The sequence below is a fragment of the Mycobacterium sp. pR1184 genome, assembly GCF_041287235.1.
GTDB lineage: Bacteria > Actinomycetota > Actinomycetes > Mycobacteriales > Mycobacteriaceae > Mycobacterium.
The window spans coordinates 1-56486 of the sequence record NZ_JBGGKR010000018.1 but is presented as its reverse complement, the minus strand read 5'-3'; the positions used below and the strand labels follow the sequence as shown (position 1 = coordinate 56486).

Here is a 56486-nt window from a genome sequence, read left to right as displayed (position 1 = left end):
CCGATGGACAATGACAAAGGCGGCGGCGCGGACCAGGCGGAGGCCGAATTGGTTACGCCCATTAGTCAACTTGGCTACGAAGCGTGCCGCGACGAGCTGATCGAAGTGGTGCGCCTTCTCGAGCAGGGCGGGCTCGACCTCGATGCGTCGCTAAAACTGTGGGAAAGAGGCGAACAGCTGGCTAAACGATGCGAAGAGCACTTAGCTGGCGCTCGCCAGCGAGTGGAGGATGCGCTGGCGGCCGGGCAGCGCGACGAGGCGTAGATCGAACCATCTATGCAAAGCGAATTGTGCGATATTTGCAAAACTGCAACGTGTTTCAGTTATCCTGTCCGGCATGGGTGATCCTTCACTGACAACCGAACTCGGCCGCGTCCTGGTCACCGGCGGCTCCGGGTTTGTCGGCGCCAACCTGGTGACCACCTTGCTCGACCGCGGATACTCGGTACGTTCCTTCGACCGCGCGCCCTCGCCACTTCCCCCGCACTCGCACCTGGAAGTGCTGCAGGGTGACATCACCGACAAGGACGTCTGCGCGCAGGCCGTCGACGGCATCGACACGGTTTTCCACACCGCGGCGATCATTGAGCTGATGGGCGGCGCGTCGGTGACCGACGAGTACCGTCAGCGCAGCTTTGCGATCAACGTCGGCGGCACCCAGAACCTGGTGGAAGCAGGGCATGCCGCGGGCGTGCAGCGGTTCGTCTACACGTCGTCCAACAGCGTCGTGATGGGCGGCCAGCCCATCGTCGGCGGCGATGAAACCCTGCCCTACACCACGCGATTCAACGACCTCTACACCGAGACCAAGGTCGTCGCCGAGCGATTCGTGTTGTCCCAGAACGGCGTTGACGGCATGCTCACATGCGCGATCCGTCCCAGTGGCATTTGGGGCCGCGGCGACCAGACGATGTTCCGCAAGCTGTTCGAGAGCGTGATCGCCGGCCACGTCAAGGTGCTGATCGGCCGCAAGTCGGCCCGGCTGGATAACTCCTACGTGCACAACCTGATCCACGGCTTCATTCTGGCCGCTCAGCATCTGGTGCCCGGGGGCAGCGCGCCCGGCCAGGCGTACTTCATCAACGACGACGACCCGATCAACATGTTCGAGTTCGCCCGACCGGTAGTGGAAGCGTGCGGGCAGCCCTGGCCGCGAATTCGGGTCAACGGCCCCATCGTCCGCGCGGCGATGACCGGCTGGCAGCGGATGCATTTCCGGTTCGGAATTCCCGCACCGCTCCTGGAGCCGTTGGCCGTCGAGCGGCTGTACCTGGACAACTTCTTCTCGGTCGCCAAGGCGTCTCGCGACCTGGGCTACCAGCCGCTGTTCACCACCGAGAAGGCGTTGGACGAGTGCCTGCCCTACTACGTCGATATGTTCGCCCAGATGAAAAGGCAGGCCGAGGCGGCCAAGGCCGGCACCAAGCGATAGCGCGCCGCTCCTGCCAGGAACCAACCGCGGCGGCCGATGGTCGGCAGAGTCTGTGGACAAACTCGTGACTGTGGATACGGACGCGAGGCGTGCCCGGCGTGGAGTTGAGCGGCCGAGATTTGTCGGACCAGGCTGCGAGGATGTTGTTATGTCTTCGACGACATCGGTTTCCGTGGCGGTGAACCCTAAGCAGCGGCTTGAGGTGTTGTTCGAGGAGTTGGCGGAGTTGGCGGGTCAGCGCAATGCGATTGATGGGCGCATTGTGGAGATCGCCGCCGAGATCGAGCGTGATGAGCTGTGCGGAATGACGGGTGCGCGGTCGGTGGCGGCGTTGCTGGGCTGGAAGCTGGCCCTGTCCTCGGCCAATGCCCACACGATCACCACGGTGGCGCGTCGGATCGAGGAATTCCCGCGGTGCGCGGCGGGCATGGCCGAGGGTCGGTTGTCGCTGGATCAGGTCGGGGTGATCGCGGCGCGGGCGGGTGAGGGATCTGATGAGCACTATGCGGAGCTGGCCGCGGTGGCGACGGTTAGCCAGTTGCGTACCGCGGTCAAGCTGGAACCGCGACCCGACCCCGATGCTGCCCGGCCGGACCCGCAGGCCTCGATCACCCAGACCTCTGACGAGGAGTTCACGTGTTGGCGGATCAAACTCCCGCACCTAGACGCCGCGAAGTTCGACGCGGCACTGGCCTCACACCGGGACGCGCTTTTCGCCGAGTGGAAGCACGATCACGGCAACGGCGACGCATCAGATGCTGCGCCGCCGTTGCCGGGCACTGTCGAGGCGTTCATGCGCCTGGTCGAGACGGGATGGGACGCCGAAGCGGCCCGCCGCCCGCACGGGCAGCACACCACCGTGGTCGTGCACGTCGACGTCAAAGAGCACGTCGCCGCGCTGCATCTGGGCCCGTTACTCACCGACGCCGAACGCCAATACCTGACCTGTGATGCCACCTGCGAAGTCTGGTTCGAACGCGACGGCGAGGTCATCGGCGCCGGGCGAGCGACCCGCCAGATCAACCGGCGGCTCCGTCGCGCCCTGGAGCACCGCCACCGCAGCTGCGCGGTTCCCGGATGCGGTGCCACCCGCGGTCTGCACGCCCACCACCTCCGGCACTGGGAAGACGGCGGCCCCACCGAACTAGCCAACCTGGTGCTGCTCTGCCCGTATCACCACCGGCTGCACCACCGCGGCGTCATCACCCTCACCGGACCCGCTGACGCTCTCATCGTCACCGACGAGGACGGCCGACCACTTAGCGCAGGATCGCTCGCGCGTCCGCCGAACCTTCCCCTGCCCGATGTCCCACCATGCCCAGGGCCCACCGGTGAGCGCGCCCAGTGGTGGTGGTATGAACCCTTCCAGCCGCAACCACCACCAACAATTAACTAGCCCGGCCCGGTGCTGAAGCGCAAACGTGCTGCGGCAACCAACGACTCGTTAGCGCCGTGCCGACATGCGCACTAGCCTGAGCAGCTAACCGATCTCGGTAGACGGCCATACGACGCGACCGCTATCGGGCAAGGCTAAGGTTCAGCTCAACGGCGACGCGGAGGGCGGCGGGTTGGCATGAACACCGAATTCACGCTCACTCAAAAGCGTGCGCTGGCGGTCCTCACATTGGTCGCGCTGCTGTTCGGCGCGTACTTCCTGCGCGACTATTTCGTGCTGATCGTGGTGGCCGCCGTCGGCGCGTATTTGTTCACGCCGCTGTTCAATTGGTTCAACAAGCGCTTCGGCACCGGCCTGTCGGCGACCTTCACGTTGTTGTCGGCGCTGGCGATGGTGATCGTGCCGGTCGGTCTGTTCATCGTGCTGGCCGTCGTCCAGGTCTCCCGGATGATCGACAGCATTTCCGGGTGGGTGAAGACAACCGACCTCAGCGGGCTCGGCGACAAGGTCCTGCATATCGTCAACGACCTGGCAGCACGAGTTCCGTTCCTGCACATCACGATTAACGCGGAGATGCTGCGAAAGGCGATGATCACCGGCGCGCAGAATATCGGTCAAGGACTGCTGCATGCCTTACAGGGTGCTGCGGGAAGCGCCTTCGGGGCCATCACGAACGGGATCATCTTTCTCTACCTTTTTCTCGCGCTGCTGGTGCATCGAGACAGGTTGCGCACGTTGATCGGTCAGCTCAACCCGCTGGGCGAGGAAGTCACGGATCTGTACCTGAAGAAGACCGGTGCGATGGTGCGCGGCACCGTGTTCGGCCAATTCGTCATCGCGTTGTGCCAAGGTGTCGCGGGTGCGGGGTCGATCTACCTCGCCGGATTCCACCACGGCTTCTTCATTTTCGCGATGCTGCTCACCGCGCTGTCGATCATCCCGTTAGGCGGCGGCATCGTGACGATCCCGTTCGGCATCGGAATGATCTTCTACGGCAACATCTTCGGCGGCGCGTTCGTGATTTTGTGGCATCTGGTGGTGGTCACCAACATCGACAACTTCTTGCGCCCCGTCCTGGTGCCGCGCGATGCGCGGTTGAATCCGGCGTTGATGCTGCTATCGGTGTTCGCCGGGATCGCCATGTTCGGACCCTGGGGCATCGTCATCGGCCCGGTGCTGATGATCGTGATCGTGACGACACTCGACGTCTACCTGGCGGTTTATCGGGGCGTCGAGCTGGTGAACCCGGACGACGACGTACCCGCGCGCCGCGGCTGGCTGCCCCGCCGCAAGGCCAACAAGGCGGCGGTTAAGTCAGCCTCTCAGTGAGGAATTCGACGACTCGCTTGCGGGCCTCGTAAGCCGGATGGCCGTCGACTTCCCGGACCTCCGTGGTCAACACCGAGTGGGCCGCCTTGGTAAAACCGTGTGCGTTGCCCGGGCTGGAGTCGATCTCGATCACCTCGAATGCGTCGCCCAGCCGGTGCTTGAGCGTCGCGAACCGTTCGGCCGGCGCCGTCGCGTCCTCGCTGAACCGTAAGCCCATGGCGCACAAGCCTTCTACGGCCGCACGATTGGCGACGCTGGCCAACTCCGCCTCACTGAGTCCCGGATCGCTTCGGCGCGCGCGTCCAAGCGGCAACGGCACCGACGGCTGGGAAAGCACCGGGGCCAGCACGCTGTCGTCGACCGCGGCGGCCAGCGCGAAGCCGCCGGTGAAGCACTGGCCGATCACCCCGACGCCCTTGGCTCCGGTCGATTCCTTGAGGTCGCGGGCCAGCGCACGCAGGAACAGCGACACCGGCCGCTGCTTGTTGGTCGCGAACGCCGCGAATTCCTTTGCCACACAAGTCCGTGCCAGGCTCGCCACGATTGAGCCCGTGGTCTTGGCCTTGCCGGGCACTCCGAACAGCGACGGAATCGCGACGGTGAAACCGTTGTCCACCAAGTGATTTCCCAAGCCCAGCACACCGGGATGGACCCCGGGGATCTCGGGAATCACCACCACCCCTGGGCCGGAGCCCTTGCGGTAGACGTCATGGGTGTAGCCGCCACCGGTGAACGGTGCCGCCACCCATCCGGACAAATCCGCTTCGGGTGCACTCACGCGAGTCGCTCCTATCGGCTGGTCGGCAGGGGCGACTGCGATTGCGTCGCCGCCGCCAGCGTACGGAACTGATCGGTGTTTCCGGCACCTGTGATCGCAATCTGGGCGATTCCGCCCGGGCTGGTCAGCCTGGTTGTCCAGACCGGCTCGGCGTCGGCACCGCTGTCACCGGAACCGCGATAGACAATCCAGTTCGTTCCCCCGACGTCGACCGTGCCCGTCGGATACGCCGACGGATGGATCGAGCCGACCAGCTTGTCCTCGTCGGCGTTGCTCTGCGTGAGGCTCAGATACATTCCGGTGGGGCCGATGTATCCCACCGTCGAGGTGGCCGCTGCCAGCCGCTGGCCATTGGCCATGCGCCCGTTCTCGATGCCGCCACGGCCCCCGGAGTTGGGCTGCCAACCCGCGGGCAGCTGCGGCATCCGGATCGGAAAGCCCAGCGTCTGAGCGTCCGCGCGCAGGGCCGTCGCCGCGTCGTAGGACGGAATCGCACCCTTGTTCGGCCCAGTCGGCTGGAACGAACACATCCCGACCATGCCGGCCAGCAGGATGCATCCGATCACCAGCGGCACCAGCGACCAGAACATGTCGCGGCCGTCCTGCAGCAACCGGGGTTTGGCGGGCCTGGCCGCCGGCACCGGCTCACCGGCCGTCTCGGCGTTGGGCTGCTTATCGGTCACCCCACGAGTATCCCAGCCCGCCGTTGGCAGCCGCAGCCCAGATCCAGCGGACCGATCAGCTTCTGGGAGAATCAGCAACCATGACAGCATCGGGCGGATCCGGTTCGTCTTCGACCGCGACTGCGGGCTCCGACCCGCAGGTACGGGCACGTCGCGAGGCCCCAGACCGCAACCTGGCCCTGGAACTGGTCCGGGTCACCGAGGCCGGCGCCATGGCCGCCGGCCGCTGGGTTGGCCGTGGCGACAAGGAGGGCGGCGACGGTGCGGCCGTCGACGCGATTCGTGAACTGGTCAACTCGGTGTCCATGCGCGGGGTCGTCGTCATCGGCGAGGGCGAAAAGGACGAGGCGCCGATGCTCTACAACGGCGAGGAAGTCGGCAACGGCGACGGCCCGGACTGCGACTTCGCCGTGGACCCGGTGGATGGCACCACGCTGATGAGCAAGGGCATGCCCAACGCCATCTCGGTGCTGGCGGTGGCCGACCGCGGAGCGATGTTCGACCCGTCGGCGGTGTTCTACATGAACAAGATCGCGGTCGGGCCCGAAGCCGCCCACGTGCTGGACATCACCGCGCCGATCGCCGACAACATCCGCGCGGTCGCCAAGGTCAAGGATCTTTCGGTGCGGGACATGACGGTGTGCATCCTGGATCGGCCGCGGCACAGTCAGCTCATCGAAGACGCCCGCTCCACCGGTGCCCGCATCCGGCTGATCACCGATGGCGACGTCGCCGGGGCCATCTCGGCCTGTCGGCCCCAATCGGGAACCGACATGCTGGCCGGCATCGGCGGCACCCCGGAAGGGATCATCGCGGCCGCGGCGATCCGCTGCATGGGCGGGGCCATCCAGGCACAACTGGCACCTCGCGATGAGGCCGAACGCCGCAAGGCGCTCGACGCCGGCTACGACTTGGACCAGATCCTGACCACCGAGGATCTGGTGTCCGGCGAGAACGTCTTCTTCTGCGCCACCGGAGTCACCGACGGCGATCTGCTCAAGGGCGTCCGGTACTACCCCGGCGGTTGCACCACCCAATCGATCGTGATGCGGTCCAAATCGGGAACCGTCCGCATGATCGAGGCCTACCACCGGCTTTCCAAGCTCAACGAATACTCCGCGATCGACTTCACCGGCGACAGCACCGCTGCCTACCCCTTGCCGTAACCGCGATTAGCACACCCCAACGAAGAGGAACTAATTCATGGCCGAAAGCGCCGAATATCGCATCGAGCACGACACCATGGGCGAGGTACGGGTACCCGCAAAAGCGTTGTGGCGAGCGCAAACCCAGCGTGCTGTGGAGAACTTTCCGATTTCCGGCCGGGGCCTCGAGCGCACTCAGATCCGCGCGTTGGGCCTGCTGAAGGGCGCCTGCGCACAGGTCAACTCCGACCTTGGGCTGCTGGCGCCGGAGAAGGCCGACGCGATCATCGCCGCGGCGGCCGAGATCGCCGACGGCAAACACGACGACCAGTTCCCGATCGACGTCTTCCAGACCGGCTCAGGCACCAGCTCGAACATGAACACCAATGAAGTGATCGCGTCCATCGCGGCCGCCAACGGCGTCACGGTGCACCCCAACGACGACGTCAACATGTCGCAGTCGTCCAACGACACCTTCCCGACCGCCACCCACATCGCGGCGACCGAAGCCGCAGTGCGCCACTTGATCCCGGCCCTGGAAATACTGCACGACGCGCTGGCGACCAAGGCCGCGCAGTGGCACACCGTGGTCAAGTCGGGCCGCACCCACCTGATGGACGCCGTCCCGGTCACCCTCGGCCAGGAATTCAGCGGCTACGCCCGACAGATCGAGGCCGGGATCGAGCGGGTGCGCGCCACGCTGCCGCGCCTGGGCGAGCTGGCCATCGGCGGAACCGCGGTGGGCACCGGGCTCAACGCTCCCGACGGCTTCGGCGCCAAGGTGGTCGAGGCGCTGGTCGCGTCGACCGGCCTGGCCGAATTGCGCACGGCAACAAACTCTTTCGAAGCTCAGGCAACGCGCGACGGCCTGGTGGAGGCGTCCGGTGCGCTGCGCACCATCGCGGTCTCACTGACCAAGATCGCCAACGACATCCGCTGGATGGGTTCCGGGCCGCTGACCGGTTTGGGCGAGATACAGCTGCCGGATCTGCAGCCGGGTAGCTCGATCATGCCGGGCAAGGTCAATCCGGTTCTGCCAGAGGCGGTTACGCAGGTGGCCGCCCAGGTGATCGGCAACGACGCCGCCGTCGCGGTCGGCGGTTTATCGGGCGCGTTCGAACTCAACGTCTACATCCCGATGATGGCCCGCAACATCTTGGAGTCGTTCAAGCTGCTGAGCAACGTGTCGAAGTTGTTCGCCGAGCGCTGCATTGTCGGCCTGAAGGCCAATGAAGAGCACCTGCGCGAGTTGGCGGAGTCGTCGCCGTCGATCGTGACACCCTTGAACTCGGCCATCGGCTACGAGGAAGCCGCCGCCGTGGCCAAGCAAGCGCTCAAGGAGCGCAAGACGATCCGTCAGACCGTGATCGACCGCGGCCTGATCGGCGACAAGTTGTCGATCGAGGAGCTAGACCGCCGGCTGGACGTGCTGGCGATGGCCAAGGTCAAACCGGCGAAATAAGGTGGGGGTGGTTCTGCAATGACGGTTCCTCCAGGCGGTCCCTACGGGCAGGATCCGTACGGCGCGAATCCGTATGGGCAGGGCCCATATTGGGGTGGCCCGCCGCAAGGTGGCCCGCCGCCGGGTGGCCCGCCGCAAGGTGGCCCGCCGCCGGGCGGCCCGCCGCCGGGCGGCCCGCCGCCGGGCGGCCCTCCCCCGTACCAGCCCGGCGGCCCCTACTCGGGGCCGCAGAGCGGTGCGTACCCCTACCCGCCGACCGGTCCGTTCACCAATCCCCAAGGCGGGATGGATCCTTCGTACCCGGGTCAGCCCTACGGTCAGGCCGGGGCACCGCAATATCCCCCCGGCTGGCCGCCCGGCTCCTACCCACCGGGACCGCCACCGAACGGGCCTCGGTCGAACATGCCTTGGCTGATCGTCGCCGGCATCGCGGTGCTGGGCGTCATTGCGCTGGTGGTGATCCTCGTCGTCAGCCTGAACAACGAACCCAATGGACCCAAAGCCAATCCGTCGACGACGACCATCGCGCCGACGTCGCAGCAGCCGGGTGGTTCGGGTCAGACCGCCAGCGATTGCACGCCCAACGTGTCCGGTGGCGATAAGCCCGCGGGCGGCGCGCCGATCAAGGCGGGCAAGTTGTCGTTTCCGGCCACCGCGGCACCCGGATGGATGCCGTTCTCGGATGACCAGACTCCGAATCTCATTGGCGCCGTGGGGCTAGCGCAGGAGGTGCCAGGCGCCAGCCAGTGGGTGATGCAGGCCGAGGTCGCGATCACCAACTTCGTTCCCAGCATGGACGTCAGCACGCAGGCCGCGAAGTTGATGAATTGTGTGGCCGAAGGCCCCGGCTATTCGAACGCCTCACCGACGTTGGGTCCGATCAAGAAGTCGTCGATCACGGTCGAGGGAATCAAGGCTGCCCGGGTGGACGCCGATATCACGATCGCCGACCCCGCCCGCAAGGTGAAGGGCGACTCCGTGGTCATCATCGCGGTCGACACCAAGCCGGTCACCATCTTCCTGGGCGCAACGCCGATCGGCGATTCAGCCTCGGCCGGACTGCTCAGCCAGGTGATCGGATCGCTGAAGGTCTCCAAGTAAGGCGGTTTCAGGCGGGCGCCGACACATGGGTGGTTTCCGAGCGGCCGCGCAGCACGGTGGAATAGCACTGGACCCAGTGACCTTGTTCGGCCTCGTCGGCCCGATCGATGGCCGCCGCCGAGCACAGGATGCGCCGATCCGAAGTCTTAGCCAGATCCGCCAGGCGTGCGGCTTCGTTGACCGCATCTCCGATTACCGTGTATTCATACCGGTTTTCGGCGCCGATGTTGCCGGCGAAGACCCGGCCCGCCGACACCCCGATACCGAAATCCACGGGGAGACGGCGCAGTTGGGTCCCCAGCGTGCGCGCCGTGGCCAGTGCCGACGATGACGGCTCGCCGGTATGCAACGGTACGCCGAAGATTGCCAGCGCCGCGTCGCCCGCGAATTTGTTGATCAGGCCGCCGTGCTCGTCGACGGCGTCGACCACGATGCGGAAAAAGTCGTTGAGCACGTCGGCAACCTCTTGGGGCGGACGGCTTTCGGCGAGCTGAGTCGAACCCACCAGATCGATGAACAGCACCGCCGCCTCGGCCACTTCGCCCGACAGCGTCGCACCCTTTTCGATCGCGCGCTGGGCGACGTCGGCCCCGACGTGACGACCGAACAGGTCGCGTAGCCGGTCACGCTCGGCGAGGCCGGCCACCATGCGGTTGAATCCCGTTTGTAGGCGCCCGATTTGGGATCGCTCGTACGCGCCGACGGTGGTGTCGATGTTGCCGCGCTCGACCTGAGCCATCGCGTCGACGACTTCGCCGATCGGGTCCGAAATCGATCGCGACGTCAAGATCATCGTGGGCAGCCCGAGCAGCAGCGCGGCCAGTGACACCACCAGGATCGGCACGTCCAGCGACGCGGACTTCTGAATCAGCCAACCGTAGGTGCGCAGCACCACCAGGGTTGCGATGACGCCGATCGGCAGTGCGCTGACCAGAAACCAGAGCATGACCAGTCGTGCGAACACTCCGGGCACCGCCAACCGGGGCTCGAGGCCCCGGGTCGCCGCGCCCATGATCGGGCGCAGCGTCCGTTGCGCGAGCAGCATCCCGGTGCCCGCGGCGGCCGGCCCACCGAGCACCACCCCGAGCGCCATCGGAAGCAACAGGGCCGGGCCGCCACCGAGATTGAGCAACACGAAGATGCCCCCGGCCACACCCCAGGCCGCCACCAGGATGGCCGTCTGCCGTCCGGCCAGCCGCATCGCGACTTCCCGTTGCGCGGTGGTGGGTTCCTGGCCGGCGGCATACCAGCGCACGGTCGGAAGGAGGCTGAACACTCCGGCCACCGCGACGCCGACGATGCCCAGGACCACCAGCGCCACCACGATCGCGGCGTCTTTCTGCGCGAAGACGACGCTAGTGGCCGCGGACGTGTGTCCCCGCAGCGGAATCAGGATGGCGGCGACGTCGATGACGGCGATGATGTACGACAGGGCAAGGTCGACCGCGTATTCGGTCAACAGTCTGCGGGCCGACTTGCGCTGCGGCGCCTCGGATATCGCCGCGGGCTCGCGCGATTCTCGCGCCTGGCGCCCGTCCGCTGTGCTCACCCCCTAAAGGTAGCCGCGCGGAGCTCACGCACCGTTGTTCGGCCCACCCGAGTTCTGGCCCGGGATGTCGGTGATCGGGAAGTTCGGCATCGGCTTGGGTGACGGAGTATTGGGCAGCGTCGGAATGTCGGCGGGCGGGATGTCGTGCAGCTCGTTGGCGGGCGGCCCGTTCTCCCGGCTGCCGTAGCTGCTGCCCGGTGCCCGCGGCCCCAACAGTTCGCTGACCGTCACCAGGCGATAGCCGTTGGCCTTGAGTACCGGAATGAACTGGTACACCAGGTCAACGGTGCTCGAGTAGGTGTCGTGGAACAGCACCACCGAGCCGGGCTTGATGTAGGTCATCAGCATGTACCGTGTCGCGGCGGTGTTCGAATCGTTTGCCCAGTCGAAAGGGATGACATCCCAGAGGATTTCGGCTAGGCCATAGCGGCCGGCGGTCTGGCGTACGTCGGGTGTGGACAGCCCGCCGGCCGGACGATACAGCGTCGGGGTGCGCCCGGTCGCGGCGTTGATCGCGTCGTTGGCCTTGGTGAACTGCGCGGCGATGTCTTCGGGCGGGATGGTCGTCATGTTGGGGTGTTCCCAGGTGTGACTGCCGATTTCCATGCCGGCATCGGCGACGCGCTTGGCGCCGGCCGGATTGGCGGCCACCTTGTTGCCGATCTCGAAAAAGGTGGCCTTGGCGTCGTTGTCCTTTAGGACCTGCAGCAGGCGCTCGTCGAACGGGCTCGGCCCGTCGTCGAACGTCAGTGCCACGCACTTGACCGCCGAGCAGCTCAGATTGTCGGCGCGCGTCACGTGACCGGTCAGGCCGCCGATCACCAGCACCGCACCGGCGGCCACGACACCGAACACGGTCCGCCAATAGCGCCAGGCCTGGCTGTCGGGTCGTTTGCGCACTGTAAAAGCTTACTCACCCTCGCGGGTGCGACCCGGGCGTCGAGTGTGCGTGCAGGGCGCCCTGGATGCACACTCGAGTCGGAAAAAGTCGGAAAGGCCCGGCTCAGTGCGGCCCGGCGATCTCCTCGAGCATCTCGGTGACCAGCGCGGCGATCGGCGACCGCTCGCTGCGCAGCAGAGTGATGTGCGCGAACAGCGGGTGTCCCTTGAGCTTCTCGATCACGGCCGCGACACCGTCATGGCGGCCCACCCGCAGGTTGTCGCGCTGGGCGATGTCGTGGGTGAGCACCACCCGCGACCCGGTGCCCAGCCTGGACAGCACGGTCAGCAAGACGTTGCGCTCCAGCGACTGCGCCTCGTCGACGATCACGAACGAGTCGTGCAGCGAACGCCCGCGAATGTGGGTCAGCGGCAACACCTCGAGCATGCCGCGCGACAGCACCTCCTCCAGGACGGCCGGGCTGGCCAGACCTTCCAGGGTGTCGAAGACGGCCTGCGCCCAGGGGCCCATCTTCTCGCTCTCGCTGCCGGGCAGGTAGCCCAGCTCCTGGCCGCCCACGGCGTACAGCGGACGGAAGACCACGACTTTGCGCTGGGTTCGCCGTTCCAGCACCGCCTCGAGACCGGCACACAGGGCCAACGCCGACTTGCCGGTTCCGGCCTTGCCGCCCAGCGACACGATGCCCACCGACTCGTCGAGCAGCAGGTCGAGCGCGACGCGCTGCTCGGCGGAGCGGCCGCGCAGCCCGAACACCTCGCGGTCACCGCGAACCAGCTGGACCCGTTTGGCCGCCGTCACCCGCCCCAGCGCGTGCGAGCTGCCGCCCAGCAGTCGAATTCCGGTGTGGCACGGGAGGTCTCGCGCTTCGACCAGATCGATCTCGCCGTCGGCGAAGAGCGCGTCGATGTCCTCGGTCGCGGTCTCGATCTCCTGCATCCCCGACCAGCCCGAGGCCACCACGTCTTGCGCGTGGTACTCGTCGGCGGCCAAGCCCACCGCGGCGGCCTTGACGCGCAGTGGAATGTCCTTGCTGACCAGCGTCACCCGCTTGCCTTCGGCGGCGAGGTTGGCCGCGCAGCTCAGGATCCGGGAGTCGTTGCTCTCGGTCCGGAAACCGGCCGGCAGCACGCTCGGATCGGTGTGGTTGAGCTCGACGTGCAGCGTACCGCCTTGTGTCCCAACCGGAATGGGCTGATCCAGCCGTCCGTGCTCCAGCCGCAGATCGTCGAACAATCGCAGCGACTGTCGAGCAAACCATCCCAACTCATGGTGGTGGCGTTTGGCCTCCAGTTCGCTGATCACCACCAGCGGAACCACCACCTCGTGTTCGGCGAACCGACTACATGCCCACGGGTCGGACAGCAGCACGGAAGTGTCGATCACGTAGGTCCGGATTTCGGTCACGTAGCGCTCCTCGAGCGGGATAAGCCCGCGCGGACCCGCACAGGCATGTCGGCGGGAACTGCGACACCAGGACCGGGGCCGGCCCTTCCCGTTGTGGTGACGGAGGTGCCGCCCTGGCAGCTGAGCAAGACGCTGACCATCGAGAATGACGCTACTCTCGTCGCCGCTTCGCAGCAGCGCAGGCGCGCCGACGCCGAGATGTGATGAGGACCGCGAGCCGGGTGAACGCCCGCGGCGGCCGGCTCAGCCGCCGAGGAACTGCCGCAGTTTGGGCTCGTCAGCGACGCCCCACTCGGTGATGCGGTCGGCGATCGCCTGGCGCAGATCGGCGGGCCCGAAAATTCCGGCGGCCTCGACGTTTTGCACCTTGTCCTGGTAAGCCCGGATGTCGGCACCCACGACCTGCAGTTCGGCCGCGCGCTTGGCGATCGCGTCGATCGTCTCGTCGCGGGTGTAGGTCAGGCAGTGCGCGACGAGGTTGGAGAAGAACAGCTCGTGGCGCACCTCGTCGCGGTAGATCCGGTCGACCAGCCCGGCCAGAATCGGCTCCTCGAGCTTGGCGGCCAGATTGCGGCAGTAGACGGCGTGGGTGCGCTCGGTCAACGCCATGTACACCAGGGTTTCCACCTGGGTGTAGTGGTCGGCGCGGTAGCCCTGCATCAAGTACTCGACGCGGGCCTCTTCGTTGGCGGTGGGATCGACCTCACGGGTCACCACGAGGTACTCGCGCAGCGCGATGGCGTGCAGATGCTCTTCGGCGGTCCAGCGGCCCAGCCAGCGGCCCCACCAGTCCTCGAGAATGAAGTGCTCGACGAGCTCACGGTGGTGAGCGGCCAGGTCATCCTTGAGCAACAGCAGGATCTCGCAGGCGTCGGTGAATTCCCGGGGCAGCGTCATGCTGGACGGGTCCCAGTCGCGTCCGCCCAGGAAAGCGAAGTTCTCGCCCCGGTCGAACGGTACGTAGTCATGGGCGAACCAGATGTCGTCGGTGGACAGGTGACGGTCCATTTCGGCCTCGACGACCGGCTCGAGTTCCAGGGTCAGCGCGTTAGCGACAGGTTTCTGTGCCATGCGGTTACTGTAACCGATCGACACAGGTTAAAAAAGTTGGCCGCGCCGTGTCGCGGCCAACGAGCGGAATCTAAACCGTCAGACCCGGGTACAGCGGATTGGCGGCCAACAATTCGGCGGCGGCCGCGTTGACCCGTTCGGCGGTGCCGTCGGCCACTGAGTACTTGGCCTTGGAGCTGCCTTGCGGTGCCGTATTGGTCAGCACATCGATCATCAGCTCGGCCACCCGGTCGAATTCGTCCGGACCGAAGCCGCGGGTGGTCAGCGCGGGGCTGCCGAGCCGGATCCCGCTGGTGTACCAGGCGCCGTTCGGGTCGGCAGGAATGGCGTTGCGGTTGGTCACGACGCCGGCGTCGAGCAGGGCCGACTCGGCTTGGCGTCCGGTCAGGCCAAACGAGGTGACGTCGAGCAGCACGATGTGGTTGTCGGTGCCCCCGGTGACCAGCCGGGCATCGCGCTTGAGGAAGCCGTCGGCCAGGGCCTGGGCGTTGTCGGCGACCCGCTGCGCATAGGCCTGGAACGCGGGCTGCCGCGCCTCGGCCAGCGCGACCGCCTTGGCCGCCATCACGTGCGACAGCGGCCCGCCCAGCACCATCGGGCAGCCCTTGTCGACGGCGTCGGCGTATTCGGGTTGGCAGAGAATGAGGCCGCCGCGGGGACCGCGCAAGGACTTGTGGGTCGTGGTCGTCGTGACGTGGGCGTGCGGCACCGGATCCTCGTCGCCGGTGAACACCTTTCCCGCGACCAGGCCGGCGAAGTGCGCCATGTCCACCATCAGGGTGGCGCCGACCTCGTCGGCGATCTCACGCATCGTCGCGAAATTGATCCGGCGCGGGTAGGCCGAGTAACCGGCCACCAGGATCAGCGGCTTGAACTCCCGCGCGGCGGCCGCGACGGCGCCGTAGTCGATGAACCCGGTGTCGGGATCGGTGCCGTAACTGCGCTGGTGAAACATCTTGCCGGAGATGTTGGGCCGGAAGCCGTGAGTGAGATGCCCGCCGGCATCCAGCGACATGCCCAGCAGCCGCTGGTTGCCCAACTTGGCGCGCAGCTTCTCCCAGTCCGCCTCCGACAAGTCGTTGACATGCTTGGCGCCGAGCTCGGCCAGACCCGGCGCCTCGACCCGGGTAGCCAGGATCGCCCAGTAGGCAACGAGGTTGGCGTCGATGCCCGAGTGTGGCTGCACGTAGGCATGTGGTGCACCGAACAGCTCACGGGCGTGCTCGGCGGCGACGCTTTCTACTGTGTCGACGTTCTGACAACCCGCGTAGAACCGGTGCCCAATGGTGCCCTCGGCGTACTTGTCCGACAGCCAGGTGCCCATGGTCAGCAGCACCGCGGGCGACGCGTAGTTCTCGCTGGCGATCAGCTTCAGCGAATCACGTTGGTCAGCGAGCTCTTTGCGCGTCGCCGCGGCGATGCGAGGTTCGACGGACTCGACCACCTGCAGTGCGGCGCGGTAGGCGGCGGTCGCGGTGTCGGCGTATTCGGCACCGGGTGACGTGGTGGAGATGGCGGTGTGGGTCGAGTCGGCTGACATGCGAACGAGACTAGTCGGCCGGCAACGCCTGCGTGGTCGGCGGTTGGCCCCGCACCCGTGCGATCCGCGATCCGCGCCTTTTACCAGCCCAGCCGTCTGGCGCGGGATCGTCCCTGCCACACTGGCACTATGCCCCGGCTGAGCGAGCCGAGCCCATATGTGGAGTTCGACCGAAAGCAGTGGCGCGCGTTGCGTATGTCGACGCCGCTGGCCCTCACTGAAGAGGAGCTTGTCGGTCTGCGTGGTCTCGGCGAGCAGATCGACCTCCTGGAGGTCGAAGAGGTGTATCTGCCCCTGGCCCGGCTCATCCACCTCCAGGTCGCGGCGCGACAGCGATTGTTCGCTGCCACTGCGGAATTCCTCGGTGAGCCGCAGCAGAACCCGGACCGGCCGGTACCGTTCATCATCGGCGTGGCCGGAAGTGTGGCGGTCGGGAAGTCGACGACCGCGCGTGTGCTGCAGGCGTTGCTGGCGCGCTGGGATCACCACCCGCGCGTCGACCTGGTGACCACCGACGGCTTCCTCTACCCGAATGCCGAGCTGGAACGACGAAACCTGATGCACCGCAAGGGTTTTCCGGAAAGCTACAACCGTCGGGCGCTGATGCGGTTCGTCACCTCGGTCAAATCAGGCTCCGACTACGCGTGTGCGCCGGTGTACTCACACCTGCGCTACGACATCATCGCGGGAGCCAAACACGTGGTCCGCCATCCGGACATCCTGATCCTGGAGGGCCTCAACGTCTTGCAAACAGGTCCGACCCTGATGGTGTCGGACCTGTTCGACTTCTCGCTCTACGTGGACGCCCGGATCGAAGACATCGAACAGTGGTACGTCTCCCGGTTCCTGGCGATGCGCAGCACCGCCTTCGCCGATCCGGCATCGCACTTCCACCACTACTCGGCCCTCAACGACACCAAGGCGGTCGCCGCCGCCCGCGAGATCTGGCGCTCGATCAACCGGCCCAATTTGGTCGAGAACATTCTGCCGACCCGTCCCCGCGCCACCCTGGTGCTGCGCAAGGATGCCGACCACTCCATCAACCGGTTACGGCTGCGCAAGCTCTGACGCCCCCGAGAGTCCGGAAAAGGCCGAAGCGGGGCGCTCGCCGGGCCCTGAAAAAGCCCCGCGGCGCCCCGCATCGGCGGGACGGGGGTGCCTACGCGGGCAATCGACGCACCCCCAGGTATTGCAGCCAGGCAAACGCCGCGGCGTAGACGCCGATGGCCAGCGTCGCGGCGACCCCGGTCGCGGTCATCGGCACCGCTTCGACGGCCTCGACGGAGCCGAGCGCAACCACGATGTTCGCGACGACGACGCCGACGCCGGCTGTCCGTAGGTCGGCAAGGCCCGTCAGGCCGTACACCACCAGGCCGTACAGCACGAACAGGGCTCCGATGCCGTATTCCAGGTTGGCGCTCAGGTCAGCGATGCAGGCGATGGCGAGACCGCACAGTCCCGTCAACGTGGCGTCTGCACGCATCGCGAAACGCAACAGCGAGTCGGTCGCGTCGTACAGATGTCTGGTCGGCATACCGGTGATAGCGGACATTGGCTTACTCCTCGCGATGACGGTTGTGTCGAACTGGTTTGAGCGTCCCGCCGGAGCACTGCCATATCGACGCGTGGCACTGCCAACTCCTGCCACGCAAGAAATGACCAGGGATTACCGCCAGGTATTCCCGTGTTCGGCGGCGAATGTGGGATTACACGGCGACCGCTTCGACGATGCTCAGCGATGAGGCCGTTTCGACGACGCGGGTGAGCCGGAAACCGGCGCGGCTGAGCAGCCGACCGTATTGGCCAGCGGTGCGCTCGCGAGCGCCCGCCGCGATGTGCATCTCCAAATCCAGCCAGTTGCCTGGGAATTCCCGGCCGTGTCGCGGCATCACGAATTCCAGGATCAAGACCTGCTTGCCAACCCCGGCGGCTTTGCGGATGTTGCTGAGAATCTGTACGGCCTCGTCGTCCGGCCAGTCGTGGATGATGTGCTTGAGCAGGTAGGCGTCGCCACCGTCGGCGACGGATTCGAAGAAAGAGCCTTCGACCAGCTTGACCCGGTCCGCGACACCGTGCTCCTCGAGCAATGCCGGGGCACCCGAAACGACGTGTGGTTGGTCGAACAGGATGCCCCGGGCTTGTGGTGTGGCGTTCAGGATCGCGGCGAGCAGCCGGCCATGTCCGCCGGCGACGTCGACGATTGTCCCGAAACGACTGAAGTCGTAGCCCGCGACCACCGGCGGGATTTCAAGTTCGGAGAGGTCGGTCATGGCGTCGTTGAAGATCGCGTCGAGTTCGGGCTCCCCCACGATGTATTCGAAGGCGGGCTTGCCGCGCAGTTCCGGGATGACGGCCCGGCCGGTGCGAATCGATTGCGTGAGGCGGCTCCAGTGCTCGCGTTGCTGGGGTGATCCCACGAAGCGCGCGAATGCGCGCAGCGACCCGTCACTGTCGGTGCGCAGCGTGTCCGCGAGCGGGGTGAGGTCGTAGCGTCCGTCGCGGCGACGACGGAAAATGCCACGTGAGATCAACGCCCGCAGCAGACGACTGACGGTGTCGGCATCCGCATCGACTGCGTCGGCCAACTCGTCGACGTTCAACGGCCCCATGGCCAGCGCATCGGCGATGCCGAGATCGGCCGCAGCGGTAATCGCCTGCGCGGCCCAGGCATTCGTGATCATTTCCATCATCGCAACCTGCGGCGGGACCATGCGCTGGTAGAGCTGACCGACGTGATGGCGGGCGAATTCCAGACCCCGCGCGAATTGGGCGGGCGGAAGTGTTGGCGAAAACATAAGTCCCCCTTGCAGACTCGGAATGGTATGGGCCCGGCCATCCGGCCGTACCTACCCGTATTCGTTGCCAGTCCAGCCGAAGATGGCGCACGTCGCCATAACAACCGGCGTTGTCATCCGGGAAACGCAGCAGGCTGTACAGATCAGGCAGACAGCGAGGCGTCGAGCTAATCGCTGGGGACGGCGATGCGTCCGCGTAGATCAGCGGCGATAAGCCGGGCCGCGGCGTTTTGCCAGTTGTGCAGCGAACGCTGCGGGACCTCGGTGACGAACCAGTGCCAGGCCTGTCGCGCGGTCGGATCCAGGCCCGAGGCGGTGGCGTTCTGCGCGTAGGCGCGCACCCCGACGACGTACGGGAAATACAGCGAGTTGTAGTACCGCCACTCTTCGGTGGTTCCGAAATCGCCACCATCACGCGGCTTCAACCGCGAAATGCCGTCGGCGAGCACGGCCTTGAGCTCGTTGGCGCGCTCGACCGGATGGTCGGGTGCGCCGCGGGCGGCCAGCCGCTCGTCGATCACCGGCAACGCCGTCAGCGGGCTCGCGACCAGCTTGCTCAGGTCGCCGTAGTGGCCCAGGGCGCGGCGGGTGAGCCTGACGAACGTGACATCGTCGACGTCCGCGAGCGGATGCTCCTGGCGCAGCGGCAGCGCCGCACCGGTGTGCCGCAGCGCGGCCCGATCTGCCCGCAGCGCAGGCGATTTCGAGAACGCCAGCCGGTCGAGCACCCCGGCCAGCGGATCGGCGAGCACTTGCACGGTGATCGCCACCGCCACGCTGGTGAACAACAGCACGGTCAGCGCGGTCTGCGCGGCAGGATCGTGGCGGGTCACCGCCAACCCGATCAGCGCCTGGCCGCCGAACAGCGCCGCCACCGCCACCGAACCGGCGAACGAGCGGAGCATGTCGGCGCGCAACGCCTGGCCTTCGTCGAACGCGTCCCACAGGGCGACGGCGATCCCGAGCCCAAGGACGTCGCAGCTTGTCGACGCCAGCGCAACCCAACTGGGCACCAGACCCAGCGGAATGATCAGGATGGCGTTGCCCAGCGCGAAGAACAGAGTCGCGGTGATGGCCAGCCCCACGGCCGGCCGCGGCCGTCGCGGGCGGCGCAGCGCGACAACCATCGCGCCCAGGGTCGACACCGAGATCACCGCGAACATCAGCCAGTGTCCCGGCCGCAGCGGCCCGTCGACGCTGCCGGCCAGCATTGCCCCGCACAGGGTCAGCGCGGCGACCCCGGCCACCAGCAGCAGCTCGCGGGTGCGAGCCCGCCAGCCGTCGCTGGGCCGGGACAGCTCGACGAGCACCGCGAACCACGCCACGCCGGGAACGGTCGCCAGGTAGATCTCGACGCGGCTGAGCAGCTGTGCGTACGCGGGGCTGGCGGTCCGCACCGCGTCCAGCGCCACCACAAGCGCGAAACCGCACAGCCCGGTCGCCGCCAGCACCAGGACGGGTTTGCGCGGATCGCGGGCCGCCAGATACAGGCCCAGCCAGGCGCTCAGCGTGAACACCACCGCCGACAGCGCAGCCATCTACTCAGTGTGGCATGTCGGCAACCTGCGGCTTAAGGCCTACTTGCCGTACCGGCGATTGCGCAGGCTGTAGTCGCGCAGCGCACGCAGGAAGTCGACGCGACGAAACGCCGGCCAGTGCGTTTCGCAGAACCACATCTCCGAATAGGCGCTCTGCCATAGCAGAAACCCCGACAGCCGTTGCTCGCCCGAGGTGCGGATCACCAGATCGGGGTCGGGCTGCCCGGAGGTGTAGAGGTTCTCGGAAATGGCGTCGACCGTCACCGCCTCGACAAGCTCCTCGGCCGTGGCGCCATTGGCGAGTTTCTTGCTCAACAACGCGCGCACCGCGCCGACGATCTCCTGCCGCCCGCCGTAGCCGACGGCCACGTTGACGTGAAACGGCGCGACGCTGGGCGTGGATTCGACCGCGTCGCGCAACCGGCGGGCCGGCTCGTCACCGAGCAGTTCCAGGTCGCCGACCGTGCGCACGCTCCACCGGTTGGCCGGCGCGCAGATCTCCTCGACCACGTCAGTGATGACTTCGATCAGCCCGGCCAGCTCATCGGGATCGCGTTGCAGGTTTTCGGTGGACAGCAGATAGACCGTGGTCATCTCCACACCGGCTTCCTGACACCATCGCAGCATCTCGGCGATCTTCGCCGCGCCCATCCGGTAGCCGAAGCTGACGTCGTCGTATCCCGCGTCGCGCGCCCATCGCCGGTTGCCGTCGCACAACACCGCGATGTGCCGCGGTAGCTCGGCTTTCGAGCCGGCCAGTTCCTGCTTCAGCCGCAGCTCGTACACCCGATACAACGGCTCTTTGAGCCGCGGCGGAATGATCTCCACGAGGATCCACCCTACTGTGAGCGACAGCCGATTCCGGAGCGGAATTTCCGGCGATCTCGGCGCAAGTCACAGATCGCCTTCCGTCCGCGAACGCTAACGTTGACCGATATGAGGACCGAGACCAGCACGGCCGCCCCGGCGCAGCCCGAATCGCAGGGACACGCTGCCAATGCCGCGCAGCAGCTCGTCGACGGCGTCACCCGGGTGCTGACCAAGCCACGGTTCCGCGGCTGGATCCACGTCTATTCCGCCGGCACCGCGGTCTTCGCGGGCGCATCGCTGGTCGCGGTGTCCTGGGCGGTGGGCTCCACCCGGGCCGGGCTGGCGACGCTGCTCTACACCTTCGCCACCATCATCATGTTCACCGTCAGCGCGACGTATCACCGCGTGCACTGGAAGTCGGCCACCGCCACGAAGTGGATGAAGCGGGCCGACCATTCGATGATCTTCGTGTTCATTGCGGGTAGCTATACGCCGTTCGCGTTGCTGGCGCTGTCACCGCACGACGGGCACGTGGTGCTCTGGATCGTGTGGGGCGGCGCGGCGGCCGGGATCCTGCTGAAGATGCTGTGGCCGTCGGCACCGCGCTGGGTCGGGGTGCCGCTCTACATCCTGCTGGGCTGGGTGGCGGTCTGGTACACCGGCGAAATCCTGCACAACGCCGGGGTGGCCGCGATGGTGCTGCTGTTCGTCGGCGGCGCCTTGTACAGCATCGGCGGCATTCTCTACGCGCTACGCTGGCCCGACCCATGGCCGTCGACGTTCGGCTACCACGAGTTCTTCCACGCCTGCACCGCGGTCGCGGCGATCTGCCACTACATCGCGATGTGGTTCGTGGTGTTCTGAGCCATCCCCGCGAGACTGCAACTAGCGACGGCGTTACTCGGGAAACGGGTAGCGGAATACAGTTTCGCGGCGGTCTTGCCTCGCGGCGGTCTACCGCGCGGGCACGGCGAGGGCGGCGGCCAGGTCGGCCGGCCGGGTCACCGGCAGATCGCACAGACGACCGCGGCACACGTAGGCGGCGTCGGCGCCGCGCACCCGGTCGCGGCCGACCAGCAGTGCCGACGTGTCCATCTTTCCGCCCATCACGATCGCCCCGCCGGGAGCGAGCCGGCGGGCGTCGGTCAGCAGGGGTGACCGTGGCGAGTGGCACGCGATCGCGATCTGCAGCGGGCCCCGGACCGCGGCTTCGGCGACCGAGATCCAATGCCCGGCCGACCGCGGGGCCTTGGCCAGCAGTACCGAGTGCGCGGCCAGCGCCTCGGTCGCCGCTCGCAGGTAGCGCGGCGCGTCCACACTGCCGACCAGATGCGCCGCGGTCAGCAGCGCCTCGGTGATCGCCGACGCGCCCGACGGCGTCGCCCCGTCCAGCGGATCGGCCGGGCGCAGCATCAGCTGTTCGGCATCGTCGGCGGTGTCGTACCAGCGGCCGGGTCGCTGTGGATCGGCGAAATGCGCCAGCGCGGTGTCGAGCAACTCGCATGCCGCCGTCAGCCAGACGTCCTCGACGGTCAGCTGATACAGCGCCAACAGCCCGGTGGCCAGCATCGCGTGGTCCTCCAGGATGGCGGCGCTCTCGCCGACCACCCCACCGAGGCTGGCCCGCCGCAGCCGGCCGCCGACCACATGCAGATCCAGCAGCGCCGTCGCGCACCGCCGAGCCGCGCGGGCCAACTCGGGATCTTCTAGGGCCACACTGGCCTCCGCCAGCGCGGTGATCGCCAGGCCATTCCACGACGTGACGACTTTGTCGTCGCGTCCCGGCTGGATCCGGGTGCGCCGCGCGGCCAGCAGCGCGACCCGCACACGTTCGAGGCGTTGCGGATCGTCGGGATCGCCGGGAAGTTGCAGCACCGACGTGCCGTGTTCGAAGGTCCCGGACTCGGTGACCGCGAACACCTCAGCGGCCCAGGGGCCGTCGTCGGGACCGAGCACCTCGGTCAACTGCTGCGGCGTCCAGACATACGTCGACCCCTCGCGGCCGTCGGCGTCGGCGTCCAGCGACGAGGTGAACATGTCGCCGTCGGCCAATTCGTCGAGCAGGAATCGCGCGGTCTGCGCGGTAACCCGGCGGGCCAACGGATCCCCGGTGCGTCGGGCCCAATGCGCGTAGCCGCGCAACAGCAGCGCGTTGTCATACAACATCTTCTCGAAATGCGGTACTACCCAAGCATTGTCGACGCTGTAGCGGGCAAATCCCCCGGCCAATTGGTCGTAGATGCCGCCGCGCGCCATCGCATTGCCGGTGCGTTCGACGGCCTCCAGCGCCGACGACGATCCGGTGCGCTCGTAATGGCGCAGCAGTGCTTCCAGCACCGCCGACGGCGGGAACTTCGGCGCGCCGCCGAACCCGCCGTGCGCCATGTCCGCCTCGCCCAGCACCGCGGCGACCGCGTGATCGCACAGTGCCGGGTCGACGTCCGGGCCACCGGAGGGCAGCCCCACCAGGGCCCCGGACATCTTGCGTAACTCATCGGCGATGTGGTCGGATGCCTCCTCGACCTCGCCGCGGCGTTGCCGCCACGTTTCGGCGACGGCCGAAAGAAGTTGCAGAAAACCATCTTTCGGGTAATAGGTGCCGCAGAAGAAGGGCCGCCCGTCCGGGGTCAGGAAACACGTCATCGGCCAGCCGCCGTGCCCGGTGAGCGCGACGGTCGCGTTCATGTAGACCGCATCGATGTCCGGCCGTTCCTCGCGGTCGACCTTGACGCAGACGAAGTCCGCGTTCATCGCGGCCGCCACCTCGTCGTCGGAGAACGATTCGTGGGCCATCACATGACACCAGTGGCACGCGGCGTAGCCGATCGACAGCAGGATCGGCACATCGCGTTGCGCGGCGTCTTCCATCGCCTCGGGAGTCCACTGCTGCCAGTGCACCGGGTTGTCGGCGTGTTGACGCAAATAAGGGCTGGTAGCCAGCCCGAGAGTGTTGACCGAGGACGATTCAGCCGGGCTCATCGCCGGGCCCTGACACCCGTCCGTTCGCCGACCCCGGGGCCTCGTCGCGGGGTGGCCCGACCGTGTCGGTGCCTTCGTCGGCCGCCTGATCGGGCTCGGGATGCTTGGGGTCGAACGACTCGGGCACCTTCTTGAGTTGCTTGTTCATCGAACGCAGCAGAAACAAGGTGGCGATCAACAACAGCACGACGACCAGCAAGCCGATCGGACTGGCCTTGCCGAAGTCGGGCCCCGTGTGCTGCGGTGTCCCGTCAGCGATCACCGTGAGCAAAAGGTGTCTCACGTGTGATTCTCGATTCCGCTGAACAGATCGTCCTCGGGCAAACGGATGGGCACCCGGGAGCGCGCCAACTCGAATTCCTCAGTCGGCCACAGCCGCTGCTGCCAGGCAATCGGGGCGGCGAAGAAGTCCGCCTTCGGGTCAATCTGGGTGGCATGCGCGCGCAGCGCGTCGTCGCGCTGGCTGAAATATTCCGAGCACTCCACCCGGGTGGTCACCCGGGACTCGAACGGATCGTGCTCGGGTTTCCAGTGCTCGAGCCACTTCTGGAACGGGGGTTCGTGACCGTGCTTGATCGCCTCGTCGTGCAGCAGCTGCATCCGCTGGCGCAGGAAGCCGTGGACGTAGTACAGCTTGGACACCGCCCAGGGCTCACCGGCGTCCGGGAAACGGGCATGATCGCCGGCCGCTTCGTAGGCGCCGACCGAAACCTGATGGCAGGCAATGTGATCCGGATGCGGGTAGCCGCCGTTTTCGTCGTACGTAGTGATCACGTGTGGGCGGAACTCGCGCACGACGCGCACCAGCGCCTCGACGGACTCCGCTAACGGCACCAGCGCGAAGCAGCCGTCGGGCAGCGGCGGCGGCGGATCGCCCTTGGGCAGACCGGAATCGACGAAGCCGAGCCAGGTGTGCTCGACGCCGAGGATTTCGGCAGCCTTGGCCATTTCGTCGCGGCGAATCTCGGCGATGTGCTCCTGCACGTCAGGCAGGTCCATCGCCGGATTGAGGATCTCGCCGCGCTCGCCACCGGTCAACGTCACGACCAGCACGCGGTGGCCCTCGTCGGCATACCGGGCGAGTGTGGCCGCACCCTTGCTGGATTCGTCGTCGGGGTGTGCGTGCACCGCCATCAACCGCAGTTCGCTCACGTGTCCCCTTGTCGGTCCGCTGGTCTCCCTTCGAGCCTATAAGGACCCTATAATTCCAGTTTCCCGATGTTGCGTGCTGTCGGCCGTCCTCCGGCAGCACATAAGCCCACCCGTGAAACAGCCATGACCCAGACTTCCATTCCACGCCCCGAGGCCCGCTACGGGCGCGCGCGCCTGTCTGCGGTCTCGCGACGCCGGGTGGCGATCGCGCTGGGTGTGCTGGTTCTCGCGGCCGGCATCGGCATCGCGGTCGTCGGCTACCAACGGCTGGGCACCAGCGACGTCTCGGGTTCGCTGGCCGGTTACCAGGTGGTCGACCCCGAAACGGCGTCGGTCACGATCAGCGTGACGCGATCTGATCCGTCGCGGCCGGTGGACTGCATCGTGCGCGTGCGCGCAAAGGACGGCAGCGAGACGGGCCGGCGCGAGGTATTGGTCGGCCCATCCGCGCAGGCCACGGTGCAAGTCACGACGACGGTGAAATCCTCACAACCACCGGCCATGGCGGACATTTACGGATGCGGCACCGACGTGCCCGGCTACCTGCGCGCAGCCTGACCGGATACAAAGGCGAGCTCAAATGACGTCATCGGCTGTTTCCACGGTGGTAACATGGATGAATGCACGGTTCCTCCCGGGACCGTGTATTGCTGCATTAGCGGCCGTGAGCACAACGGCACGGCAGCACGGGGCGGGACACGGACACTCCCTTTACCGGAGTTCAGAAGCTCACGCGGTTACGCGGAGAAATACGACGAGGAGCACGACAAGATGACGGACACTCAGGTGACCTGGCTGACCCAGGAATCACATGACCGGCTGAAGGCTGAGCTCGATCAGCTGATCGCGAATCGTCCCGTCATCGCCGCGGAAATCAACGACCGCCGCGAAGAAGGCGATCTGCGGGAGAACGGCGGCTACCACGCCGCCCGCGAAGAGCAGGGTCAGCAGGAGGCGCGCATTCGCCAGCTTCAGGACCTGCTCAACAACGCCAAGGTCGGCGAGGCGCCCAAGCAATCCGGCATCGCGCTGCCCGGTTCGGTGGTCAAGGTCTACTACGACGGGGACAAGTCCGACACCGAGACCTTCCTGATCGCGACCCGCCAGGAGGGCGTCAAGGACGGCAAGCTCGAGGTGTACTCACCCAAGTCGCCGTTGGGCGAGGCCCTGATCGACGCCAAGGTCGGCGAGACGCGCAGCTACACCGTGCCCAACGGCAACACCGTCAAGGTCACGCTGGTGAGCGCCGAGCCGTACCACGACTAGCCGAGGGCTTGTTCGAGGTCGGCCAGCAGGTCGCTGACATCCTCGATACCCACCGACAGCCGAACCAGGTCATCGGGAACTTCCAATTGCGAACCGGCAGTTGACGCGTGCGTCATCGCGCTCGGGTGCTCGATCAGAGACTCGACCCCACCCAGTGATTCGGCCAGGATGAACACTTCGGTGGCGGCACAGAGCTTTTCGGCCGCCGCCCGGCCACCGCGCATACGCACCGACACCATGCCGCCGAACCCCGACATCTGCCGCGCGGCGACCTCGTGCCCGGGGTGGGTGGGCAGACCCGGATAGAGCACCTCGCTGACCGACGGGTGCCCGGCGAGGAATTCCGCTACGGCCAAAGCGTTTTCGCTATGCCGCTGCATCCGCAGCACCAACGTCTTGAGGCCGCGCATCGTCAGGTAGGCGTCGAACGGGCCCGGCACCGCGCCGGCCCCGTTCTGCAGAAAGCCGAAAGCGTCGTCGAGCGCCTTGTCGTTGGTTACCAACGCGCCACCCACCACATCGGAGTGGCCACCGATGTACTTGGTCGTCGAGTGCAGCACTACGTCGGCACCCAGTGTCAACGCCTGCTGCAGCGCCGGCGAAGCAAAGGTGCTGTCCACCAACACTTTTGCCGAATGCTGCTTACCGATGTCGGCGATGGCCGCGATGTCGGCGACGGACAGCAGCGGATTAGTCGGTGTTTCCACCCAAATCAGCCGGGTCTGCGGCGTGATCGCGGCCGCCACGGCGTCGAGGTCCGACAGCGCTGCCGGCGTGTATCCGACGTTCCACTGCGTGAAGACCTTGTCGATCAAGCGGAATGTACCGCCGTAGGCGTCATTTGGGATGACCAGATGATCGCCGGGCCGCAGCATGGCGCGCAGGGCACAGTCGGTGGCGGCCATGCCGGAGCTGAACGCCCGTCCAAAGGCACCGCCTTCGACGGCCGCCAGCGAGGCTTCCAGCGCGGCCCGGGTCGGGTTGCCGGTACGCGCGTATTCGAACCCGCCGCGCAGACCGCCGACGCCGTCCTGGGCGAACGTGCTGCTGGCGTAGATCGGAGCGTTCACCGCCCCGGTCGCGGGATCCGGGCGGTAGCCGGCGTGAATGGCTTTGGTGGCCAGTCCCTTGATTGCGTGCTGTCCGTTCGGGTTTTCGGTCATCGCCGTTCAGCCTAATGAGCGCCACGGATTGTGCCGAGTGCGGTTATGCAAATCACCGGCCGGGTAGTCGTCGTTCACCGCACCGTCGCCAACCGCTCGGAGAGTGACCGCAATGGCCGATGACAGACACCCGGCGACCAACCAGTCATCCAACGACATGCCGTCCGGCGACGATGCCAGGCTGTCGCTGTTCGATCGCTTTGCCACCACCACCAGCACGTGGGTTTCCAAACCTTGGTTTTTCGCTATCTGTGTGCTGCTGGTCGTCGTGTGGGTGCCCAGCATCTGGGCGCTGCCGACGATCGACACCTGGCAGCTCGTGATCAACACCGTCACCACGATCATCACGTTCCTGCTCGTGGCGTTGCTGCAGAACACGCAGTCACGCAGCGATCGCGCGCTGCAGCACAAGCTCAACGCGATCGCCGACGCGCTGTGGGATTTGATGGGCGAATTGGGCGAAGAGCATCCCCGCCTGCGGCGTCACCGCGATGAGTTGGCCGACGCGGTCGGCCTGGAACAGCGGATGGGCTCGGCCTGACCCGTCAGATCGGCAGCACCACGGTCGTCAGGATCTTGTCGGCGATGGTCTGCCGCTTGGCGTCCCACAGCGGAAACAGGAATCCGATGAAGCAGATGACGGCGTCGACGAAGTGGGCGAGGTCGCGCACGACGGACATGCCGAAGCCGATCGGCGCTCCGGTCGTCTCGCTGACCACTTTGATCTTCATCACGGTCTTGCCCAGGCTCGAGCCGGTGGTGCCCTGGCGGTAACCCCGGTTCCAGAGCCAATACGCCAAGCCCGCCAGCGTCGCCAACCATTGCGCCAACTGGCCGATCGTCGAGGGCTGGCTTACGCAGTATTGGCTGACGTCGTACTGGGTGATGTCGGTGACGCAGGACGACTGCTGGGTGGCGTACATGATCCCGGTGCCGATGCCCTGCACGATCGCATACGGCAGGTAGTCGATCAGCAGCGCCAGCACCCGGGTGATCCACGGCGTGTACGAGTCCGTCGGCAACGCGCGGATCGCCGGTCCGGGCGGCGGCGGGGCGTATCCCCCGCCAGACGGCGGCGGCGGTGGCGGGTAGGCCCCGCCGGGCGGCGGCGGTGGCGGGACGGAACCACCCTGAGCGGAAGAAGCGGGTTCATACCCGCCAGAGGCCGGTTCATAACCACCGGGTGGTTCAGGCGGCGAAGAGGGCGGCGGCTGATCGGTCATGGTGCAACCTTCCACTGCGGGTTAGCTGAACTAGCCGCATTACAGTACCTGAGAAGCCACCTGTCGCGGAGGCGACGGACATGCGCCGTTAACGCCGCCCTGCCGGTACCCGCGGTCCGTCCGACAGAAAGCCCAACAGGTCGTATCGGGTGATGACCCCGACGGGTTTGCCTTCCTCGACGACCATCAGCGCATCCCAGTCGCGCAGCGCCTTTCCGGCTGCGCTGACCAGCTCGCCGGCACCGATGATCGGCAACGGCGGGCTCATGTGCTGGGAGACGGCGTCGGCCAATTTGGCGCGGCCCTCGAAGACGGCCGAAAGCAGTTCGCGCTCCGAGACGCTGCCGGCGACCTCGCCGGCCATCACCGGGGGCTCGGCGCCGACCACGGGCATTTGGGACACCCCGTACTCGCGCAGAATGCCGATGGCGTCGCGCACCGTCTCGGTCGGGTGGGTGTGGACCAAGTCCGGCAGCGCACCCGACTTTCCGCGCAGTACGTCGCCGACGGTGGGCTGTTCGGTCGAGCCGTCAAGGCGGGTGCGCAGGAAGCCGTACGACGACATCCACGCGTCGTTGAAGATCTTCGACATGTAGCCGCGGCCGCCGTCCGGAAGCAACACGACGACGAGTGCGTCGGGCCCGGCCTCCTCGGCCACCTTTGCCGCGGCCACCACGGCCATCCCGCACGAACCGCCGACCAGCATGGCTTCTTCCCGGGCCAGCCGCCTGGTCATGTCGAACGAGTCGGAGTCGGATACGGCGATGATCTGGTCGGGGACCGTCGGGTCATACGCCGCGGGCCAGAAATCCTCTCCGACGCCCTCCACCAGATAGGGCCGGCCGGTGCCGCCCGAATACACCGACCCTTCAGGGTCCGCGCCGATGATGCGCACGGGTCCTTCCGGCCGGTCGGCCGACACCTCCTTGAGGTAGCGGCCCGCCCCGGTGATCGTCCCTCCGGTGCCGATGCCGGCGACGAAGTGGGTGACCCTGCCGTCGGTGTCGGCCCACACCTCGGGACCGGTGGTCGCGTAGTGGCTGGCCGGGCCCTGCGGGTTGGCGTATTGGTCGGGCTTCCAGGCGCCGTCGATCTCGCGGACCAGCCGGTCGGAGACGCTGTAGTAGCTGTCCGGGTGCTCCGGCGGCACCGCCGTCGGGCACACCACGACCTCCGCGCCGTAGGCGATCAGCACGTTGCGCTTGTCCTCGCTGACCTTGTCGGGGCAGACGAACACGCACTTGTAGCCGCGGTGCTGGGCCACCAGCGCCAGCCCGACACCGGTGTTGCCCGAGGTGGGTTCGACGATCGTGCCGCCCGGCTTGAGCAGACCGGCGGACTCGGCGGCGTCGATCATCTTCACCGCGATGCGGTCCTTGGAGCTGCCACCCGGGTTGAGGTACTCGACCTTTGCCGCAACCGTGCCAGCACCGGCGGGGATGACGGAGTTCAGGCGAACCAGTGGCGTGCCGCCGATGATGTCACTGATGTGCTGCGCAATTCGCATGCGCTTATCGTCTCAGGCGATTTCTGGCCGCGCACACCCGCTCTCGGTGCAACAGGGGGCCCGGGCCGGCCGTGCGGGGCCGAACGGCTAGCCGGTGGCTTGGCGGATGTACTCCCCGATTTGGCGCAGCGAACGAACGGCCTCGGGCACCAGTGGCGCCGCCAGCTGGAAATCGTGAACCTGGCCGGGCCAGACCCGTACCTCGGCCGGGACCCCGGCGGCCGCAAGGCGGCTCGCCGCTAACCGCGCGTCGTGCAGCAGCACCTCGGATCCCGACACGTGGATCAGCGTGCGCGGAAGGCCGGGCTTGATGTGGTCGAGGGGTTCGTAGATCTCCTCGGCCTTGCCGTCGACGATGTTCTTCCTCGCCGCGCTAGCAACCAATTCGACGAGCGCGTCGAATGCCTTCACCCCGAACATCGCATCGATCTTGATATTGGGGTGCGTTTGCTTGAATTCCTTTGCCAGTTGCAACAGTGGCGAGATCGCCACCAGCGCCGCCGGCTCCTCGCCTTCCTCCTGCAGCCGTTGCGCCAGCGTCAGCGCGAGGTAGCCGCCCGCGGAGTCGCCGGCGAGAACGATCTGATCGGGCTGGAAGCCGCGCCGCCGCAGCCAGCGGTAGCCGTCGTGGCAGTCCCGCACGGCCATACCGATCGAATGCTTGGGCAACAGGCGGTAGTTGACCACCAGAACGGGCGAGTCGGCAAACTTCGAGATCGATTCGACCACCCGGCCGTGAGAGTTTGCTCCGCAGGTCAAGAACGCGCCGCCGTGGAAGTAGAGCACCACCCGCCGGGTGCCGTCCGCGGGCAACACACCTGGCGCGCGGACCAATTGTGCCGACGCATTTGGCAACTTCACGGTGTTTCGCACGGTGGCCGACACCGGCAGCAATGCCCTGGCTGCGAGGTCGATCAGACCCCACGGCCACGGCAACGTGGGGGCATAGCTGCCGGCCGTCAGAATCGGCCGGATCGTCACGCGCGAGGCCAGTGTGGCTACTCGCCCCTGGACGCTGGGGCCGGATTCGAGGACCTCTACCGGCGCGCCGTCGCTGATAGCGAATTTGCGCGCCTCGGCCCTGCGTGACTTCAGCAGGTCACGAAGGTGGGCGGCATTCCGGGGTGCACCGGAAACCTTGCTGGGTGCGGTCATGCTCGACACTCCTACGCCTTTGTAGTGCGATACAGCATGTGACGAGCAAGCCGAGCGCCCAGTTCAAATCGTGCGCCGAGTCGTTCAGCCAACCCGTTAAACTTAGCTTCGCAGGCATTTCTTAAAGGAACGTTTGAAGAGTCTGATTTGATACCACATCTGATTCACAACGTGACCGCTTTGTTTGTCGGCCGTCCGCGCAAACACGACAGCCGATCTAAAATGATCCCGTGACCGTGAGGGTGCCGCGTCTTTCGACCATCGCCCTGGCCACGGCGGGCGCAGTCGCCTCGACAGGTACGGCCTATCTGGGCGCGCGAAACCTGCTGGTCGGCCAGGCGACCCACGCGCGCACGGTGATCCCCCGGGCCTGGGACATCCCGCCGCGCGCCGACGGCGTGTACAGCCCGGGCGGCGGGCCGGTGCAGCGGTGGCAGCGTGGCATGTCCGCGGACATGCACCTGATGATCTTCGGCGACTCGACCGCCACCGGGTACGGCTGCGCGAGCGCCGAAGAAGTGCCGGGTGTGCTGATCGCACGCGGCCTCGCCGAGCAGACCGGTAAGCGTATTCGGTTGAGCACCAAGGCCATTGTCGGCGCGACCTCCAAGGGCGTCAGCGGGCAGGTCGATGCGATGTTCGTCGCCGGGTCACCGCCGGACGCGGCCGTGATGATGATCGGCGCCAACGACGTCACCGCCCTGAACGGGATCAGCCAGTCTGCCCGACGGCTGGGCCGGACCGTGCGCAAGCTGCGTTCGCGTGGCGCGGTGGTGATCGTCGGCACCTGCCCGGATCTTGGCGTGATCTCCGCGATCCCCCAGCCGCTGCGATCGCTGGCGCACGCGCGGACCCGACAGCTCGCCCGCGCACAGACGGCGTCGGTGCGATCCGCCGGCGGGGTGCCGGTGCCGCTGGCTCACCTGCTGGCTCCCCAATTCCGGGCCACTCCCGAACTGATGTTCTCCGCCGACGGCTTCCACCCCTCGCCGACCGCGTACGCCCTGGCCGCCGCGCAGCTGCTGGTGGCGCTCTGCGATGCGCTGGGCCAAGAGATCGAGGGCCCGGTGCTCAACTTGGCCGCGCGCGCCGAGACACCCATGGTCAGCGGCGGCCACACCCCGCTGAGCGCCATGTCGCGGCTGTGGCGACGCCCGTCGCCCAGCGAGGCCGCCCCGTCGTCGAACTGACGAATCGGCACCGACTAGATTTGCTTTAGCCCGCCGGGTTGGGTGTGCCACCCGTTTTCACGCGAGCGAAGCATCTTGAAGGGAACCGTCATGCCCGAAGCCGTCATCGTCTCCGCCGCCCGCTCGCCGATCGGGCGGGCCATGAAGGGGTCGCTGGTCAACATGCGGCCCGACGACCTGGCCGCCCAGATGGTGCGCGCCGCACTCGACAAGGTCCCCGCGCTCAACCCGCATCAGATCGACGACCTGATCCTGGGCTGCGGCCAGCCCGGCGGTGAGGCCGGATTCAACCTGGCGCGCGTGGTTGCCGTCGAACTGGGCTACGACTTCCTGCCCGGCACCACCGTCAACCGGTATTGCTCGTCGTCCCTGCAGACCAGCCGGATGGCGTTCCACGCGATCAAGGCCGGCGAGGGTGACGTGTTCATCTCCGCGGGCGTGGAGACGGTGTCCCGCTTCGCCAAGGGCAGCGCCGACTCGTGGCCGGACACCAAGAACGCACTGTTCAGCGAGGCGCAGGAGCGCTCCGCGGCCGCCGCCAACGGCGCCGACGAGTGGCACGACCCGCGCGCCGACGACAGCCTGCCCGACGTCTATATCGCGATGGGGCAGACGGCGGAGAACGTCGCACTGCTGACCGGCGTGAGCCGCGAGGACCAGGACCACTGGGGCGTGCGCAGCCAGAACCGCGCCGAGGAAGCGATCAAGAGCGGGTTCTTCGAGCGGGAGATCTCGCCGGTGACACTGCCCGACGGCACCACGGTGAGCACCGACGATGGTCCGCGACCGGGCACCACCTACGAGAAGATCAGCGAGCTCAAGCCGGTGTTCCGGCCCAACGGCACGGTGACAGCGGGCAACGCTTGTCCGCTGAACGACGGTGCGGCGGCGCTGGTGATCATGAGCGACACCAAAGCCAAGGAGCTGGGCCTGACCCCGCTGGCCCGCATCGTGTCCACCGGCGTCAGCGGCCTGTCGCCGGAAATCATGGGGCTCGGCCCGATCGAGGCGTCCAAGAAGGCGCTGGCTCGGGCCGGCATGTCGATCAACGACATCGATCTTTACGAGATCAACGAGGCCTTCGCGGTGCAGGTGCTGGGCTCGGCCCGGGAGTTGGGCATGGACGAGGACAAGCTGAATGTCTCCGGCGGCGCGATCGCGCTGGGGCACCCGTTCGGCATGACCGGCGCCCGGATCGCCGCCACGCTGATCAACAACCTGCAGACCTATGACAAGACGTTCGGCCTGGAGACCATGTGCGTTGGCGGTGGCCAGGGCATGGCGATGGTGATCGAGCGGCTCAGCTAGCTCTTTGCGAGCTCTTTGCCGAGCTCGTCTGCCGAGTTCGTCTGCCGCGACGAGTGTGCGTCCTGGGCGCCGAATGTGCGCCCAGGACGACGTGGTCGCACCCTCAACGCAACGAAGAGCGAGCGGGTTTAGCGCAGCAAAGAGCCGGCCCGCCCGAAGGCAAGCCGGCTTTCCGGTGAGAGAAGCTAATCGTTCTGCAGATAACTGAGCAGACGCAGGATCTCCAGGTACAGCCAGACCAGCGTCACGGTCAGGCCGAGCGCGATGCCCCACGCCGCCTTCTCGGGGGCTCCGGCGCGGATCATCTGGTCGGCCGCGTCGAAGTCGATCAGGAAGCTGAACGCGGCAATGCCGATCACGACCAGCGAGAACAGGATCGCCAGCGGCCCACCGCTGCGCAGACCCAGACCCGCTCCGCCACCGACACCGAACATGCCGAGCACCAGGTTGCCGATCATCAGGGCCAGCGCACCGAACATCGCGCCGACCACCCAGCGGGTGAATTTCGGGGTCACCCGGATGGCGCCGGTCTTGTAGACGACGAGCATGCCGAAGAACACCCCGAAGGTGCCCAGTACCGCCTCACCGATCAGCGCGCCCGCGTTGACGTGCGACACCTGGAAGTTGGCGAAGACAAACGAGACCGCGCCGAGGAACAGGCCCTCGAGGACGGCGTAGCTGAGCACGATCCCCGGGTTGTCCTGCTTGCGGCCGAACGTCGCGATCATCACAAGCACGAAACCGCCCAGCGCGCCGATCAGGGTCAGCGGCATCGCCAGGGCGAGGTTGTTGCTCACCAGGAAGTAGGAGACGATCGCCGAGACGGTCAGCACGCCGAGCGTGATGCCGGTCTTGGTGACGACGTCGTCGATGGTCACCGGGCGGGTGGCCTTGGCCTCCTGGTACGGAGCCGTGTAGGGGTCGGCTTGGTAGTACCCCTGCTGCATCTGGGCCGCGCCAGTGCCGAATTGCGCATATCCGCCGCTCTGCTTGGGCAGCGAACGAAATACCGGGTTGCTGGTCTCCCGCACCGTCGGATCCTCTCTTAAGACTTATGGCTTCGCGTCGTGCGAACACTTGCTCAACGATCAGTCGCCGTCCCAGGTTCCCAGCGGAACTGGTGTGTTCAGCGTATATCCGAGCCCGGTGCCTGTCGCCAAGCTCAAACATAATCCTTACCCGCGGGCATCGCGTCGCTTGTCACGATCTAGATTGCTGGTCAAGGCCCGGTAGTCATCGCGGCGACACCCTGGGCACAGATTCCGACCCGGATACGGACTGAGAGGCTGCCCAGTGACCGAAGGCGCGACCGAGCAATCCGACGAGATTTTGGCCCGTGTCGACAATGGCGTCGGCCTGATCACGCTCAACCGGCCCAAGGCAATCAACTCGCTCAATCAGACGATGGTCGACGTGTTGAGCCCCCTGTTGGCGCGGTGGGAAAACGACGATGCGGTGCGCGCGGTGGTGTTGTCCGGGGCCGGCGAGCGCGGGTTGTGCGCCGGCGGCGACGTGGTCGCGGTCTATCACAGCGCCCGCAAGGACGGCGTCGAGGTACGGAAATTCTGGCGCGACGAGTATCTGCTGAACGGTCAGATCGGCCGGTTCGCCAAGCCGTACGTGGCGTTGATGGACGGCATCGTGATGGGCGGCGGGGTCGGCGTCAGCGCCCACGGCAGCGTTCGCGTGGTCACCGAAACCTCAAAGGTGGCAATGCCGGAGGTGGGCATCGGCTTCATCCCCGACGTCGGCGGGGTGTTTCTGCTGTCCCGGGCGCCCGGCGCCCTCGGGCTGTACGCCGCGCTGACCGGCGCACCGTTTTCCGGAGCCGACGCGATAGCGCTCGGCTTCGCCGATCACTATGTCCCGCACGACCAACTCGAGGCGTTTCGCCAGGCGATCGTCGACGAGAGCGTCGAGAGCGCACTGGCCGCCCATGCCACCCCGCCGCCACCGAGTGAGCTTGTCGCGCAACGCGATTGGATCGACGAATGTTTTGCCGGCGATACCGTGGAGGACATCCTCGCGGCGCTGCGCCGTCATGACGCCGGGCCGGCGCGCGACGCCGCGAATCTGATCGGTACCCGATCCCCCATCGCGGTGTCGGTGACCCTGGAGGCGGTGCGCCGGGCGGCGAAAATCCAGACGCTGGAAGATGTTCTGGTCCAGGACTATCGAGTGTCGTCGGCGTCGGCGCGCTCCCATGATCTGGTGGAAGGCATTCGGGCACAGATCATCGACAAGGATCGCAATCCGAAGTGGTCGCCGCCGGACCTCGCGGCGGTCTCCGCGGCCGACATCGAGGCGTATTTCGCGCCGGTCGATGACGACTTGACTTTCTAGAAAGGCGATTTGGATGAGCGAGACAACCCCCAAAAACTACGAGACCATCCTGGTCGAGCGCGACGAGCGGGTCGGGACCATCACGCTGAACCGGCCGAAGGCGCTCAACGCGCTCAACAGCCAGGTGATGATCGAAGTCACCAGCGCAGCAACAGAATTCGACAACGATCCGGGCATCGGCGCGATCATCATCACGGGCGCGGGCGGCAAGGCCTTCGCCGCGGGTGCCGACATCAAGGAGATGGCCGGGCTGAGCTTCGCCGACGCGTTCGGCTCGGACTTCTTTGCCACCTGGGGCAAGCTGTCCGCCGTGCGCACGCCGACGATCGCCGCGGTGGCCGGATACGCGCTCGGCGGCGGCTGCGAGCTGGCGATGATGTGCGATCTGCTGATCGCGGCCGACAACGCGAAATTCGGCCAGCCCGAGATCAAACTCGGTGTGCTGCCGGGCATGGGCGGTTCGCAGCGTCTTACCCGCGCGATCGGCAAGGCCAAGGCGATGGACCTGATCCTGACCGGTCGCACCATCGGCGCCGAAGAAGCCGAACGCAGCGGTCTGGTGTCGCGGGTGGTACCGGCCGACGACCTGATGAGCGAGGCCAAGGCCGTCGCCACCACGATTTCCCAGATGTCGCTGTCGGCGTCGCGAATGGCCAAGGAAGCCGTCAACCGTGCCTTCGAGTCCACCCTTGCCGAGGGACTTCTCTACGAACGCAGGCTGTTCCATTCCACCTTCGCGACCGACGACCAGTCCGAGGGCATGACGGCGTTCGTCGAGAAGCGGGATCCCAACTTCACGCATCGCTAAGATGCTCTCGTGAGCGAGCCAGGTTCTGCGACCGCCGCCGACGACGGATCAACGGCCGGCGCAGACGAACTCTCGGGCCCACGAGACGCCGCAGCGACAAGCGTCGCCACCGAACCCGAACCCGAAGCCGAGCCGGAAAGCACCGACGAGCTGGCCGACATCGCGACCAAGCCGTTTTGGGTGCGCCACTACACGTTTACCGGCACCGCGGTCGGCCTTATCTTCATCTGGTTCTCGCTGACGCCGTCGCTGCTGCCCCGCGGCGCGATTTTTCAGGCGTTGGTCAGCGGCTTCTCCGGCGCCATCGGTTATGGGCTGGGCGTCTTTTCGGTCTGGCTGGTGCGCTACATGCGCACCAAGAACTACAGCCCACCGCCACCGCGATGGGCGTGGAAGGTGTTGATCCCGGTCGCGGTGGTGGGCCAGGTGCTGATGGCGATCTGGTTCCACGTATGGCAGGACGACGTGCGCGATCTGATGGGTATCGCACATCTGCACTGGTACGACTACCCGATCGCCGCGGTCCTGTCCGTCATCGTGCTGTTCACCGTCGTCGAAATCGGCCAGGCCATCCGCATTCTGGTCAGTTTCCTTGTGGGACAACTGGACCGGGTCGCACCGTTTCGCCTGTCGGTGACCATTGTGGTGGCCATGCTGGTGACGTTGACGATCACGCTGCTCAACGGCGTCGTGCTCAAGTCCGCGATGCGCACCATGAACAACACGTTCGCCGCGACCAACAATGAGATGAGTCCCGCGACCGCGGCGCCGAAAAGCCCGTTGCGATCGGGCGGCCCGCAATCGCTGGTGTCGTGGGAGTCGTTGGGCCGCGAGGGCCGCATCTTCGTCGAGGGCGGTCCCAAACTCGACGAACTGACCCGCTTCAACGCAGCCCCGGCCACCGAACCGATCCGCGCCTACGCCGGCCTGAATTCGGCCGACGGCATCACCGCGACCGCCGAACTGGCGGCCCGTGAACTGCAGCGCGAAGGCGGCTTACAACGCCAGATCGTCGCGGTCGCAACGACTACCGGCACCGGCTGGATCAACGAGGCCGAGGCCTCGGCACTGGAGTACATGTACAACGGCAACTCCGCGATCGTCAGCATGCAGTACTCGTTCTTGCCGAGCTGGCTGTCGTTTCTGGTGGACAAGGAGAATGCCCGGCACGCCGGCCAGGCATTGTTCGAGGCCGTAGACAGGCTGATCCGTCAGCTGCCCGAGGGACACCGCCCCAAGCTCGTGGTGTTCGGTGAAAGCCTGGGCTCGTTCGGCGGTGAGGCGCCGTTCATGAGCCTCAACAACGTGCTGGCCCGCACCGACGGCGCGCTGTTCAGCGGCCCGACGTTCAACAACACCATCTGGACCGACCTGACCGCCACCCGCGACGCCGGCTCACCGGAGTGGCTGCCCATTTACAACGACGGCCACAACGTCCGATTCGTCGCTCGCCCAGGCAATCTGGATCGTCCCAAGGATCCGTGGGACGCACCGCGGGTGGTGTATTTGCAGCACGCGTCCGACCCGATCGCGTGGTGGACGCCGGATCTGTTGTTCAGCGAACCGGATTGGCTACGCGAAGGGCGCGGCTATGACGTGTTGCCGCAAACACGGTGGATCCCGGTGGTGACCTTCCTGCAGGTGTCGGCGGATATGGCCGTCGCCGTGGACGTGCCCGACGGTCACGGCCATCGCTACGTCGCCGACGTCGCCAACGGCTGGGCCGCGGTGTTGTCACCGCCCGGATGGACGCCGGAGAAGACCGAGCGGCTGCGACCGCTGTTGCACGCCAACGATTAGAGCCAGCGGCGAGCGGGCGCCCCGGCGTTCGCCAGCACGTCCGGACTGACCGGATCGCCGGCTAATTCGGCGAGCACACCGGCGCCGGCCAGCGCGTGGTAGCCGCCGACGACATCGGTGGCCCGGTGCAGGCCGATGTCGAGCAGCGCGGCCGCCGCCAGGCTGGAGGTGTAGCCCTCCGAACACAGGATCACCCACTCGACGTCGTCGCCGACGGCTTCGGGCAGGCGGGAGTCACTGGTCGGGTCGCAACGCCATTCCAGGACATTGCGTTCGATCACCAACGCGCCGGGAACCTCGCCCTCGCGGAATCGCTGCGCCTGCGGCCGGATGTCGACGAGCACCGCCCCGCGCCGCAGCGCATCGGGCACCTCGGCGGCTGAAAGCCGCCGAAAACGGCGTCGGGCGGATCTCAAGACCACGTCGATACGGCTCATTGCGTCCCCTCCGGTTGGTCGGTCAGTTCGGTGCGCTGACGGCGCAGCCTGTTGTTCCTGGTGACCTCGTAGTACGACATCGCGCTCAGCGGCGGTGAGTACGCGTGCACGCTCAGCGTCGGTGCGACCGGTCGCTGGATTCCGGCGCCGGCCCCGGGCAGCGGGCGCGCGACAGGCCTGGGCGCCCACACCACGTCGTGCACCCAGCCCAGCGGAAAGCCGGCCTGATCGCCGGCATCGAGCCGGCGCCGCCGTAAATTCGTTCCGTCCCAACGGAATTCGTTGAGTGATCCGGACACCACTGTCAGCGCTCCCAGTGACCCACCGTGGTCGTGCAGTTCGGTGGGGTGGCCGGGAACCCAGCTGATCAGCCAGACGTCGAGTTCGTCGTCGCCGTGGATGCGGGTGAACCAGCGCCGCGAGTGCGGTACGCCGCCGTCGGGCAGCAGGTGGTCGCAGCGGCCGCTGAGCACATCGTCGGCGGCTCGATCGGTGGCGTGCAGCAGGTCGGGAACCCGCAGCCGCGTGGGCCCGGCGGAGGGCGACGCGACGGCCGGTGGGCGCAACGCAACGGAACTGGCGACAGACACAGACATTGGAGAACTCCACGAGGGATCGGATTGGGCAAGGGCGGCGCGTTAAGGCCGACAACACTCGCAAAATCCGAAGCGCTCCATCACGGCCGCCAGTGTTGCATAGATTGAGGCTGTGTTGTCGTGCAGTCACCGCCCCCGGCGATGGGGCGCACTCGTCGTGGCGGCCGGTTTGGTCGCCGCGCTTTCTGTTGCCGGGTGCTCGTCGGGCGGTGCCCCCGCGGGCCGGGTCACCTCGTCGGCTCCGCCGTCATCGGCCGGCCCGCCGGGCCCGGCTTCGGCGCCGCCGGGGCCGGTCGGCCTGTCCCCCGCCGGGGTGACGACCAAGGTCGATGTCCCTGCGGAGTCGACCGAAGAGGAGTACTACCAGGCCTGTCATGCCGCAAAAGTGTGGATGGACGCGCGGCCCAAGACCGGGGAATCCCAGTTCGAGCCCTATCTGGCGATGCTGCAGACCGCCCCGGCAGCCACCGCGGGCAGCTGGAACACGAGATGGGTGGACTTGACGCCGGCCCGGCAGGCTGCCGTGATCACCGCCGCGCGGGCGGCCGCCAACGACGAATGCGGCTAGCGTCCCGGGACCGCGGTTCGAACTCCTGCGCAATTGCGATCACGGATGAAAAAAGTGCCGCCCCGACCCGGCGAGGGTCGGTTCCGGCACGCAAAATGTAGGGGTGTCTGGCGAAGCCGTTGCGCGTCGATCCTCACGTACCCGGGTCGCTGTGGCACTCGGCAGCGGTGGTGCCCGGGGTTATGCCCACATCGGGGTGATCGAGGCGCTGCAGGACCGCGGCTTCGAGATCGTGGGGATCACCGGCTCGTCGATGGGTGCGATGATCGGCGGCCTGCAGGCCGCCGGGCGGCTCGACGACTTCGCCGACTGGGCGAAGTCGCTGACGCAACGCACCATCCTGCGACTGCTCGACCCGTCGATCAGCGCGGCGGGAGTGCTGCGGGCAGAGAAGATCCTGGAGGCGGTGCGCGACATCCTGGGCCCCGTCCGGATCGAGGAACTACCGATCCCCTACACGGCGGTGGCGACCGATCTGCTGGCCGGCAAGTCGGTGTGGTTCCAGCACGGTCCGCTCGACGAGGCGATCCGGGCATCCATCGCGATTCCGGGCGTGATCCCTCCCCACGACGTCGGCGGCCGACTGCTCGCCGACGGCGGCATCCTGGATCCGCTGCCGATGGCCCCGCTCGCGGTGGTCAATGCCGACCTGACGATCGCCGTGAGTGTCAGCGGCAGCGAGGCGATCGCGAAACGAGAACCCGAGCCCGGCGCCACCGTCGAGTTGCTGAATCGCATGGTGCGCAGCACGACTGCGCTGCTCGATACCTCGGCGGTGCGCTCGCTGCTCGACCGTCCCACCGCGCGAGCGGTGTTGAGCCGGTTCGGTGCGGACACCTGGACGGAGGACTCGGGCGAGGACGACGCCGACCAAATCGTGGAAGCGCCCGGGGTACCGAAGCTGGGCAGCTTCGAGGTGATGTACCGGGCGTTCGACATCGCCCAATCCGCGCTCACCCGGCACATGCTGTCGGCCTATCCGCCCGATCTGTTGATCGAGGTGCCGCGTTCGACGTGCCGCAGCCTGGATTTTCACCGGGCCGCCGAAGTGATCGACGTCGGGCGGCTGCTGGCCGACCAGGCGCTGGATTCACTCGAACGCGTGTCTGAGGATCCTATCGAGGACTGATCCTTTCGAGACCCGTTCAGACACCGAGGAATTCGGCGACGGCTTGGGCTTCGCGGCGGCCTTGTTCGCGTCCCGCCACCGCCGAGCTGACGCGACAACGCGGGTCTAAGACGTTGGGCCCGAACGCTTTCAACGAGTCGGCATCAGCGAATACGCCGAATGCGTTGCCGCCGAACGCCGCGATCTCGGCAGCCGGTCCGCCGCCGAACGGCGATGGCGCATCGGCTGCGGCGGGCACCAACACCACGGCCGTGTCGCAGTCGTGGGCGACGTCGAGGTTCACCGAGCCGGCGACCCCGCCGTCCATGTATCGCCGGCCGGCGACTGTCACCGGCGGCCACGCCCCCGGTACCGCGCAACTGGCCGCGACCGCATCGACGAGCTCCACCTGCGATTCGGCGTCGAAGACCGCCAATTCACCGGTAGCGGTATCGATCGCGGTGATGCGCAGGGCGCGGTTCGGCCAGTCGTGCGACGGCAGCCGTTGCGCAATCACCTGGCGGCGCACCGACTCGGGGACGGTCTTGGTGCTCAAGGCCACCGCCCCGATCCGCTGCATCTGCTGACGCGTCCTGCCCAGCGAGTCGTCGTACGGCTCACCAAGGGCGGCCAGGAAAAGCTCGGTGATGGTCTGGACGTCGACGCCGGAATCGATTTCGCTTGACGTCTCGGCGACTTGCCGTTCGTACAGCGTCTGCAGCGGGTCGCCGCTGCCGATCTGGGCGGCGACCGCCGAGCCCGCCGACGTTCCCACCAGCACATCCGAGTCCAGCAGCAGCCGCGCCGCGGCCGGTGATTCGTCGGCAATCCCCTGCAAAATGCCTGTCTCCCAGGCGATTCCGGCTATTCCTCCGCCGGCCAACACCAGCGCGCGTCTGGTCGTCATGTCACAATTTCCTGGTGTTGGGCAGCGCGTGCTGCGCATCTCCGACCGGCACGCTCAGATCCTCCCGGCGCAGCAGGTGCTTTGGTGGGTCCGGCAGGATCATCGTTCGGTGAATCTGCAGGGAGCCGTCGATGTGCAGCAGCTCTCCGGGGTGCAGCAGACGCCAGCGCGGGTCGTTGTCCATCGGTTCGGTGGCCAGCACCACCGACGGCCGCGTGCACAGCAGGTCGGACTGCGCGTGAATTCGTATGGTACGCAAGTCGAACTTCGCGTCGGGGGTAGCGGCGAGCTCGTCACGCCGGTCCAGCAGACAGAGCTGGTGAGTCGCCGGATAGCGCATCGCCCACATATCGTTGGCGGTGCACAGCAGCACGTTGACCGCATAGATCGGCACGTTGTCCGCAAGCCAGGTCATCGCCTCGGTGATGCCGGCGACGACGTCGCCGCCCGCCGCGCGGATCGATGCGGTGATCAACGCGAACACCCGCTCCGAGTCGGTTTGCCCCAGCACCAAGTCTTGCGCGCCGACCTCGCGCAGCCGCTCGTCGAGAATCTCCAGGCCCTCGAGCACGCCGTTGTGCGCGAAGATCCGCCCGTCCTGCAAAAACGGGTGGGTGTTGCGGACATCGAGCGATCCGGTCGTCGCGTAGCGCACGTGGGCGATGAACGTCGTACCGGTCAACCGGTGCGCTTCGGTGGCGAAGTCGCGGTCCTGCCACGCCGCTATCGGCTCCTTGTACAACCGCGGTTCGCCGTTGGTTTCGAAGACACCCAGGCCGGAACCATCCGGGTTCCGCCTGCTCTGCTCGGACAGACTGTCCGGCGCGTCGAGCAGCCAGAAGGTTGCGGCGCAAGCGTGCGTTCCGGCGTGCAGGCCAAAGAGTCGACACATGGCTCGACGGTACCCAATACGGTTGCGGCGTCAGCGCGTCAGCATCCCCGACAGGTCGCGCAGGGCTTGGCACGCGTAGCCCTTCCACATCGTGCCGAACACCGGGAGCGCCAACGCGCTCAGCGCCGAGCGGGGGTGAATGTCCCAGCGCCAGGTGACTTCGGTGCCGCCGGCGGTCGGGGCGAAGGTCCACTCGCCCAACACATGGTCGACCAGCAGGGCCATCGGGCCAGTGGCGTCGCCGAGCCGGTAGCCGAACGATCGCGGCGGGTCGACGCTGGTGAGCTCCTCGCGCGTGCTGCCCCCGCCGGCCATCACCACGGTGCGGGTCTGGCCCGCGGCATCCCACGCACCGGTCTGGTCGCGCACCTGCATGATCGGCGGGAAGAGTCCGTGCCGGCGGCTGAAGATCTCCGTGAGTGGCACCGGCAGCGTGCGGTGAAAAGCCTCCTCGACCGGGACCGGTATGACCAGTGATTCGGAGAAGACACGCGAATGTGCCATGGAATCAACCTCTTTCAGCTGTCGCGTCGGAGTTCAGTCGTGCGCCTCGATGACCTGGTATCCGCTGTCGGCGTGCCGGGCCCGGATGGCCTTCTTGTCGTATTTGCCCACACTGGTGCGCGGGATTTCGTCGGCAAACGCCCAGCGCTCGGGTAGCCACCAACGAACGACCTTGTCCGAGAGGAACGTTCGCAATTCGGCGGCGCTGACCGACGCACCCGGATTGCGGACGACGACGGCCAGCGGGCGTTCCTGCCAGCGTTCGTCGGGAACTCCGACGACGGCGGCCTCGTGTACGTCCGGGTGACCGATCAGGCAGTTCTCCAACTCGACCGAGGAGATCCACTCCCCGCCGGACTTGATTACGTCCTTGGCGCGGTCGGTGAGCGTGACGAAGCCTTCCTCGTCGATGCGGCCGACGTCGCCGGTGCGCAACCAGCCGGAGTCGAATTTGGACTCGTCACGCCCGAGGTAATAGGAGCCGGTGATCCATGGGCCACGGACTTCCACCTCGCCCACGGCCTGGCCGTCGTTGGGCAGCACCGTGCCGTCATCGGAAACGATGCGCATTTCCACGCCGCAGATCGGTCGGCCCTGGGTCGCGCGGATGGCCCAGTGCCTTTCCTGCGGGGTGCCGACCGGCGGCCAGGCCAGCGTGGCCAGCGGCGACGTTTCGGTCATACCCCACAACTGCCGGATCTGGACGTTGTACTTGTCTTCGAAGGTGCGCATCATCGACACCGGAACGGCCGAGCCGCCACAGGCCACCAGCCGCAGCGACGAGATGTCGTGGTCGGGATCCTTCTCGAGGTGATGCATCACGTCGTTCCAGATGGTCGGCACCGCCCCGGCCAGAGTGGGCCGCAGCTTCTCGATCATGTCGATCACCGACGGGGCGTGCAGATGACGATCGGGAAGCACCACGTCGGCCCCGGCCATCAGGGCCGCGTACGGCAGCCCCCACGCGTTGGCGTGGAACATCGGCACGATGGGCAGCACCCGGTCGCAGGCCCCCACCCCGATACCGTTGGTGCTACACGCGCCCATCGTGTGCAGAAAGCTCGAACGATGGCTGTACACAACACCTTTGGGGTTGCCGGTGGTGCCACTGGTGTAACACATCGCGGCCGCCGACTTCTCGTCGATGTCCGGCCAGTCGAATTCGGTCGGCTCGCCCTCGATCAACTCCGCATACCGCAACACCGTCTTGCCCGACTCCTGCAGCTCCGCGATGTCGCCGTCGCCGACCGCGATCACGGTGTGCACGGTCTCGAGCTCGGGCAGTATCGGGGCGAGCAGTTTGACCAGTGACATGTCCACCAGCACGACCCGGTCTTCGGCCTCGTTGGCGACGTAGGAAATCTGCTCGGGGAACAGCCGGATGTTGAGGGTGTGCAGCACGGCGCCCATCGACGGGGCCGCGAGGTAGGCGGTGAGGTGCTCGGCGTTGTTCCACATGAATGTCGCGACGCGCTGGTCTCCGGTCACGCCCAGACCGCGCAACCCGTGTGCCAGTTGGGCGGCCTGGCGGCCCAGTTCGCGGTAGGTGGTGTGCCGGTAGCCGCCGTCACCCGTGGCCGTGGTGACCGTCCGGGAACCATGGACACCGCAGCCGTGCCGCATGATCGCGGTGATTGTCAGCGGAAAGTCCTGCATCGTGCTGTCCATCGATCTACCGCCTTGCCGTCTCGGCGCTGCACCGCCTCATGGTCGGTGGGGCGAATGGTATCGCCGCGGTAGACCATCGGAAACCGCATTCCCCCGACAAAGCGTGTTGCAGCGCGGCGGGACCGCGCCAGAAACTCAGGCGAGCACGGGTTCGTGCGGCATCACGTCGGGCACCAGCCAGCTGGTCGTCGACAGCTCGCTCACCGCCGCGGCGCTCTCGATGGCCATCGGCGTGGCCGACGCGATCGGCGTGACGCTCACCGCGCCGCAATAGCCGGCGATGTAGAGGCGCGTGCCGTCCGGGCTTTCCACCGCACAGGACGGTTGCATCCCCGCTCCGAGTGTCGCGATCACGTCGTGGGTCAGCGTGCACAGCACGGTCACGTTGTCGTCGCTGACCAGGTAGATGCGGTCTCCGTCGGCGGACAGCGTCATCCCGGTGAGAATGCCGCCGATCTCGCCGACCTTGCGCGTGTTGGTGATCTTGTTGGTCCGCGTGTCGACGACGTCGACGACGACGCCCACCTCGGGAGCACAACTCGCCACGTAGGCAAGGGATCCATTGGGGCTCAGCGCGACGTCGCGGACGGGAAGACCGATCTCGACGGTGCCGATCACCTGCAAACGGGTCCGTTCGCCGGTGCTGCGCGTCTCTCGCCAGCTGGTGCGGGCCGCGGCCTCGGGCTGCGCTTTGGTGCCGATCACGACAAGCCGGCCGCCGGCGGGTCCGTTGACGCCCACGTACGCCCGTGCTCCGTCGGCGCTGACACGCACGCATTCCGTGGTGGCCGCATCCGCGACCGTGATCGACCGGATCTTGCCGGTCTCGGTGTCCAGGGCCGCCAGGTTGGCGACGCCGTTCGCGTTGCGTGCGGCGTACACCTGGCGCCCGGCAGCATCGACCACCAGGTCGCTGACGCTCAGCGCCAGCGGATGCGTCGCGACCACTTCGTTGGTGGACACGTCGATGACCTGGATCGCGTCGTAGGCCGTCGTCACCGTGCTGACGTACGCCCGGCCCGTTCCCGAGCCACCGACCGCGACGGCGAACGGTTCGTCGACGCCGTCGATCATCTCGACGACCCGAAAAGTCTCGGTGTCGATGACCGAGACCCTGTCGGATGCGCAGTGGGTCGCCACCAATCGGCTGCCGTCGCGGCTGATTGCGATGCCGCTGATCGGGCCGTTGCCGAGGGCAATCTCGACGGCCACCGGGGCCATCGGCGTTGCGTCCATCTCGACGATCTCGCGGGCGGCCTCCCGGCCGTTGATCTCACTCACGTTCGTACCGCCTTCGCTATCGAGGTCGGCCATCCGCGTGCACCGGTGGCCGCGACTCGTGCTGCGGGACCGGCGGCTGATGGAAAACCGCATTTCAGCGCTGCGAAATATGCGCTGGTCTGCACACATTTTACCGGCCGAATTCCGGCCGAAAATCTTTAAAATCGGCACTGTCTGCTAAATCACCGGCCAGCCTCAGGCTCCACTCAGGTGATAGTTTCCGAGTATATACACGACCACCCCACGGCTAACAACCTGCAGTGCTTTTAAAAGCAAGTATGAGCTACACAGCAAATACGCATGCCGGAGTGTTACGAATTGCTGGGTAAGAAATTATTAGGTTCGCCGGCGAAAAGAGGCAAACATCACATTTCTCGGGCTCGGGATGTCGCGAGTAATTTGCTGAAGTGCGTCTTCGGCCTATCCAGGCTGACGCCGTCGACGGCGATGTCCAGCTTCTCGTTGTAGAACGCCACCAGCCCCGAGATCTGGCTGACCGCCGGCAGCGGGAAGTGATATGTCCAGGCGAGGTCCGGGTGCACGGTGTCGCCGATGCGCACCGACCAGTAGCCCGACGTCACCCCCTTGTACGGGCACTGCGTCTGCGTCGTGCTGGGTTCCAGATGCGCGAAGTCAACGTCGGTGGGATCGATGTAATACCTTGTCGGCAAACCGGTTTCGAAGAGCAATACCGGCGATCGGGTGTCGGCCAGCACGACGCCGTCCAGCTCGACCCGGATGTGGCGGTGCGAGCGCAGCGCGTCGACCCGCGAGTACGGATTGCGCGGGTGGACGTAGATGGGTTCGTCTTCTTCGAACCAGCGCAACGCATCCCATTCGAAGCGCACCGTGCCTGCGACCGGGCTGTCGGCCTCGGCGTCGAACACCCGCGCCGCCGACGGATGCGTCTGGCCGGCGCCGACCACCGAGTGCAGCCGCGACGGCCCGAACTGGACCTTTTGCGCGTGGTTCTCGTCGCGCAGGAACTCGGCGCGCACATCGGCCAGCGGCACGTAATAGGCCGGGTAGTAAGGGATTTCCCACACGTAGCGGGCCGCGGTCGTGTCGAAGACCAGCTCGTCACCCAGGAAACCCCGGATGCGCCGCGGCACCGGCTCGATGCGTCCCCGGGCGGCGGCGGTCTGCGGGTAGTCAGGCTCGGTCGTCATGGCTCACCTACTGGTCCCTGGACGCGAGACCGACCGGGGCATTCGATATCGCTTTGCGGATGGCGTCGGCCAGCGCCAGCGCACTTTCCTCAGTGAGTTCCAGCGCGACCCGCGCCGACGGACCCAGCTCCGGGTTGATCACGTCGATGTTGACCGTGTGCCCGAAAGGGGCGTGGACGGGATGGTCGACGTACACCGTGGCGCGGGTGGCGCCGAACCATCCCTGCGCGCCCTTGCCACTACCGTCGATCTCGACGTGTTCGGTCAGATATGTGCACATAGCTTGGCGGACCTAACCTTTCAGATGCGTGGCGAAGAACTCGTCGATGCGGCGCCAGCCGTCGACGGCCGCCTCGGGCCGGTACGCCGGACGGTCGACGGAGAAGAACGAGTGACCCGCACCTTCGTAGGAGTGAAACTCGTGCTGCTTGTCGAATTTCGTCAGCTCGGCGTCCAGGGTGGCCACCGCGGGCGGCGCCGGGAACCGGTCGTCGACCCCGAACAGCCCCAGCAGCGGGCAGCTCAGCTTCGGCGCCAGGTGCAGGATCGGCTGCATGGCCTTGGGCATGCCCTCCGGTAGGTCCTCGACGATGAATGCGCCGTAACAGTCCACCGCGGCGTCGAACGGCAGCGAGCATGCCGCCAGGAACGCGTGCCGCCCGCCCGAGCAATGCCCGATCACGCCGAACTTGCCGTTGGCGCCGGGCAGGGAACGCAGATGCTCGACCGCGCCCGCGACGTCGCCGACCAGTCGCTCGTCGGGCACGCCGCCGGCGGCCCGCACCGTCGCGGCGGCGTCGTCGGGAGCGGCACCCGGGGCCTCGCGCGAATACAGGTTGGGCGCGACGGCGTGATAGCCGCTGACGGCGAGCCGCCGCACGAACTCCTTGGTCTCCCGGTCGTAGCCGGGCATGTGGTGGATCCACACGATTCCGCCGCGCGATCCCTCGGCGAGCGGCTCGGAAACTGGACAAGCGCGATAGGCCTCGATCTCATCGCCACCGTGGCCGGTGATCGTGATCGTCTCCGCGCGAATGGCATCCGGGCTGACCGAGTTCATCGAGATGCTCCTTGCTGGACCGCCATCGATTGCGGAGCGCGTGCGGCTCGTCCGAGTGCTGGTGGGTGGTGCGCCCGCCGGAAACCAACGTATCCGAACTTCAGCGAGGGGAGCTCAGCCCACCTTGATGGGCACGGTCTCCGCCTCCATCGTGGGCGGCAGCTTCCTCATGTCGACGGTCAGAATCTCGCCGCTGTCCTGCGCGCCGTTGGGCTGGATCTTGGGCTTGAGCGCAAACGGCGGGTTGGTGGAAATCACGCCGTCCAACCCGAAATCGCTGTCGTTGGCAATCATCAACGTCTTGCCGCCGTCGGGGGTGATGATGCCTTCGATCTTGGCGTGTCCGAAGAAGTTTCCGGCGGCCGACAACGAGCGCAGCAGATCGGTGAGATCGAGCTTGAGCTTCTTGCCGGCCACCGAGATCCCGGCGGCGGCGAGTTTGTCGGTGGCCGCCTCGACCCCGCCGATCCCGACAAAGGTTTCGATCGGGACGTTGTTGATCAGCAACCCGCCGCGGTCGGCCTGATAGGTCGCACCGGGCACCGTCTCCCGGGGGCCGACATCGGTGGCTCCGGAGATGTCGGCCAGATAGATCTTCTTGTTGCCGTTGGGCTGTGGCTCGGAGTCGAGCTCGTCGACGAGGAACGTGGTGTTGCTGACGGCGGTGATTTCCGAGACCGCGACCTTGGTCTGCTGCGGGTTGGCCAGCGGGTAGAGATACTCGTGCACATCGCTGTGGTTGGCGAGTTTGACCGTCACGATGCGCGTCATCGGGACCGACGTCGCCGGACCGACCAGTCCCGGCGTCTGCAGGCCCGACTGCATGATGCCGACCAGCGTCGTGCCGTCGGGGGTCAGCGTCAGGCCCTCCAGGCCCTGGTTCGGGCTGCGCAGCGACAGCTCCTTGGGCAGCGTTCCGTCCATCGGCGAAAGACGTTCCAGCTCTTTGCCATTGGCGTCGAAATGGACGATGAACGGGCCGTATTCGTCGGAAACCCAGAACGTGCCGTCGGACAACGCGACCAAGCCTTCGCCGTCTAGACCGTGATCCGAGGGCGGCAACGGAGCGCCATTGATGTCGACCACCGACTCGCCGGCGGCGGTGGCCTGCGGGTAGGGCAGCCCGACCAGGGGCACGCCGTCCTTGCCCGACAGCGTGATGATCTTCTCGACCGACGCCACACCGTCGGCGAGCTTGAGCTTGGCGATCTGCGGGTGGAAATCGGGTATGGGAAAGACGATTTCGTTCGGCGTCCGCCCGGGCACGTTGGGGCCGCGGTCGGTCAGGCCGTAGATCTCGTTGGAGCTACTCGGCACCGGGGCGATTGCCGAACCGTGCGCATTGGCCTGCACGGCGACGCCGCCGATGGTGGCCAGCGGTGGCAGATTCTCGGCATAGAGCTTGACGCTGGGCGTGGAGGTGAGGTGGAGCTGGTCGGTGCCGGTGAACCCGGCGTCCGGGGTGTAGATCATCGCGCCGTTGGGCCCGTAGGTGATGGTGCCGTGTTCGGGCTTGGCGTACGCGACCGGCGTATCCCCCTCCGTCGCGGCCAGCATCTGCTCCGGGGTGATGGTCAGTGCCTTACCGGCGGGCGTGCTCAAGTCCGGCTTTGCGCCCGACCCGGAATGGCCCGACGAGCAGGCCGCCGCCATGACGAGCACGGTGACGGCAGCGACGGGCCAGATCCTCTTGGATGCCATGCAGTCGACCTAACAAGTGGAAGTTGTCTCGCTGATGAATGTCACGCGAGCAGACGTCGCGCCCTACCCCTTCTTATCGCGCACCTTGTAGGACGACGGCCACGACTTGCGCGACTCGTCGCCGGTCAGCGGCGTTCCCATCCCCCCGACCTTCACGTTGTACGCCTCCTTGCCCGGGCCTACCTCGCGATTCGCGTGTTCCTGGGCGAGGTAATACAGCTCATCGATCGTCGCTTCGTCATACGCCACGAACGAGGTTTCCCGGACGAGGTCGTCGACCCCGACCAGCATCCGCTCCGGGACATACCGTGACGCGAGCGCCGCCGCCCCCAGCAACGAATACGGAATCACCCAGTAGCAGATGAACAGCAGCGGGGTCTTCGTGTCCAGGATCGTGGCCGCTTGCCCCCCGAACTGCTCGAGCACCGGCGGAATCGCGGATGACACCGTCATACCGGCGAACGCGGCGATCCAGATCCAGGACAAAACGTCGGTGATGCGGCCGAACAGCTCGGTCTTGACCACGTCGGGGGGCTGCTCGGCGGCGGCGAACTCGCGCACGAACGACTTACCGACCAGCTGGCCGATCAGCGCCACCAAGAAGATCCCGCCGCTGCTGAGCGGCTGAATCCATCGGTGCATGAACGCCTCGCTGAGCGTGAACGTCAGAACGGTCAGCACCGCGAACGTGGCTACCGCCCCGATCTCCAGGGTGCCGCTGGACTTGCCGAGGGCGCGCCCGATCGCAAACGCGGCGATCGCGATCACCAGCGCGACCACCACCGCGGTCTTGAACGGGACGTTGCCGACCAGCACCCAGTAGATAAGCCACGGCGCAAATCCGAAGAGCATGCCCACGGTGGGCCAGTGTATGAGTTAGCCCCTCCTACACCGGCGAGCACCGCCGCATCGGTGCCATCGGCATCCTGCGGCGACCGGGCAAACCCATTACATTGCGTCTGTAGTGAACGACGATCCGCGCAACGACGTGGTCTCCCGGCAATACGATCGGTGGCAGTATCCGCCTCCCATTGACGACCTCGAGGCCTACTCGAAGAACAACTGGGAGTGGTTCGACCCGCTGCGGGCGCACCGGGTGCTGTGGCCGGACCGCGACTACCGACCCGACCTCGACATCCTGATCGCGGGGTGCGGAGCTAACCAGGCGTCGGTTTTCGCCTTTACCAACCGCGCGGCCACGGTCGTGGCGATCGACGTCAGCCAATCGGCGCTGGATCATCAGCGGTATCTGAAGGACAAGCACGGCCTGGACAACCTGGAATTGCACCTGCTGCCGATCGAAGAGGTGTCGGCGCTGGGCCGCGACTTCGACCTGATCGTGTCCACCGGCGTTCTGCATCACCTGGCCGACCCGCTGACCGGCATGGCGGCGCTGGCGGGTTGCCTGCGACGCGACGGCGCGATGGGGATCATGCTCTACGCCAAATACGGACGGATCGGGGTCGAACTGCTCGAGTCGGTCTTTCGCGACATGGGCCTGTCCCAGGACGACGCGTCGGTTCAGGCGGTCAAGGACGCCATCGCGACGCTGCCCGCGGACCATCCCGTCCGGGGTTATCTGGCGGTGGCCCGCGATTTGCAGACCGACGGCGCGCTCGTCGATACGTTCCTGCACGGTCGCCAGCGCAGCTACACCGTCGACGAGTGTCGCGAACTGGTCGCCGCGGCCGGGCTCACCTTCCAGGGGTGGTTCCACAAGTCGCCGTATTACCCACACGAAATGTTCACTCCGGCAAGCAAATTCGTGGACCAACTGGCGAAATTGCCCGAGTCCGAACTGTGGTCGGTGATGGAGCGGCTGCAGACGGCGAACGCGACACATTTCTTCATGGCCTGCCGCCCGGACCGACCGCAAGAGCAATACACGATCGATTTCACCGCGGATGCGGCTCTGGACTACGTACCGATGTCGCGTACCGCATGCGTGCTGTCGGAAGCCGACCTGCTGGGACCCGGCTATCGGCTGCGCCTCGGCCCGGCTCAACTGCCCTTCGCGCAACTCGTCGACGGCCGTCGCAGCATCCGGGCGATCGCCGCGGTGGTTGCTCAGCGCGGTGGTGGCAGCATCGGCGAGGTGGAGCATTTCGCGCGCAAGCTTTTTCAGGAGCTCTGGCGGCTGGACTTCCTGTCAATGGCCATCGGCGCGGGTCCACACGACGCGTAAATAAGTTGTGCGCGGCGATATCTCGCACTCAGCGGCCGGCGCGCAAAGCCGCGAAATCCGTTGTCGAGACATAATGTCAAGACGAAGTTAGGATTCTGGTCCTGCCCGGTTCACGTCAAGGGGGTCGACATATGAAGAACACGGCATGGTTGGCGGGCCCGATCGCCGCCGTCGCGACCGGCCTTGTCGCCATCGCCGCTGCCCCGATCGCGAGCGCCGACGGGGCGGATGACACCTACCTGCGCACGCTGCAGCAGCGTGGGCTCTCCTGGCCGAGCGGTCAGGACCAGATGATGATCAACGCCGGCCACGCGGTGTGTCAGGACTTTGACGCCGGGGACACGATGGCCCAGACCGTCGACGACGTGAAGAAGGCGCTGGGACTGAGCAACATGGGCGCCGGCAGCATTGTCGGTGCGGCGGTTGCGGCCTACTGCCCGCAGAACCGCAGCAAAATGTAGAGCCGGCCTCGGGATCGAGCGCGCGGTGTTTGCCGCACGGCGCTCACCGATGTCATTCGTAATGGGTGGTTGCTCCTGACGGGCAGCCCTTTTGACGTGCCCCCAGTCGGACTCGAACCGACACTGGGCGGATTTTAAGTCCGCTGCCTCTGCCAATTGGGCTATGGGGGCCCCGGCGGCGAATCTAGCGCGCGCGACCCGATCGCGGGACACCGCGTCCCCCCCGAATGTGGCCGAATTCAGGACGTGCGCGTCGGTCACGGTTCGCGTAAGATCCGCGCGCCGCGTGACTTCCAGCTACGCAACGCTCGGTAACAGATGACACCGCCATGTCGGCCGACAGGACCTTGTTAAAACTGCCGGCACCAGCGTTAAGACGCCGTAAACGCCCGTCACCCACGCCCTTTCGATCGGGAAGTTGGGGACTGGGGGAAATAGCCTTACGCCAGTACACAGGGGCTTGTACACCACCACTCAGGGTTGACCCAGTTCTTTGGGTCGGCATGGTTCGAACATTAGAGGAGCAATGGATGTCATTCCTGACAACAGTGACTGAAGAGTTGCTTGCCGCGCAGGGGCAGCTGGAAGCGATCAATGCCAATCTGGCGGCGCAGAATGCCGGCGCCGCGGCAGCGACCACGGTTGTCGCTCCGGCCGGCGCCGATGCGGTGTCGCTGCAGCAGGCAGCGCTTTTCTCCGCGTTCGGCACCACCTACCAGACGACCGCCGGGGAAGCTCAGACCCAGCTGGAAACATATACGACCAACCTGGGCACCAGCTCCAACAGCTACAGCGACACCGAGGCCAACAACGCGGCCCAGGCGGTCCTGCAGAGTGCCGACCCGTCGCAGATGAGCCTCCTGTCGGATCCGGTGTCGCAGGTTCAGGCAGCCGGTCCCGGAACCACGGGCCTCGACTGGCTGCAGTACCTCCTCGGTGGCACTGGCAACTACACCAACTCGGCGATGCTCGGCGGCATGTTCGGTCTGTCCAGCAACGGGGCCAACATCCTCAACATCGGTGCGGGCAACTGGGCTTCGGCCGCATCGAACCTCGTCGGTATGGCCGGTGGTGGTCTGCTTCCCGCCGGTAGCGACACGATCGGCGACGCGGCCGCGGCAGCGGGCGCCGCGGACCTGGCCGCCTCGACGTCCCCGATGCCGGCGGGCATGGGCGGTGCCGTGACGCCGGTGGTCGCCGGCATCGGCCAGGGCACCTTGGTCGGCAACCTGGCGGTCCCGCCGAGTTGGGTTGGCGGGCAGGTCACTCCGGTGGTCGGCACCACCGCCACCCCGCTGCACACCGTGGGCTGGACCGGGGCGGCACCGCAGGCCAGCACCGACGCGCCGATGGCCGGCATGCCCGGCATGGTCACCGGCGCGGGACGCGCCTCCAGCGGCTTCGGCGCACCGCGCTATGGCGTCAAGCCGATCGTCATGCCGAAACTGACCGCCGTCTAACAACTTTCACGGTTAACCACCAAGCGAATTCTTCGAACAGGAGCGGATACCCAAATGGTTATGGACTTTGCAGCACTACCCCCGGAGATCACCTCGACGCTGGTGTGGAGCGGCCCGGGCTCGGCGCCGCTGATGGCTGCCGCGACCGCGTACGCCAACCTGGCCGCCGAGGTGAGCACCACGGCGACCTCGTGGGAGTCGATCATCTCGTTGCTGACCACCGAGGCGTGGACGGGTGGTGGGTCGGCCGCGGCCGCGGCCGCGGCCCAGCCGATCTTGACCTACTTGACCGACACTGCGACCGCACTCGAGCAGGCGAGCTCGGCTGCCGCGTCGTCGGCGGCCGCCTTCGAGGCCGCTCACGCTGGGGTGGTCAACCCGGCGCTGGTCTTCACCAACCGCGCGGAATTCACCGCCGCACTCGCCGGGCTCCCCTTCACCCTCCCGCAGGTGACGGAATTGGAGATGGAGTACTCGGAGATGTGGGTTCAAGACGCCACCGCGATGAGCGCGTATCAGGCGGCCAGTGACGCGGCCGCCGGGATGCTGCAGCCGGTGACACCACTGACCTCAACCGTGGACCCCGCCGTTCAAGCCGCCGACGCCCCGGTCCAGGCGGCGAACCTCGCGCCCCAGGCGTTGCAAGCACTCGACGTGAATTCGCTGCTCGACTCGCTAGGGATCACCAACCCTGTCGCGAGCAACAACATTCTGCAGTCGATCGACGGCTTCCTCGGTACTCCGTCGGTGCTGAACGCCATCAACGGTGCGGTCAACACCGCGGCCTGGTTCAGCATGATCACCATCCCGACCGCGGTATCGCTGGGCCACGTGCTGGCCGGTGCCGCGGTGCCGGCGGCCGCGGTCAGTGACGTGGTGCCGGCCGGTGCGGGCGGCATCATCGAGGGCTCCGTGGTCAGCTCGGTGACACCGGTGGGCGGCTTGGGCAGCGCGGCGTCGGCGAGCATGGGTGGGGCGCAGACCGTCAGCCGCCTCTCGGTGCCGGCCAGCTGGGCGGCCAACGCTGCCCCCCAGGCGGAGTTGGCGGCAGCGACCGCTCCGATCGAGGGTTCGGGCTGGACCGCGGCCACCGAGGAAGCCTCGGTCATGGGCGCGCCCGGCATGCCCGGCATGGTGGCCGGAGCCAAGGGCGCCGGCGCGTTCGGCTCGGGCCCGCGGTACGGCTTCAAGCCGATCGTCATGCCCAAGCAGGTTGTCGTGTGACCGCCGAAATCAGGGGTCATATGTCACTCGCTCGAGGCCGGCAGTTAACCGCTAGGCCGTAATCTATCCGCTGCGCGGCTACCACCGCGCCCAGACTTCCACCTATCGAATGCATCACCCGAAAAAAGGAGAAAGGCAACATGGCAACACGTTTTATGACCGACCCGCACGCGATGCGTGCGATGGCGGGCCGTTTTGAGATGCACGCGCAGACGGTGTCGGATGAGGCTCGCAAGATGTGGGCGTCGTCGATGAACATCGCCGGTGCGGGCTGGAGTGGTCAGGCTCAGGCCACGTCGTACGACACGATGGGTCAGATGAACCAGGCGTTCAACAACATTGTCAACATGCTCCACGGCGTGCGTGACGGACTGATCCGTGACGCCAACAACTACGAGACGCAAGAGCAGGCCTCGCAGCAGGCCCTCGGCCACTAG

At 66.7% G+C, this 56486-nt stretch carries 57 protein-coding genes and 1 tRNA gene (1 of these 58 running past the window's edge); 26 read left to right on the top strand and 32 right to left on the bottom strand.

From position 1 onward, the window contains the following. The 5 genes from xseA to ACAG21_RS25540 all read left to right on the top strand — a co-directional run. Positions 1 to 14 carry the 3' end of an exodeoxyribonuclease VII large subunit gene (gene xseA, locus ACAG21_RS25560; protein WP_370499054.1) on the top strand. Its footprint begins 1246 nt before the window's first position, so only the last 14 of its 1260 coding nucleotides appear in the window; its start codon lies beyond the left edge, outside the window; it ends in the stop codon at positions 12 to 14. Beyond that, positions 4 to 264, top strand: a complete 261-nt coding sequence (locus tag ACAG21_RS25555; protein ID WP_370499053.1) for an exodeoxyribonuclease VII small subunit — start codon at positions 4 to 6, stop codon at positions 262 to 264. Before xseA ends, ACAG21_RS25555 begins: the two co-directional genes overlap by 11 nt. Positions 265 to 325: 61 nt before the next feature. Further along, entirely contained in the window at positions 326 to 1432 is a 1107-nt protein-coding gene (locus ACAG21_RS25550) for an NAD-dependent epimerase/dehydratase family protein (protein WP_370499120.1), read from the top strand. A gap of 148 nt (positions 1433 to 1580) precedes the next feature. After that, the gene (locus ACAG21_RS25545) at positions 1581 to 2828 is read left to right on the top strand and encodes an HNH endonuclease signature motif containing protein (protein WP_370499052.1); all 1248 of its coding nucleotides are present in this window, start codon (positions 1581 to 1583) and stop codon (positions 2826 to 2828) included. A gap of 177 nt (positions 2829 to 3005) precedes the next feature. Then, on the top strand, positions 3006 to 4157 hold the full coding sequence (locus tag ACAG21_RS25540) for an AI-2E family transporter (RefSeq protein WP_370499051.1): 1152 nt from the start codon (positions 3006 to 3008) through the stop codon (positions 4155 to 4157). Here ACAG21_RS25540 and ACAG21_RS25535 read toward each other — a convergent pair. Then, complete coding sequence (locus ACAG21_RS25535) at positions 4138 to 4935, bottom strand: dienelactone hydrolase family protein (protein ID WP_370499050.1); 798 nt, start codon at positions 4933 to 4935, stop codon at positions 4138 to 4140. The two genes, ACAG21_RS25540 and ACAG21_RS25535, sit on opposite strands and share 20 nt — an antisense overlap. A gap of 11 nt (positions 4936 to 4946) precedes the next feature. Further along, a complete protein-coding gene (locus tag ACAG21_RS25530; RefSeq protein WP_370499049.1) occupies positions 4947 to 5618 on the bottom strand; it encodes a DUF4245 domain-containing protein in 672 nt (223 codons plus the stop codon). A gap of 80 nt (positions 5619 to 5698) precedes the next feature. Between ACAG21_RS25530 and glpX the strand changes: the two genes are divergently transcribed. Genes glpX through ACAG21_RS25515 form a run of 3 tightly spaced genes read left to right on the top strand, consistent with a single transcriptional unit; the run spans position 5699 to position 9326 of the window. Further along, positions 5699 to 6784: a class II fructose-bisphosphatase gene (gene glpX / locus ACAG21_RS25525; RefSeq protein WP_370499048.1), complete on the top strand. Its 1086-nt coding sequence runs from the start codon at positions 5699 to 5701 to the stop codon at positions 6782 to 6784. Between the two features lie 37 nt (positions 6785 to 6821). After that, positions 6822 to 8225, top strand: coding sequence for a class II fumarate hydratase (locus ACAG21_RS25520; protein ID WP_370499047.1), 1404 nt, complete (start codon positions 6822 to 6824; stop codon positions 8223 to 8225). 18 nt (positions 8226 to 8243) lie between these two features. Next, positions 8244 to 9326: a hypothetical protein gene (locus tag ACAG21_RS25515; protein WP_370499046.1), complete on the top strand. Its 1083-nt coding sequence runs from the start codon at positions 8244 to 8246 to the stop codon at positions 9324 to 9326. A gap of 7 nt (positions 9327 to 9333) precedes the next feature. On the opposite strand, the gene ACAG21_RS25510 is transcribed toward ACAG21_RS25515, so the two are convergent. From ACAG21_RS25510 to ACAG21_RS25500, 3 genes are all read right to left on the bottom strand, one after another. Further along, the gene (locus tag ACAG21_RS25510) at positions 9334 to 10785 is read right to left on the bottom strand and encodes an adenylate/guanylate cyclase domain-containing protein (protein WP_370499119.1); all 1452 of its coding nucleotides are present in this window, start codon (positions 10783 to 10785) and stop codon (positions 9334 to 9336) included. 114 nt (positions 10786 to 10899) lie between these two features. Then, a complete protein-coding gene (locus tag ACAG21_RS25505; protein ID WP_370499045.1) occupies positions 10900 to 11775 on the bottom strand; it encodes a polysaccharide deacetylase family protein in 876 nt (291 codons plus the stop codon). A gap of 103 nt (positions 11776 to 11878) precedes the next feature. Then, positions 11879 to 13180, bottom strand: coding sequence for a PhoH family protein (locus ACAG21_RS25500; RefSeq protein WP_370499044.1), 1302 nt, complete (start codon positions 13178 to 13180; stop codon positions 11879 to 11881). Positions 13181 to 13225: 45 nt separating this feature from the next. Between ACAG21_RS25500 and ACAG21_RS25495 the strand changes: the two genes are divergently transcribed. After that, positions 13226 to 13384 (top strand): hypothetical protein, encoded by a 159-nt coding sequence (locus ACAG21_RS25495; protein ID WP_370499043.1) that lies wholly within the window; start codon positions 13226 to 13228, stop codon positions 13382 to 13384. A gap of 39 nt (positions 13385 to 13423) precedes the next feature. Here the strand turns inward: ACAG21_RS25495 and ACAG21_RS25490 are convergent, their stop codons facing one another. Both ACAG21_RS25490 and ACAG21_RS25485 read right to left on the bottom strand, forming a co-directional pair. Beyond that, a complete protein-coding gene (locus tag ACAG21_RS25490; protein WP_370499042.1) occupies positions 13424 to 14251 on the bottom strand; it encodes an acyl-ACP desaturase in 828 nt (275 codons plus the stop codon). 70 nt (positions 14252 to 14321) lie between these two features. Next, positions 14322 to 15791 carry a glycine hydroxymethyltransferase gene (locus ACAG21_RS25485; protein ID WP_370499041.1) on the bottom strand — a complete coding sequence of 490 codons (1470 nt, stop codon included), beginning with the start codon at positions 15789 to 15791 and terminating at the stop codon, positions 14322 to 14324. Positions 15792 to 15920: 129 nt separating this feature from the next. On the opposite strand from ACAG21_RS25485, the gene coaA reads away from it, so the two are divergent. Continuing rightward, a complete protein-coding gene (coaA, locus tag ACAG21_RS25480; RefSeq protein ID WP_370499040.1) occupies positions 15921 to 16859 on the top strand; it encodes a type I pantothenate kinase in 939 nt (312 codons plus the stop codon). Positions 16860 to 16950: 91 nt separating this feature from the next. Here the strand turns inward: coaA and ACAG21_RS25475 are convergent, their stop codons facing one another. The 4 genes from ACAG21_RS25475 to ACAG21_RS25460 all read right to left on the bottom strand — a co-directional run bounded on the left by ACAG21_RS25475 (position 16951) and on the right by ACAG21_RS25460 (position 20952). Beyond that, positions 16951 to 17343, bottom strand: coding sequence for a hypothetical protein (locus tag ACAG21_RS25475; protein WP_370499039.1), 393 nt, complete (start codon positions 17341 to 17343; stop codon positions 16951 to 16953). Between the two features lie 154 nt (positions 17344 to 17497). Then, positions 17498 to 18586, bottom strand: coding sequence for a methyltransferase (locus ACAG21_RS25470; protein WP_370499038.1), 1089 nt, complete (start codon positions 18584 to 18586; stop codon positions 17498 to 17500). 167 nt (positions 18587 to 18753) lie between these two features. Next, on the bottom strand, positions 18754 to 20124 hold the full coding sequence (locus tag ACAG21_RS25465; RefSeq protein WP_370499037.1) for a hypothetical protein: 1371 nt from the start codon (positions 20122 to 20124) through the stop codon (positions 18754 to 18756). A 39-nt stretch (positions 20125 to 20163) separates the two neighbouring features. Further along, positions 20164 to 20952 carry a (2Z,6E)-farnesyl diphosphate synthase gene (locus ACAG21_RS25460; RefSeq protein WP_370499036.1) on the bottom strand — a complete coding sequence of 263 codons (789 nt, stop codon included), beginning with the start codon at positions 20950 to 20952 and terminating at the stop codon, positions 20164 to 20166. A gap of 108 nt (positions 20953 to 21060) precedes the next feature. On the opposite strand from ACAG21_RS25460, the gene ACAG21_RS25455 reads away from it, so the two are divergent. Beyond that, positions 21061 to 21798, top strand: a complete 738-nt coding sequence (locus ACAG21_RS25455; protein ID WP_370499035.1) for a hemolysin III family protein — start codon at positions 21061 to 21063, stop codon at positions 21796 to 21798. Positions 21799 to 21888: 90 nt separating this feature from the next. On the opposite strand, the gene ACAG21_RS25450 is transcribed toward ACAG21_RS25455, so the two are convergent. From ACAG21_RS25450 to mca, 3 genes are read right to left on the bottom strand one after another with little or no spacing between them, the layout of a single operon-like run. Continuing rightward, positions 21889 to 23913: a thioredoxin domain-containing protein gene (locus tag ACAG21_RS25450; RefSeq protein ID WP_370499034.1), complete on the bottom strand. Its 2025-nt coding sequence runs from the start codon at positions 23911 to 23913 to the stop codon at positions 21889 to 21891. Beyond that, positions 23900 to 24196 (bottom strand): hypothetical protein, encoded by a 297-nt coding sequence (locus ACAG21_RS25445; RefSeq protein WP_370499033.1) that lies wholly within the window; start codon positions 24194 to 24196, stop codon positions 23900 to 23902. Before ACAG21_RS25445 ends, ACAG21_RS25450 begins: the two co-directional genes overlap by 14 nt. Then, complete coding sequence (gene mca / locus ACAG21_RS25440) at positions 24193 to 25065, bottom strand: mycothiol conjugate amidase Mca (protein WP_370499032.1); 873 nt, start codon at positions 25063 to 25065, stop codon at positions 24193 to 24195. Before mca ends, ACAG21_RS25445 begins: the two co-directional genes overlap by 4 nt. Positions 25066 to 25188: 123 nt before the next feature. Between mca and ACAG21_RS25435 the strand changes: the two genes are divergently transcribed. Then, positions 25189 to 25623 (top strand): DUF4307 domain-containing protein, encoded by a 435-nt coding sequence (locus ACAG21_RS25435; RefSeq protein ID WP_370499031.1) that lies wholly within the window; start codon positions 25189 to 25191, stop codon positions 25621 to 25623. Between the two features lie 213 nt (positions 25624 to 25836). After that, positions 25837 to 26331 carry a transcription elongation factor GreA gene (greA, locus tag ACAG21_RS25430; protein WP_096289794.1) on the top strand — a complete coding sequence of 165 codons (495 nt, stop codon included), beginning with the start codon at positions 25837 to 25839 and terminating at the stop codon, positions 26329 to 26331. Here greA and ACAG21_RS25425 read toward each other — a convergent pair. Next, complete coding sequence (locus ACAG21_RS25425) at positions 26328 to 27494, bottom strand: cystathionine gamma-synthase (RefSeq protein WP_370499030.1); 1167 nt, start codon at positions 27492 to 27494, stop codon at positions 26328 to 26330. The two genes, greA and ACAG21_RS25425, sit on opposite strands and share 4 nt — an antisense overlap. A gap of 112 nt (positions 27495 to 27606) precedes the next feature. On the opposite strand from ACAG21_RS25425, the gene ACAG21_RS25420 reads away from it, so the two are divergent. Beyond that, positions 27607 to 28035, top strand: a complete 429-nt coding sequence (locus ACAG21_RS25420) for a low affinity iron permease family protein (protein ID WP_370499029.1) — start codon at positions 27607 to 27609, stop codon at positions 28033 to 28035. Positions 28036 to 28039: 4 nt separating this feature from the next. Here ACAG21_RS25420 and ACAG21_RS25415 read toward each other — a convergent pair whose 3' ends face one another. The 3 genes from ACAG21_RS25415 to ACAG21_RS25405 form a co-directional block, all read right to left on the bottom strand. After that, positions 28040 to 28717 carry an RDD family protein gene (locus tag ACAG21_RS25415; protein WP_370499028.1) on the bottom strand — a complete coding sequence of 226 codons (678 nt, stop codon included), beginning with the start codon at positions 28715 to 28717 and terminating at the stop codon, positions 28040 to 28042. 88 nt (positions 28718 to 28805) lie between these two features. After that, on the bottom strand, positions 28806 to 30224 hold the full coding sequence (locus tag ACAG21_RS25410) for a cystathionine beta-synthase (RefSeq protein ID WP_370499027.1): 1419 nt from the start codon (positions 30222 to 30224) through the stop codon (positions 28806 to 28808). 87 nt (positions 30225 to 30311) lie between these two features. Then, positions 30312 to 31379 (bottom strand): alpha/beta hydrolase, encoded by a 1068-nt coding sequence (locus ACAG21_RS25405; protein WP_370499026.1) that lies wholly within the window; start codon positions 31377 to 31379, stop codon positions 30312 to 30314. 242 nt (positions 31380 to 31621) lie between these two features. Between ACAG21_RS25405 and ACAG21_RS25400 the strand changes: the two genes are divergently transcribed. Together ACAG21_RS25400 and ACAG21_RS25395 are read left to right on the top strand one after the other, a co-directional pair. Then, on the top strand, positions 31622 to 32569 hold the full coding sequence (locus ACAG21_RS25400; RefSeq protein ID WP_096291331.1) for an SGNH/GDSL hydrolase family protein: 948 nt from the start codon (positions 31622 to 31624) through the stop codon (positions 32567 to 32569). 90 nt (positions 32570 to 32659) lie between these two features. Next, a complete protein-coding gene (locus ACAG21_RS25395) occupies positions 32660 to 33877 on the top strand; it encodes an acetyl-CoA C-acetyltransferase (RefSeq protein WP_370499025.1) in 1218 nt (405 codons plus the stop codon). 185 nt (positions 33878 to 34062) lie between these two features. Here ACAG21_RS25395 and ACAG21_RS25390 read toward each other — a convergent pair whose 3' ends face one another. Further along, the gene (locus ACAG21_RS25390; RefSeq protein ID WP_096289799.1) at positions 34063 to 34908 is read right to left on the bottom strand and encodes a Bax inhibitor-1/YccA family protein; all 846 of its coding nucleotides are present in this window, start codon (positions 34906 to 34908) and stop codon (positions 34063 to 34065) included. Between the two features lie 262 nt (positions 34909 to 35170). Here ACAG21_RS25390 and ACAG21_RS25385 point away from each other — a divergent pair, with 262 nt between their 5' ends. The 3 genes from ACAG21_RS25385 (at position 35171) to ACAG21_RS25375 (ending at position 38828) form a co-directional block, all read left to right on the top strand. Next, a complete protein-coding gene (locus ACAG21_RS25385) occupies positions 35171 to 36220 on the top strand; it encodes an enoyl-CoA hydratase/isomerase family protein (RefSeq protein WP_370499024.1) in 1050 nt (349 codons plus the stop codon). A 13-nt stretch (positions 36221 to 36233) separates the two neighbouring features. Further along, complete coding sequence (locus tag ACAG21_RS25380; RefSeq protein ID WP_370499023.1) at positions 36234 to 37028, top strand: enoyl-CoA hydratase; 795 nt, start codon at positions 36234 to 36236, stop codon at positions 37026 to 37028. A 150-nt stretch (positions 37029 to 37178) separates the two neighbouring features. Beyond that, positions 37179 to 38828 carry an alpha/beta hydrolase gene (locus ACAG21_RS25375; protein ID WP_370499118.1) on the top strand — a complete coding sequence of 550 codons (1650 nt, stop codon included), beginning with the start codon at positions 37179 to 37181 and terminating at the stop codon, positions 38826 to 38828. Here the strand turns inward: ACAG21_RS25375 and ACAG21_RS25370 are convergent. Continuing rightward, on the bottom strand, positions 38825 to 39265 hold the full coding sequence (locus tag ACAG21_RS25370; protein WP_370499022.1) for a rhodanese-like domain-containing protein: 441 nt from the start codon (positions 39263 to 39265) through the stop codon (positions 38825 to 38827). The two genes, ACAG21_RS25375 and ACAG21_RS25370, sit on opposite strands and share 4 nt — an antisense overlap. Continuing rightward, positions 39262 to 39861, bottom strand: a complete 600-nt coding sequence (locus ACAG21_RS25365; protein WP_370499021.1) for a cysteine dioxygenase — start codon at positions 39859 to 39861, stop codon at positions 39262 to 39264. The genes ACAG21_RS25370 and ACAG21_RS25365 overlap by 4 nt, the downstream gene beginning before the upstream one ends. Before the next feature lie 115 nt (positions 39862 to 39976). Between ACAG21_RS25365 and ACAG21_RS25360 the strand changes: the two genes are divergently transcribed. Together ACAG21_RS25360 and ACAG21_RS25355 are read left to right on the top strand one after the other, a co-directional pair. Beyond that, positions 39977 to 40429 carry a lipoprotein LpqV gene (locus tag ACAG21_RS25360; RefSeq protein ID WP_370499117.1) on the top strand — a complete coding sequence of 151 codons (453 nt, stop codon included), beginning with the start codon at positions 39977 to 39979 and terminating at the stop codon, positions 40427 to 40429. A gap of 103 nt (positions 40430 to 40532) precedes the next feature. Continuing rightward, positions 40533 to 41558, top strand: a complete 1026-nt coding sequence (locus tag ACAG21_RS25355; protein WP_370499019.1) for a patatin-like phospholipase family protein — start codon at positions 40533 to 40535, stop codon at positions 41556 to 41558. A gap of 16 nt (positions 41559 to 41574) precedes the next feature. Here ACAG21_RS25355 and ACAG21_RS25350 read toward each other — a convergent pair whose 3' ends face one another. From ACAG21_RS25350 to ACAG21_RS25305, 10 genes are all read right to left on the bottom strand, one after another. Next, complete coding sequence (locus ACAG21_RS25350) at positions 41575 to 42444, bottom strand: patatin-like phospholipase family protein (protein ID WP_370499018.1); 870 nt, start codon at positions 42442 to 42444, stop codon at positions 41575 to 41577. 1 nt (position 42445) lies between these two features. Further along, positions 42446 to 43336: a class II glutamine amidotransferase gene (locus tag ACAG21_RS25345; protein ID WP_370499017.1), complete on the bottom strand. Its 891-nt coding sequence runs from the start codon at positions 43334 to 43336 to the stop codon at positions 42446 to 42448. A 30-nt stretch (positions 43337 to 43366) separates the two neighbouring features. Further along, the gene (locus tag ACAG21_RS25340; protein ID WP_370499016.1) at positions 43367 to 43840 is read right to left on the bottom strand and encodes an SRPBCC family protein; all 474 of its coding nucleotides are present in this window, start codon (positions 43838 to 43840) and stop codon (positions 43367 to 43369) included. Positions 43841 to 43873: 33 nt separating this feature from the next. Continuing rightward, on the bottom strand, positions 43874 to 45508 hold the full coding sequence (locus ACAG21_RS25335; protein ID WP_370499015.1) for a long-chain fatty acid--CoA ligase: 1635 nt from the start codon (positions 45506 to 45508) through the stop codon (positions 43874 to 43876). 135 nt (positions 45509 to 45643) lie between these two features. After that, complete coding sequence (locus ACAG21_RS25330; protein WP_370499014.1) at positions 45644 to 46789, bottom strand: YncE family protein; 1146 nt, start codon at positions 46787 to 46789, stop codon at positions 45644 to 45646. Between the two features lie 365 nt (positions 46790 to 47154). Further along, positions 47155 to 47958: a DUF427 domain-containing protein gene (locus ACAG21_RS25325; protein WP_370499013.1), complete on the bottom strand. Its 804-nt coding sequence runs from the start codon at positions 47956 to 47958 to the stop codon at positions 47155 to 47157. A 7-nt stretch (positions 47959 to 47965) separates the two neighbouring features. Continuing rightward, positions 47966 to 48238, bottom strand: coding sequence for a DUF6295 family protein (locus ACAG21_RS25320; protein ID WP_370499012.1), 273 nt, complete (start codon positions 48236 to 48238; stop codon positions 47966 to 47968). 12 nt (positions 48239 to 48250) lie between these two features. Further along, complete coding sequence (locus ACAG21_RS25315) at positions 48251 to 49018, bottom strand: dienelactone hydrolase family protein (protein ID WP_370499011.1); 768 nt, start codon at positions 49016 to 49018, stop codon at positions 48251 to 48253. Between the two features lie 114 nt (positions 49019 to 49132). Next, positions 49133 to 50719: an esterase-like activity of phytase family protein gene (locus ACAG21_RS25310; RefSeq protein WP_370499010.1), complete on the bottom strand. Its 1587-nt coding sequence runs from the start codon at positions 50717 to 50719 to the stop codon at positions 49133 to 49135. Positions 50720 to 50782: 63 nt separating this feature from the next. Next, positions 50783 to 51577, bottom strand: a complete 795-nt coding sequence (locus ACAG21_RS25305) for a hypothetical protein (RefSeq protein WP_370499009.1) — start codon at positions 51575 to 51577, stop codon at positions 50783 to 50785. A gap of 106 nt (positions 51578 to 51683) precedes the next feature. Here ACAG21_RS25305 and ACAG21_RS25300 point away from each other — a divergent pair, with 106 nt between their 5' ends. Together ACAG21_RS25300 and ACAG21_RS25295 are read left to right on the top strand one after the other, a co-directional pair. Beyond that, positions 51684 to 52904: a class I SAM-dependent methyltransferase gene (locus ACAG21_RS25300; protein ID WP_370499008.1), complete on the top strand. Its 1221-nt coding sequence runs from the start codon at positions 51684 to 51686 to the stop codon at positions 52902 to 52904. 131 nt (positions 52905 to 53035) lie between these two features. After that, on the top strand, positions 53036 to 53365 hold the full coding sequence (locus ACAG21_RS25295) for a DUF732 domain-containing protein (protein WP_370499007.1): 330 nt from the start codon (positions 53036 to 53038) through the stop codon (positions 53363 to 53365). A gap of 97 nt (positions 53366 to 53462) precedes the next feature. Here ACAG21_RS25295 and ACAG21_RS25290 read toward each other — a convergent pair. Next, positions 53463 to 53536 (bottom strand) — tRNA-Leu (locus ACAG21_RS25290). A 359-nt stretch (positions 53537 to 53895) separates the two neighbouring features. Between ACAG21_RS25290 and ACAG21_RS25285 the strand changes: the two genes are divergently transcribed. From ACAG21_RS25285 to ACAG21_RS25275, 3 genes are all read left to right on the top strand, one after another. Further along, entirely contained in the window at positions 53896 to 54825 is a 930-nt protein-coding gene (locus ACAG21_RS25285) for a PE family protein (RefSeq protein ID WP_370499006.1), read from the top strand. Positions 54826 to 54885: 60 nt separating this feature from the next. Continuing rightward, positions 54886 to 56049 carry a PPE family protein gene (locus ACAG21_RS25280; protein WP_370499005.1) on the top strand — a complete coding sequence of 388 codons (1164 nt, stop codon included), beginning with the start codon at positions 54886 to 54888 and terminating at the stop codon, positions 56047 to 56049. Positions 56050 to 56189: 140 nt separating this feature from the next. Continuing rightward, the gene (locus ACAG21_RS25275) at positions 56190 to 56486 is read left to right on the top strand and encodes a WXG100 family type VII secretion target (RefSeq protein ID WP_090602180.1); all 297 of its coding nucleotides are present in this window, start codon (positions 56190 to 56192) and stop codon (positions 56484 to 56486) included.

Coding starts and splice junctions, on each gene's coding strand:
- ACAG21_RS25555 (WP_370499053.1), top strand. CDS start 4: ATGGACAATGACAAAGGCGGCGGCGCGGACCAGGCGGAGGCCGAATTG.
- ACAG21_RS25545 (WP_370499052.1), top strand. CDS start 1,581: ATGTCTTCGACGACATCGGTTTCCGTGGCGGTGAACCCTAAGCAGCGG.
- ACAG21_RS25540 (WP_370499051.1), top strand. CDS start 3,006: ATGAACACCGAATTCACGCTCACTCAAAAGCGTGCGCTGGCGGTCCTC.
- glpX (WP_370499048.1), top strand. CDS start 5,699: ATGACAGCATCGGGCGGATCCGGTTCGTCTTCGACCGCGACTGCGGGC.
- ACAG21_RS25520 (WP_370499047.1), top strand. CDS start 6,822: ATGGCCGAAAGCGCCGAATATCGCATCGAGCACGACACCATGGGCGAG.
- ACAG21_RS25515 (WP_370499046.1), top strand. CDS start 8,244: ATGACGGTTCCTCCAGGCGGTCCCTACGGGCAGGATCCGTACGGCGCG.
- ACAG21_RS25495 (WP_370499043.1), top strand. CDS start 13,226: ATGTCGGCGGGAACTGCGACACCAGGACCGGGGCCGGCCCTTCCCGTT.
- ACAG21_RS25490 (WP_370499042.1), bottom strand. CDS start 14,251: ATGGCACAGAAACCTGTCGCTAACGCGCTGACCCTGGAACTCGAGCCG.
- ACAG21_RS25485 (WP_370499041.1), bottom strand. CDS start 15,791: ATGTCAGCCGACTCGACCCACACCGCCATCTCCACCACGTCACCCGGT.
- coaA (WP_370499040.1), top strand. CDS start 15,921: ATGCCCCGGCTGAGCGAGCCGAGCCCATATGTGGAGTTCGACCGAAAG.
- ACAG21_RS25475 (WP_370499039.1), bottom strand. CDS start 17,343: ATGTCCGCTATCACCGGTATGCCGACCAGACATCTGTACGACGCGACC.
- ACAG21_RS25470 (WP_370499038.1), bottom strand. CDS start 18,586: ATGTTTTCGCCAACACTTCCGCCCGCCCAATTCGCGCGGGGTCTGGAA.
- ACAG21_RS25465 (WP_370499037.1), bottom strand. CDS start 20,124: ATGGCTGCGCTGTCGGCGGTGGTGTTCACGCTGAGCGCCTGGCTGGGC.
- ACAG21_RS25455 (WP_370499035.1), top strand. CDS start 21,061: ATGAGGACCGAGACCAGCACGGCCGCCCCGGCGCAGCCCGAATCGCAG.
- ACAG21_RS25450 (WP_370499034.1), bottom strand. CDS start 23,913: ATGAGCCCGGCTGAATCGTCCTCGGTCAACACTCTCGGGCTGGCTACC.
- ACAG21_RS25435 (WP_370499031.1), top strand. CDS start 25,189: ATGACCCAGACTTCCATTCCACGCCCCGAGGCCCGCTACGGGCGCGCG.
- greA (WP_096289794.1), top strand. CDS start 25,837: ATGACGGACACTCAGGTGACCTGGCTGACCCAGGAATCACATGACCGG.
- ACAG21_RS25425 (WP_370499030.1), bottom strand. CDS start 27,494: ATGACCGAAAACCCGAACGGACAGCACGCAATCAAGGGACTGGCCACC.
- ACAG21_RS25420 (WP_370499029.1), top strand. CDS start 27,607: ATGGCCGATGACAGACACCCGGCGACCAACCAGTCATCCAACGACATG.
- ACAG21_RS25415 (WP_370499028.1), bottom strand. CDS start 28,717: ATGACCGATCAGCCGCCGCCCTCTTCGCCGCCTGAACCACCCGGTGGT.
- ACAG21_RS25410 (WP_370499027.1), bottom strand. CDS start 30,224: ATGCGAATTGCGCAGCACATCAGTGACATCATCGGCGGCACGCCACTG.
- ACAG21_RS25405 (WP_370499026.1), bottom strand. CDS start 31,379: ATGACCGCACCCAGCAAGGTTTCCGGTGCACCCCGGAATGCCGCCCAC.
- ACAG21_RS25395 (WP_370499025.1), top strand. CDS start 32,660: ATGCCCGAAGCCGTCATCGTCTCCGCCGCCCGCTCGCCGATCGGGCGG.
- ACAG21_RS25380 (WP_370499023.1), top strand. CDS start 36,234: ATGAGCGAGACAACCCCCAAAAACTACGAGACCATCCTGGTCGAGCGC.
- ACAG21_RS25370 (WP_370499022.1), bottom strand. CDS start 39,265: ATGAGCCGTATCGACGTGGTCTTGAGATCCGCCCGACGCCGTTTTCGG.
- ACAG21_RS25365 (WP_370499021.1), bottom strand. CDS start 39,861: ATGTCTGTGTCTGTCGCCAGTTCCGTTGCGTTGCGCCCACCGGCCGTC.
- ACAG21_RS25350 (WP_370499018.1), bottom strand. CDS start 42,444: ATGACGACCAGACGCGCGCTGGTGTTGGCCGGCGGAGGAATAGCCGGA.
- ACAG21_RS25345 (WP_370499017.1), bottom strand. CDS start 43,336: ATGTGTCGACTCTTTGGCCTGCACGCCGGAACGCACGCTTGCGCCGCA.
- ACAG21_RS25340 (WP_370499016.1), bottom strand. CDS start 43,840: ATGGCACATTCGCGTGTCTTCTCCGAATCACTGGTCATACCGGTCCCG.
- ACAG21_RS25335 (WP_370499015.1), bottom strand. CDS start 45,508: ATGGACAGCACGATGCAGGACTTTCCGCTGACAATCACCGCGATCATG.
- ACAG21_RS25325 (WP_370499013.1), bottom strand. CDS start 47,958: ATGACGACCGAGCCTGACTACCCGCAGACCGCCGCCGCCCGGGGACGC.
- ACAG21_RS25320 (WP_370499012.1), bottom strand. CDS start 48,238: ATGTGCACATATCTGACCGAACACGTCGAGATCGACGGTAGTGGCAAG.
- ACAG21_RS25315 (WP_370499011.1), bottom strand. CDS start 49,018: ATGAACTCGGTCAGCCCGGATGCCATTCGCGCGGAGACGATCACGATC.
- ACAG21_RS25310 (WP_370499010.1), bottom strand. CDS start 50,719: ATGGCATCCAAGAGGATCTGGCCCGTCGCTGCCGTCACCGTGCTCGTC.
- ACAG21_RS25295 (WP_370499007.1), top strand. CDS start 53,036: ATGAAGAACACGGCATGGTTGGCGGGCCCGATCGCCGCCGTCGCGACC.
- ACAG21_RS25285 (WP_370499006.1), top strand. CDS start 53,896: ATGTCATTCCTGACAACAGTGACTGAAGAGTTGCTTGCCGCGCAGGGG.
- ACAG21_RS25280 (WP_370499005.1), top strand. CDS start 54,886: ATGGACTTTGCAGCACTACCCCCGGAGATCACCTCGACGCTGGTGTGG.
- ACAG21_RS25275 (WP_090602180.1), top strand. CDS start 56,190: ATGGCAACACGTTTTATGACCGACCCGCACGCGATGCGTGCGATGGCG.